General features: G+C 72.1%; 50 protein-coding genes. 20 read left to right on the plus strand and 30 right to left on the minus strand.

The genetic code is table 11. The annotated features are described in order from the left end of the window. Positions 1–128: 128 nt before the first annotated feature. A complete protein-coding gene (locus tag ACZ43N_RS16475; protein ID WP_468098081.1) occupies positions 129–464 on the minus strand; it encodes a hypothetical protein in 336 nt (111 codons plus the stop codon). A gap of 309 nt (positions 465–773) precedes the next feature. Between ACZ43N_RS16475 and ACZ43N_RS16480 the strand changes: the two genes are divergently transcribed. Continuing rightward, positions 774–1793, plus strand: coding sequence for a helix-turn-helix transcriptional regulator (locus tag ACZ43N_RS16480; protein ID WP_468098082.1), 1020 nt, complete (start codon positions 774–776; stop codon positions 1791–1793). Here the strand turns inward: ACZ43N_RS16480 and ACZ43N_RS16485 are convergent. Then, entirely contained in the window at positions 1747–2829 is a 1083-nt protein-coding gene (locus ACZ43N_RS16485) for a helix-turn-helix transcriptional regulator (RefSeq protein WP_468098083.1), read from the minus strand. The genes ACZ43N_RS16480 and ACZ43N_RS16485 overlap by 47 nt on opposite strands. A gap of 403 nt (positions 2830–3232) precedes the next feature. Between ACZ43N_RS16485 and ACZ43N_RS16490 the strand changes: the two genes are divergently transcribed. The 3 genes from ACZ43N_RS16490 to ACZ43N_RS16500 are packed head-to-tail and all read left to right on the plus strand — an operon-like array spanning position 3233 to position 6578. Further along, positions 3233–4774 carry a circularly permuted type 2 ATP-grasp protein gene (locus ACZ43N_RS16490; RefSeq protein ID WP_468098084.1) on the plus strand — a complete coding sequence of 514 codons (1542 nt, stop codon included), beginning with the start codon at positions 3233–3235 and terminating at the stop codon, positions 4772–4774. Continuing rightward, the gene (locus ACZ43N_RS16495) at positions 4771–5706 is read left to right on the plus strand and encodes an alpha-E domain-containing protein (RefSeq protein WP_468098085.1); all 936 of its coding nucleotides are present in this window, start codon (positions 4771–4773) and stop codon (positions 5704–5706) included. The genes ACZ43N_RS16490 and ACZ43N_RS16495 overlap by 4 nt, the downstream gene beginning before the upstream one ends. Before the next feature lie 5 nt (positions 5707–5711). After that, a complete protein-coding gene (locus ACZ43N_RS16500; protein ID WP_468098180.1) occupies positions 5712–6578 on the plus strand; it encodes a transglutaminase family protein in 867 nt (288 codons plus the stop codon). 21 nt (positions 6579–6599) lie between these two features. On the opposite strand, the gene ACZ43N_RS16505 is transcribed toward ACZ43N_RS16500, so the two are convergent. The 5 genes from ACZ43N_RS16505 to ACZ43N_RS16525 form a co-directional block, all read right to left on the minus strand. Then, positions 6600–7097, minus strand: a complete 498-nt coding sequence (locus ACZ43N_RS16505; RefSeq protein WP_468098086.1) for a hypothetical protein — start codon at positions 7095–7097, stop codon at positions 6600–6602. A gap of 58 nt (positions 7098–7155) precedes the next feature. Next, positions 7156–8820, minus strand: a complete 1665-nt coding sequence (locus ACZ43N_RS16510) for a hypothetical protein (protein WP_468098088.1) — start codon at positions 8818–8820, stop codon at positions 7156–7158. A 195-nt stretch (positions 8821–9015) separates the two neighbouring features. After that, positions 9016–10170 (minus strand): sugar ABC transporter substrate-binding protein, encoded by a 1155-nt coding sequence (locus ACZ43N_RS16515; RefSeq protein ID WP_468098090.1) that lies wholly within the window; start codon positions 10168–10170, stop codon positions 9016–9018. Between the two features lie 561 nt (positions 10171–10731). Next, positions 10732–11238 carry a hypothetical protein gene (locus ACZ43N_RS16520; protein ID WP_468098091.1) on the minus strand — a complete coding sequence of 169 codons (507 nt, stop codon included), beginning with the start codon at positions 11236–11238 and terminating at the stop codon, positions 10732–10734. Between the two features lie 124 nt (positions 11239–11362). Continuing rightward, on the minus strand, positions 11363–11794 hold the full coding sequence (locus tag ACZ43N_RS16525; protein ID WP_468098092.1) for an ATP-binding protein: 432 nt from the start codon (positions 11792–11794) through the stop codon (positions 11363–11365). A 248-nt stretch (positions 11795–12042) separates the two neighbouring features. Here ACZ43N_RS16525 and ACZ43N_RS16530 point away from each other — a divergent pair, with 248 nt between their 5' ends. The 3 genes from ACZ43N_RS16530 to ACZ43N_RS16540 all read left to right on the plus strand — a co-directional run bounded on the left by ACZ43N_RS16530 (position 12043) and on the right by ACZ43N_RS16540 (position 14101). Next, positions 12043–12924 carry a helix-turn-helix domain-containing protein gene (locus ACZ43N_RS16530; protein ID WP_468098094.1) on the plus strand — a complete coding sequence of 294 codons (882 nt, stop codon included), beginning with the start codon at positions 12043–12045 and terminating at the stop codon, positions 12922–12924. A 10-nt stretch (positions 12925–12934) separates the two neighbouring features. Beyond that, positions 12935–13129, plus strand: a complete 195-nt coding sequence (locus ACZ43N_RS16535; protein WP_468098096.1) for a DUF397 domain-containing protein — start codon at positions 12935–12937, stop codon at positions 13127–13129. A 159-nt stretch (positions 13130–13288) separates the two neighbouring features. Next, on the plus strand, positions 13289–14101 hold the full coding sequence (locus ACZ43N_RS16540; RefSeq protein ID WP_468098097.1) for a methyltransferase domain-containing protein: 813 nt from the start codon (positions 13289–13291) through the stop codon (positions 14099–14101). Between the two features lie 86 nt (positions 14102–14187). On the opposite strand, the gene ACZ43N_RS16545 is transcribed toward ACZ43N_RS16540, so the two are convergent. Then, positions 14188–15837 (minus strand): AMP-binding protein, encoded by a 1650-nt coding sequence (locus ACZ43N_RS16545; RefSeq protein WP_468098098.1) that lies wholly within the window; start codon positions 15835–15837, stop codon positions 14188–14190. A 47-nt stretch (positions 15838–15884) separates the two neighbouring features. Further along, complete coding sequence (locus ACZ43N_RS16550; RefSeq protein ID WP_468098099.1) at positions 15885–16799, minus strand: NAD-dependent epimerase/dehydratase family protein; 915 nt, start codon at positions 16797–16799, stop codon at positions 15885–15887. 1021 nt (positions 16800–17820) lie between these two features. Between ACZ43N_RS16550 and ACZ43N_RS16555 the strand changes: the two genes are divergently transcribed. Next, positions 17821–19470, plus strand: coding sequence for a fibronectin type III domain-containing protein (locus ACZ43N_RS16555; RefSeq protein WP_468098100.1), 1650 nt, complete (start codon positions 17821–17823; stop codon positions 19468–19470). Positions 19471–19480: 10 nt separating this feature from the next. On the opposite strand, the gene lxmJ is transcribed toward ACZ43N_RS16555, so the two are convergent. The 10 genes from lxmJ to lxmA form a co-directional block, all read right to left on the minus strand. Next, positions 19481–20599, minus strand: a complete 1119-nt coding sequence (gene lxmJ / locus ACZ43N_RS16560; RefSeq protein ID WP_468098101.1) for a F420-dependent peptide dehydroalanine reductase LxmJ — start codon at positions 20597–20599, stop codon at positions 19481–19483. 8 nt (positions 20600–20607) lie between these two features. Continuing rightward, entirely contained in the window at positions 20608–21834 is a 1227-nt protein-coding gene (locus ACZ43N_RS16565; protein ID WP_468098103.1) for a M16 family metallopeptidase, read from the minus strand. Further along, the gene (locus ACZ43N_RS16570) at positions 21831–23180 is read right to left on the minus strand and encodes a M16 family metallopeptidase (RefSeq protein ID WP_468098104.1); all 1350 of its coding nucleotides are present in this window, start codon (positions 23178–23180) and stop codon (positions 21831–21833) included. Before ACZ43N_RS16570 ends, ACZ43N_RS16565 begins: the two co-directional genes overlap by 4 nt. Next, positions 23177–24058 (minus strand): class I SAM-dependent methyltransferase, encoded by an 882-nt coding sequence (locus ACZ43N_RS16575; RefSeq protein WP_468098105.1) that lies wholly within the window; start codon positions 24056–24058, stop codon positions 23177–23179. The genes ACZ43N_RS16570 and ACZ43N_RS16575 overlap by 4 nt, the downstream gene beginning before the upstream one ends. Beyond that, complete coding sequence (locus ACZ43N_RS16580) at positions 24055–25101, minus strand: T3SS effector HopA1 family protein (RefSeq protein ID WP_468098106.1); 1047 nt, start codon at positions 25099–25101, stop codon at positions 24055–24057. Before ACZ43N_RS16580 ends, ACZ43N_RS16575 begins: the two co-directional genes overlap by 4 nt. Beyond that, on the minus strand, positions 25098–25274 hold the full coding sequence (locus ACZ43N_RS16585) for a hypothetical protein (protein WP_468098108.1): 177 nt from the start codon (positions 25272–25274) through the stop codon (positions 25098–25100). Before ACZ43N_RS16585 ends, ACZ43N_RS16580 begins: the two co-directional genes overlap by 4 nt. Further along, positions 25271–26461, minus strand: a complete 1191-nt coding sequence (gene lxmK / locus ACZ43N_RS16590) for a class V lanthionine synthetase subunit LxmK (protein ID WP_468098109.1) — start codon at positions 26459–26461, stop codon at positions 25271–25273. The genes ACZ43N_RS16585 and lxmK overlap by 4 nt, the downstream gene beginning before the upstream one ends. Next, positions 26458–27465, minus strand: a complete 1008-nt coding sequence (locus ACZ43N_RS16595; protein ID WP_468098111.1) for a hypothetical protein — start codon at positions 27463–27465, stop codon at positions 26458–26460. The genes lxmK and ACZ43N_RS16595 overlap by 4 nt, the downstream gene beginning before the upstream one ends. Beyond that, on the minus strand, positions 27462–28067 hold the full coding sequence (gene lxmD / locus ACZ43N_RS16600; RefSeq protein ID WP_468098112.1) for a peptide terminal cysteine decarboxylase LxmD: 606 nt from the start codon (positions 28065–28067) through the stop codon (positions 27462–27464). Before lxmD ends, ACZ43N_RS16595 begins: the two co-directional genes overlap by 4 nt. 116 nt (positions 28068–28183) lie before the next feature. After that, a complete protein-coding gene (gene lxmA / locus ACZ43N_RS16605; protein WP_055513948.1) occupies positions 28184–28402 on the minus strand; it encodes a lexapeptide family class V lantibiotic in 219 nt (72 codons plus the stop codon). 260 nt (positions 28403–28662) lie between these two features. Between lxmA and ACZ43N_RS16610 the strand changes: the two genes are divergently transcribed. Then, on the plus strand, positions 28663–30435 hold the full coding sequence (locus tag ACZ43N_RS16610; protein WP_468098114.1) for an ABC transporter ATP-binding protein: 1773 nt from the start codon (positions 28663–28665) through the stop codon (positions 30433–30435). 68 nt (positions 30436–30503) lie between these two features. After that, positions 30504–31154: a hypothetical protein gene (locus tag ACZ43N_RS16615; protein WP_468098116.1), complete on the plus strand. Its 651-nt coding sequence runs from the start codon at positions 30504–30506 to the stop codon at positions 31152–31154. Between the two features lie 129 nt (positions 31155–31283). Here ACZ43N_RS16615 and ACZ43N_RS16620 read toward each other — a convergent pair whose 3' ends face one another. Next, positions 31284–31529 (minus strand): helix-turn-helix domain-containing protein, encoded by a 246-nt coding sequence (locus ACZ43N_RS16620; protein WP_468098118.1) that lies wholly within the window; start codon positions 31527–31529, stop codon positions 31284–31286. Between the two features lie 422 nt (positions 31530–31951). Between ACZ43N_RS16620 and ACZ43N_RS16625 the strand changes: the two genes are divergently transcribed. Continuing rightward, positions 31952–32986, plus strand: coding sequence for a helix-turn-helix transcriptional regulator (locus ACZ43N_RS16625; RefSeq protein ID WP_468098119.1), 1035 nt, complete (start codon positions 31952–31954; stop codon positions 32984–32986). A 9-nt stretch (positions 32987–32995) separates the two neighbouring features. Here ACZ43N_RS16625 and ACZ43N_RS16630 read toward each other — a convergent pair whose 3' ends face one another. The 8 genes from ACZ43N_RS16630 to ACZ43N_RS16665 form a co-directional block, all read right to left on the minus strand. Beyond that, positions 32996–33286: a hypothetical protein gene (locus tag ACZ43N_RS16630; protein ID WP_468098120.1), complete on the minus strand. Its 291-nt coding sequence runs from the start codon at positions 33284–33286 to the stop codon at positions 32996–32998. A 22-nt stretch (positions 33287–33308) separates the two neighbouring features. Beyond that, on the minus strand, positions 33309–33452 hold the full coding sequence (locus tag ACZ43N_RS16635) for a hypothetical protein (protein WP_468098122.1): 144 nt from the start codon (positions 33450–33452) through the stop codon (positions 33309–33311). A 121-nt stretch (positions 33453–33573) separates the two neighbouring features. Next, complete coding sequence (locus ACZ43N_RS16640; protein WP_468098123.1) at positions 33574–34032, minus strand: heat shock protein transcriptional repressor HspR; 459 nt, start codon at positions 34030–34032, stop codon at positions 33574–33576. A gap of 7 nt (positions 34033–34039) precedes the next feature. After that, positions 34040–35218 (minus strand): molecular chaperone DnaJ, encoded by a 1179-nt coding sequence (gene dnaJ, locus ACZ43N_RS16645; RefSeq protein ID WP_468098124.1) that lies wholly within the window; start codon positions 35216–35218, stop codon positions 34040–34042. A 42-nt stretch (positions 35219–35260) separates the two neighbouring features. Beyond that, positions 35261–35938 carry a nucleotide exchange factor GrpE gene (gene grpE, locus ACZ43N_RS16650; RefSeq protein WP_468098126.1) on the minus strand — a complete coding sequence of 226 codons (678 nt, stop codon included), beginning with the start codon at positions 35936–35938 and terminating at the stop codon, positions 35261–35263. Then, a complete protein-coding gene (gene dnaK, locus ACZ43N_RS16655) occupies positions 35935–37779 on the minus strand; it encodes a molecular chaperone DnaK (protein ID WP_468098127.1) in 1845 nt (614 codons plus the stop codon). The genes grpE and dnaK overlap by 4 nt, the downstream gene beginning before the upstream one ends. 521 nt (positions 37780–38300) lie before the next feature. Next, a complete protein-coding gene (locus ACZ43N_RS16660; RefSeq protein WP_468098129.1) occupies positions 38301–38822 on the minus strand; it encodes a hypothetical protein in 522 nt (173 codons plus the stop codon). Positions 38823–38871: 49 nt separating this feature from the next. Then, positions 38872–40029, minus strand: coding sequence for an MraY family glycosyltransferase (locus tag ACZ43N_RS16665; RefSeq protein WP_468098130.1), 1158 nt, complete (start codon positions 40027–40029; stop codon positions 38872–38874). 332 nt (positions 40030–40361) lie between these two features. Between ACZ43N_RS16665 and ACZ43N_RS16670 the strand changes: the two genes are divergently transcribed. Further along, positions 40362–42683: a (Fe-S)-binding protein gene (locus ACZ43N_RS16670; protein WP_468098132.1), complete on the plus strand. Its 2322-nt coding sequence runs from the start codon at positions 40362–40364 to the stop codon at positions 42681–42683. Here ACZ43N_RS16670 and ACZ43N_RS16675 read toward each other — a convergent pair. Together ACZ43N_RS16675 and ACZ43N_RS16680 are read right to left on the minus strand one after the other, a co-directional pair. Beyond that, a complete protein-coding gene (locus ACZ43N_RS16675) occupies positions 42676–43236 on the minus strand; it encodes an NUDIX hydrolase (protein WP_468098134.1) in 561 nt (186 codons plus the stop codon). The two genes, ACZ43N_RS16670 and ACZ43N_RS16675, sit on opposite strands and share 8 nt — an antisense overlap. 86 nt (positions 43237–43322) lie before the next feature. Continuing rightward, the gene (locus ACZ43N_RS16680; protein WP_468098136.1) at positions 43323–44132 is read right to left on the minus strand and encodes a DUF6281 family protein; all 810 of its coding nucleotides are present in this window, start codon (positions 44130–44132) and stop codon (positions 43323–43325) included. A gap of 155 nt (positions 44133–44287) precedes the next feature. Here ACZ43N_RS16680 and ACZ43N_RS16685 point away from each other — a divergent pair, with 155 nt between their 5' ends. The 8 genes from ACZ43N_RS16685 to ACZ43N_RS16720 all read left to right on the plus strand — a co-directional run bounded on the left by ACZ43N_RS16685 (position 44288) and on the right by ACZ43N_RS16720 (position 54450). Further along, positions 44288–45697 carry an FG-GAP-like repeat-containing protein gene (locus tag ACZ43N_RS16685; protein ID WP_468098137.1) on the plus strand — a complete coding sequence of 470 codons (1410 nt, stop codon included), beginning with the start codon at positions 44288–44290 and terminating at the stop codon, positions 45695–45697. Between the two features lie 55 nt (positions 45698–45752). Beyond that, positions 45753–47198, plus strand: coding sequence for an FG-GAP-like repeat-containing protein (locus ACZ43N_RS16690; RefSeq protein ID WP_468098138.1), 1446 nt, complete (start codon positions 45753–45755; stop codon positions 47196–47198). 223 nt (positions 47199–47421) lie between these two features. After that, entirely contained in the window at positions 47422–48900 is a 1479-nt protein-coding gene (locus ACZ43N_RS16695; protein ID WP_468098139.1) for an FG-GAP and VCBS repeat-containing protein, read from the plus strand. 79 nt (positions 48901–48979) lie between these two features. Beyond that, positions 48980–50377 carry an FG-GAP and VCBS repeat-containing protein gene (locus tag ACZ43N_RS16700; protein ID WP_468098140.1) on the plus strand — a complete coding sequence of 466 codons (1398 nt, stop codon included), beginning with the start codon at positions 48980–48982 and terminating at the stop codon, positions 50375–50377. 21 nt (positions 50378–50398) lie between these two features. After that, positions 50399–50638, plus strand: coding sequence for a hypothetical protein (locus ACZ43N_RS16705; protein ID WP_468098141.1), 240 nt, complete (start codon positions 50399–50401; stop codon positions 50636–50638). A gap of 46 nt (positions 50639–50684) precedes the next feature. Next, complete coding sequence (locus ACZ43N_RS16710; protein WP_468098142.1) at positions 50685–52076, plus strand: FG-GAP and VCBS repeat-containing protein; 1392 nt, start codon at positions 50685–50687, stop codon at positions 52074–52076. 185 nt (positions 52077–52261) lie between these two features. Then, positions 52262–52657: a nuclear transport factor 2 family protein gene (locus tag ACZ43N_RS16715; RefSeq protein ID WP_468098143.1), complete on the plus strand. Its 396-nt coding sequence runs from the start codon at positions 52262–52264 to the stop codon at positions 52655–52657. A 269-nt stretch (positions 52658–52926) separates the two neighbouring features. Next, positions 52927–54450, plus strand: a complete 1524-nt coding sequence (locus ACZ43N_RS16720; protein ID WP_468098144.1) for an integrin-like protein — start codon at positions 52927–52929, stop codon at positions 54448–54450. Positions 54451–54758 lie beyond the last annotated feature (308 nt).

Here is a 54758-nt window from a genome sequence, read left to right on the forward strand (position 1 = left end):
AAAAACACCCCCCCCCCCCCCCCCCCCCCCCCCCCCCCCCCCCCCCCCCTCCCCCCCTTCCCCCCCCCCCCCCCCCCCCGCTGCTGGGGGGAAGCGCCTGAGCGATTTGAAACGACGGGGGAATCGCTTCAGGCACTGCGGGGGGTGGCTGATACAGCTGAGGAGATCTGGGTCTCCGGTTCGGTGAGCTGGTGGTCGCGCTGGTCGAGATTGACGAAGATCATCCCGTACCGGACGGCACACCGCACGGGCTGCGGCGCGCCGCGCGGTCGCCGCAGACATCGGTACGCCCGGATGTCCTCGTCATCGTCCCGGGTCACCACCACCGGCTCACCGAACACGGTCACCATCAACGAGTCACCGCTGTGGGGGATGGCGGTGGCCAGGTCGATGAAGTGCCAACCGGATCGGTAGGCGGTAGCCATTTCTCGGCGGAAGGATCGGTCGTCGGGTGGAGTCGTCATGTCAGGCCCTCGCACCGCCATCGGCCGGAGGCACCGGCCAACTGGTGTCCAAGGCTCGCGCCAGCGTCGTCGACTCCGCCACCGCCGGCCAACTGGTGTCCGCGCGAGTGTCACGCTTCGCCTCGGAGAGGTCACCCAGGGCTCCGAGGGCGATAACGGTGGAGAAGGCGGCGACAAGCACCGAGCGAAGCATTCTCTTACGCATAGTCGGCTTCGTCCTCACTTGAAGGTCCCCTCTTCCCCCGTCGCATACGACGATGGCTCATTCGGGCACGTCATGGCCACATAATCGATGCATCATGTTCCTGCATGTTCAGGACCCTGGGGGGTGGAGATTTGAGTAAAAATCGGGCCAAGTCGGTACATCCCCACACGGTGGCTGATCTGTGCGACGACGGAGCACGTCTCTATGCACACGCGCTGCGGACCGGACGCCTCGCACGTGAGGACGTGGAACCCGCCCCCTGCCTCATGGAGTTCGCCCTCCTCCACCCCGATCCCGATGACGCGAACTGGCTCCGCCCGGTTCCCCCTTCGGTCGCGCTGGCCCAGCGGCTCAACCCGATCGAACGGGAGATCGCCGAGCAGCGCAGGCGGTCGATCGAACTCGCCGACGTCTTCGAGCCGTTCATGACCCTCACCGCCCAGGTGACGACGCCCACTCACGCCATCACGGTGCTGGAGGGCGGCGAACGCATCCAGGCGGCACTGAATCTGGCGACAGCCGAATGCCAGACCGAGGTACTCACGGTCCAGCCGAGCAACCGCATTTCCGAGCGCAACCTCCTGCAGGGCCTGGAGCGGGACAGGCCGTTGATCGAACGTGGTGTGCGCATCCGCACGCTGTACCAGCACACGGCCCGCTACAACCCGGAGAAGCTGGCCTACGTGGCCCAACTGTCCAACGGCAAGGTGGAGTACCGCACCATCGACGAACTGGTGGAGCGGCTCATCATCTGCGACGAGACGGTCGCCTTCATCCCCACCCGCGACGACCAGCAGGTCGCCCTGGAGCTCAGGCATCCGGGACTCGTGCGCTACCTCGTCAAGGTCTTCGAGTTCATGTGGGGCCGAGCGGTCCCCCTCACCGCCGGCGCCCCCTACGAGACCGCTCCCGACGGGATCAGCGAGATCCAGCACTCCATCGCGAAACTGCTCGTGGAGGGCCACGTCGACGAGGCCATCGCGCGTCGCCTGGGGATGAACGTGCGGACCTGCCGCGCGCACATCGCCAAGCTGGCCACGGCGCTCGGCAGTGGCAGCAGGGCGCAACTCGGCTATCTCATCGCGCAGTCGGGGATTCTGGAGCAGGAACAGCGGCTTCCCTAGGAGCCGCGGAGGGAGCGGGCAGGGACAGCAGGTCGTCCGCGGTCTCCGTGCCCGGCCGCTGCGGGCCGTCCAGCCCCACCTGGGCGATGCGGACGCCGAGTTGGGTGCGGCTCGCGGCGCCCAGGGTCTCGGAGAGGCGGGCGATGTGGGCGCGGCAGGTGCGGACGCTTATGCCGAGGCGTTCGGCGACGACCGCGTCCTGGTGGCCCTCGGCGAGGAGCGCGGCGATGGACCGCTCCCGGTGGGTGATGCCGTCGACACCGGAGGACGGCAGCGGGGCGGTCAGCGGGATACCGAGGCGCCAGAGCCGTTCGAAGACGGTGACCAGGTACTCCACCAGGGCGGGGTGGCGGATCTCCAGCGCCATGGTGCGGTCGGCGTTGGCGGGGATGAAGGCCACGGTGCGGTCGAAGACGATGAGGCGTTCCACGACCTCGTCGAGGGTGCGGGCCTCCGCCGCGTCGCCCATCATGTCCATGTAGTTGTGCAGGCCCTGCCCGTGCCGGGCCACATGCGTGTACAGGTCCCGCATCCGTACGCCCCGCCGGCACATGGCGAGCGCCCGGTGCAGACCCTCGCGCAGCTCGTCCTCGCGCCGGATCCCGCCCGGCTGCACGGTCATCACCTCGGTGGTGCAGCGGTCGGTGGCCTCGTCGATCGCCGCCCGGATACGGGACAGCCCGTCGAGCACCCGGATCGCCGCGCCCTCCGCCGGCTGACCCGGCCGTACGGCGCTGAGACCCGCGTACCACTCGACGGCCTCGACGGCCGCCCCCACCCGGGCCTGGCTGGCGCTGACCTCCGCGTGGACGCCGCGCAGCAGCCGGGTCATGACCTCCTGCGGGGAGGTGGGAACCAGCCAGCCCATGTCGTCGGGGTCGGGGTGCAGCAGGGCCAGCTCGACCAGACAGGGCACGGTCTCGGCGTCCTCGCGCGGTAGACGGCCATGCCGTACGGCCCTGGCGTACACCCGGTCCCCGGCCTCGCAGAGCCGGTCGGCACCGTGGGGATGCTCGTCCGTCGCGTGCCCGGCCATGAACAACTCACCCCCGGTTCCAGCCTGTTCGCAGCGCAACTATGCGCGGCCCGCACCGGCTCCGCAACACGACTGCACCGTCCCCCTGCCCCACAAAGCCCCTGTCCGCTCCATCTTGTCCACCCCTCAGGTATTGCGCTCTGCAACAAGCTGAAGAAGCGATGCCCGTGTGTCAGATGGAGGGGCTGTGAAGTCCGGGGCGCGACGGGGCGGGGCCGCGTTCCGTCCACCGGCCGCCGGGCGCGGCCGGGCGCGCGGGTCGGTCGCGTGGGGTCCGCGCGGAGCGCCTCCCCCGCGCGGCCGTACTTCAAACCCTCCGTTTCCGCTGGTCACGATCGTTCCCGCAAGATGGCGGAAACGAGACCGTGATCAGCTTGTTACGGATCGCGCTTACCGTCGGGCCATGGCGGACATATTTGACGCGTACGCGTTGGCCGACGCGTGGGACGAGATGTTCGAGCGGCCGGGTGAGGTCAGGGCCGCCTACGAGCCGGTGCTGGCAGCGCTTCAGCCCATCGAACCGGCCGAACTGAGGTTCAGGGCGGACCAGATGGCCCGGGCGTTCACGGACCGGGGCGTCACCTACGCCTTCGCGGGCGAGGAGAGACCCTGGCCCCTCGACCTGGTCCCGAGGATCCTCGACGCCCTGGAGTGGGACCTCGTCCAGCGTGGAGTCGCCCAGCGCGTCCGGGCGTTGGAGGCGTACCTCGCCGACGCCTACGGGCCGTGCCGGGCCTTCGAGGACGGGGTCGTGCCCTGGCGGCTGCTCCTCAACTCCCCCCACTTCCATCGCTCCGCGCACGGCGTCGAGCCTCCGGGCGGGGTGCGCATCCATGTCGCCGGCATCGACCTCGTACGCGACGAGGCGGGCGCCTTCCGTGTGCTGGAGGACAACGTCCGGGTGCCGTCCGGGGTGTCGTACGTCATCGAGAACCGGCGGGCCATGACCCGGGTGTTCCCGTCCCTCTTCGCCGAACAGCACGTGCTGCCCGTCGACGGCTACGCGCAGAAGCTGCTCGCCGCGCTCAGGGCCGCCGCGCCCGGCGGCATCGGGGACCCTCGGGTCGTGGTCCTCACCCCCGGCCCCAACAACGCCGCCTACTTCGAACACGCGCTGCTGGCCCGGCTGATGGGCGTGCAGCTGGTCGAGGGCCACGACCTGGTGTGCCGGGGGAACCGGGTGTGGATGCGGACCACGCGCGGGGAGATGCCCGTCCACGTCGTATACCGGCGGCTCGACGACGACTTCCTCGACCCTCTCCACTTCCGGCCCGACTCCGTGATCGGCTGCCCCGGCATCATGGGCGCCGCGATGGCGGGCAACGTCACCCTCGCCAACGCCGTCGGCAACGGCATCGCCGACGACAAGCTGCTCTACACCTACGTACCCGACCTCATCCGGTACTACCTGGGCGAGGAACCGGTCCTGCCCAACGTCGAGTCCTACCGGCCGGACGAACCGGGGCAGTTGGAGGCCGTGCTCGACCAGCTGGACAAGCTCGTCGTCAAGCCGGTCGACGGGGCCGGCGGGCAGGGCATCGTCATCGGCCCCAAGGCCGACCGGGAGACGCTGGAGCGCACCCGCGCGGCCGTCCTCGCCGATCCGCGCGGCTGGATCGCGCAGCGCCCCGTCGCCCTGTCCACCTCCCCCACCCTCGCCGGCGAACGCATGGCCCCGCGCCACATCGACCTGCGTCCCTTCGCCGTGAACGACGGCGACGAGGTCTGGGTGCTGCCCGGCGGGCTGACCCGGGTCGCCCTCCAGGAGGGCAACCTCATCGTCAACTCCAGTCAGGGCGGCGGATCCAAGGACACCTGGGTGCTCGCCGAGGGCCCCGCCGAGCAGCGCCACGAGGAGGAGAGCGGCCCCTTGGAGAAGGCACCGCGCCAGCTCGGACCCGACGGCACCCGCACGGTCGTGCAGGAAGGGGCGCAGCAGCAGTGAACGACGTGATCCTCTCCCGGATAGCCGAGGCCCTGACCTGGACGGGCCGGTACGTGGAACGCGCCGACGCCACCGGCCGCATCCTCGACGCCTACCTGCACCGCCTCCTGGAGGACCCCTGGCGCGACGAGGACGCCGCCTGCCGCTCCCTCTACGCGATCCTCGGCGTCGACGCGCCCGGCCGGCACTGCGACATGCAGCAGGTCCTGGACCGGCTGGCCTTCGACGCGCACTCCACCGGCAGCATCGAAGGGGCGCTCGGCGCCGCCCGGCTGAACGCCCGCAGCGCCCGGGAGGCCGTCTCCTCCGAGATGTGGGAGTGCCTGAACTCCACCTGGCACGCCCTCGCCGACCAGCGCACGGCCGCCCGCCGCACCGGCGGCCCGTACGCCTACCTGGAGCTGGTGCGGCGGCGCGCCGCCCTGTTCTTCGGGCTCGCGGACTCCACGATGAGCCGCGACGACAGCTGGCGGTTCGTGATCCTCGGCCGGAGCCTGGAGCGGGTCGACATGACCGTCCGGCTGCTGTCCGTGCGGGTCCTGGACGCCGCGCACGCGCCCGACTGGCCGACCCTGCTGAGCGCGAGCGGCGCCGACGAGGCGTACGCGCGCGTGCACGGCGGCTTCGGCGACAGCCCCAAGGTCGCCGAGTTCCTGCTCCTCGACCGGGACTTCCCCCGCTCGGCGCTGCACGCGCTGACCACGGCCGAGGAGTGCCTCGCCGCGCTCGGCCGCCCCCGCCAGGACCCGGCCCGCCGCCCGATCGGCGCCCTGCGCACCCACCTGGAATACCTGGACTCCGCGTCCCTGGAGGCCGGACTGCCCACGCTGCTGCGGGACCTGCAACGGGCGTGCATGGCCTCGGCGGAGGCGGTGGCCGAGAAGTTCTTCCCGTACCAGGGCCCCGTCGAGTGGGCCCAGGAAGGCGCGTGAGCACGATGACACCACCCCCCGCGACGAACGCCACCCGGCGCCTGCGCATCCGGCACACCACCCGTGTCTCGTACGCCCAGCCCGCGTCCTCCTCGCACAACGAGGTCCGGATGACCCCGCTCACGATGCCGGGCCAGACCACCCTGGACGCGCGGGTGCTGGTCAACCCGTCGACGCCGACCTGGTCGTACTGGGACTACTGGGGCACCCAGGTCACCGGCTTCGACCTGATGGACCCGCACGGCGACCTCACGATCACCGCGTCCAGCCTGGTGGAGACGGCGCCGCCGGAGCCGCTCACGGACGCGCCCGCCTGGGCGGAGGTCCACCGGGCCACCGCCGACTCCCGGCTCCTGGAGTACCTGACCGCGACCCGCCGGACGACGCTCCCGGCGGAGCTGGTCGAGCGGGCACGGGAGGCGGCCGCCGGACTCGACGTGCACGGGACGGCGGTCGCGGTGTCGTCGATGGTCGCCGACCATGTGTCGTACGTTCCGGGCGCCACCGGCGTGCACACCAGCGCGGCCGAGGCGTGGGACCAGCGGGCGGGCGTCTGCCAGGACATCGCCCATCTCACCCTGGGCATGTTGCGCGGCCTCGGCCTGCCCGCCCGCTACGTCTCCGGCTACCTCCACCCGGAGCGCGAGGCGGAGCTGCACCGGCCCGTCGCCGGGCAGAGCCACGCCTGGATCGAGTACTGGGCGGGCGAGTGGGCCGGCTACGACCCCACCAACCGGGTCCGCGCCGACGAGTCCCACGTCGTCGTCGGGCGCGGCCGGGACTACGACGACGTCACCCCGCACAAGGGGATCTACCGGGGGGTGCCCGGGGGCCCGCCGGAGGTGACGATCGAGTTCACGCGGGTGGCGTGAGCGGGTGGCGTGAGGGGGCGGTCACTCGCGTTCGTAGTTCGTCAGCACGCAGCCCGCCTCCGCCTCGACGCGGGTGTACGTGTCGGGGATCTCCAGGCCCGGCTCGCAGTCGATGTAGAGGAGGCCGGCGTCGAGCAGGGTCCGGGCGTGGGCGTCGCGGTCCACGTCGAGGACGAAGTTCATCCCGATCATGAGGCCGTTGTCGTCGGACTCGTCGGACGCCGCGAGGTCCTTCTGGAACTCGGTCATGTCGGTGACGTGCAGGAAGTCGATGTCGGTGTCGTCGTCGACGTCGCAGTCGCCGCCGCCGTCGATGGCGTCGCTGAACTCGGCGCGGATCTCCGCCAGATCGGACGACGAGTAGTAGTCGGTGTCCTGGCAGCCCACGTTCTTGTTGACGTAGGCGGCGACCGCCTCCGTGTCACCGGCCATCGGCAGCACGACCCCGTCGTCACCGCAGGCGGTGACGGTGAGGGCGAGCAGGAGGGCGCAGGCGGCGGCAGACATACGGGTACGCAAGGGGATTCCTCAGGTAGGTGGGGTGGAGCGGGGGGTGTCAGGGGGCCGGGCGGAGAGGTCAGTCGGCCGGCGCGAAGGCGAAGAAGCCGTCGGTGGTGGAGAGGTGGCCGTAGCCGGTGGCCTCGTCGACGACGGGGACGTGGTCGGCGGGGAGGTCCTTGGCAAGGACCTTCCGGGTGCGTGGGTCGACGGCCAGGCCCTTCTCCGTGCCGTCCTCGGCGGTGGTGTAGCCGTAGAGGACCGAGCCGTCCCGGGTGAACCGCACGGGGTCCAGCGGGGTCTCGCCGGAGCCCTCCTCCTGCGCCCACAGCCGCTTGCCGTCGGGCACCCGCCACACCGTCGTACCGGTGAACGTGCCACCCGGTACGGCGTCCTCGGCGGCGAGATCGCCGGACGGGGCGAGAAGGACGGACCGCGTGGCCTCGTACGACTCCTTCAGGGCACCGGACTCGAGGTCGTACCAGGCGTGGATCCAGGTGTCGGCGTCGCCCTGGGACGCCTGCCAGGCGACGAGGACCCTGCCGTCGGCGACGCGGAGCAGGGAGAGCGTCTCGGAGTCCGGCATGGGCTCCAGGTCCGGGTCGCCGTTGTCGTAGAGCTCCACGCCGGGCGGGATCTCGGCGTCGGCGCTGCTCCAGACCTTCTTGCCGGTGGCGAGGTCGCTCAAGGTGATGCGGACCATGTCGGACCCGCTGGCGCTCGCGTTCTCGAAGCCGGCGTAGTAGCCGCCGAGAACGGGCGGCGCGGTGGCGCGGGCGGCGCCGATCAGCCCCGTCTTCGGGTCGTACACGCAGTCGGCGCCCTCTTCGGTGCAGGTGACCGTGCGGGCGGCGCCGCCGTCCACCGGGGTGAGCCGCACGGTGGCGCCGGCGGGCTCGACGCGGTAGCCGTCGCTGAGGGCGGCCGCGTAGTACAGGCCCGTCTCGGGCCGCCGCACCGGGGTCTCACCCAGTTTCCGCCCCCGGCCGTCGTACACGGCGACCGTCGAGGTGGTCGTCTCCGCCGACAGCCCGTCGGACTCGGCCGTCTCCGACGAACCGACGGCGACCGCGGGGGCGCCGTCGTGGCGGCCGGTGAGGGTCACCGAGTCGGTGGCCGCCTTCAGGGACGCGCGCAGTTTCCCGGTCTTCGCGTCCCGGAACTCCAGCGTCAGCGGCTGGGGCGCCTCCGACAGGTGCAGGACACGGTTGGGGCCCTGCGGGGCCGGGTCCCGGTAGCCGTCGCCGTCCCAGGCGTCGGGCTCCAGGAAGGCCTTGGCGTCGTCGAAGTCCTTGAGGTACGCGCCGCCCGCGTCCTTGGCGAACAGCAGGGTGCCGCCCAGGTCCAGCACACCGGGCGCCGCATGGTCGGCGGCGAGGCTCCACGCGGGCCTCACGGCGAAGCCGGGGAGGCGGGGACCGTCGTACGCGGGGGCGGCGGAGGTGGCGCCGCCGCGCTCCGGGCGCTTCTCGCCACGCTCGACGTCACCGCCGTCGGAGCCCGCGGTGCACCCGGTGAGCAGGGTGACGGAGAGCGCCAGGGCCAGCCTCGTGGTGAGGGACGCGGTGGTGAGGGAGGCGGTGGTGAAGGGCGCCCGACGGGGTGCCGTCGTGCGCCATCGCGCGGGTGCGCCCGCGTCGTGGCCTGTCGCGCGGCTCTCCGTGCCCCCCGCATGGGTCTGGGGCCCCGTTGGGCCAATGGTGCGCGCATGGCGCTTTGCTGTGTCCCCGTTGTGTTGAGGCATCCCGACAGTCGTCCCCCGTGATCACGACATGACAGGCCGAAACCCTAGACCATGGCGGGATCTTGGCAGGGGACGATCGGGTGGTCCTCCACAGGATCTGCGCGAAGCGGGTGATGGGGGACAGCGGCGAGGACGGGCGGCGGCGCCGAGGGCCGTGCTCGGCCACTCGGGGCCGCCGCCGTCGTCCCCGGGTGCCTACTGCAGCTTCAGCGCGGCGCAGTCGGCCTTGTACTCGGCCGTGCAGATCTGCTTGACGGTGTAGATGTCGTCGGCGATGACCGTGTCCGCGATGTTCTTCTTCGTCAGCGCGACCGGCGGGACGAGCTGGGCGGGGATGTCCTTGGTGGTCGGGGAGTCGACGCGGTCCTTGGCGAGGGCGTCGAACTCGATGGAGCGGCCCTGGACCTTGGCGACGGCCATCTCGGCGGCGGCGTTCGCCTCCAGCGGGAACGACTTGTACACGGTCATGTACTGCTCACCGGCGACGATCCGCTGCACCGCGTCCAGGTCGGCGTCCTGCCCGGTGACCGGCGGCATCTTGGAGACACCGGCGGTCTTCAGGACGTCGATGACGGCGCCCGCGATGCCGTCGTTGGCGGCGTAGACGGCGTCGATGTTCCCGGCGCCGAGCTTGCCGACGGCCTCCTCCATGTTGGCCTTGGCGGCGACCGGGTCCCAGTCCTTGGTGTCGTAGGTCGCGGAGATCGTCACCTTGTCGCCGAGTTCGGAGAGCGCGCCCTCCTTGAACATCGCGGCGTTCGGGTCGGTGATCGACCCGTTCATCATGACGATCTTGTTGGCGGCGCTGTCACCCAGCCTTTCCACCAGGGAGCGGCCCTGCACCTGACCGACGAGCTCGTTGTCGAAGGAGACGTAGCCGTCGATCGGGCCCTGGGCCAGCCTGTCGTACGCGATGACCGGGATGCCGGCCTTGTCGGCGGTCTCGACGGCGCCCGCGATGCTCTTGGAGTCCACCGCGTCGACCACGATGATGTCGACCTTGTCGGTCACCATCCGCTCGAGCTGCTGGGTCTGGGTCTCCGGGTCCTTGTCGGCGTTGGCATACTGGACCGTCGCCTTGTTGTCGGTCAGTTCGGCGATCTTCTTCTTCATGATCGGCAGGTCGAACTGCTCGTAGCGCTTGGTGTCCTTGTCAGGGAAGAGAACGCCCACCGTGATGTCGTCGCCCTTCGTCGGGCTCGCCTCCGCGCTGCCGCCGACGTCCACGACACCGCAGGCGGCGAGGGAGACAGCCGCCGCGGAGGCGGCGAGAGCGGTGGCGGTGCGGTGCAGAGCGGTACGACGACGTATACGGCTGGTGCTGGTCGTGCTGGTCTTACGGGCGTTCACATCAAGGGCCTTCCGGGCGTGGGTCGGCACTGAGACCCAGGTGGCTGAAAGCCAACGCGGAGATCACCTCAGCGTCAAGGAGTAATCACTTAACGAGATGACAACAGCCTTGTGTGGTCTCGGTGTGAAGAGGGTAAAGCAAGGGGCTCGCGGTGTCGCCGCGCGCCCTTCACGCTCCGGACGGCGCGAGCTACCGCCGAGTACGCCACGGAACGAACAGCCCCTGGTGCGGCACGAGTTGACGGCGGGCGCGGGTACGAGCGACTCACCACAGAGGCCACCGCTCAGCAAAAAGGCAGGTCAGATGCGGTGACCGGCCTCACACACGACAGCCGGCGACACACACGGACATGTGGGCGAAGATCGGGACGATCGTCACTTACGGCGGCGCGACCGGACCGCTCCCCGCGCGCCCGACGGGCGTCGGCGGGTGGCGGACGCCACTCGCCCCCGGAGGCCCCGCCGAGCCCCCTACCGAAGATCACCGCAGGGGCCGGCCCCAAGGTTCACGCACCCTCGGGACGGTCACGTTCCGTAACCGCCCCTCCGGTGCCGGGCCGCTCAGCCCTCGGCCCACTTCCGCAGCAGCGCCTCGCGCTCCTCACGCCGGCGGGTGCCCTCCGCGGCGTGCTCGCGTCCCCACTCCTCCAGGACGCCGATGTCCACCGTGCCGTCCACGATGCGGTCGAGCAGGTCGACGGAGAGGTCGTACTCGGACTGGACGTAGCCGCCGGTGGCCGCGCTCATGTAGGCGTCCAGTTCGACGGTCGTCCCGTCGACGGTCTCGACGTGCACCTCGAAGACTCCCGGCATGTCCCCGCCCATCTGGGCGAGGCTGAGCGCGAGGTCGACCGCGGCCGTGACCACCAGCCGCCGGGCGGACCTGATGCGCACGTCCCGCACCACGACCGACCGCACGTCCGCCCAGCGCCACCGGCCTGTCTGGTCCACCCCGATCCCCTGCACCCCGTCCCGGGTCAGCCGCACCGCACGCCCGGATCCCTCCGGCTCGGCCCCGACGTACACCCCGCCGTCCTCGGCGATCCAGAACAGCCCGACCATGGACATGAGTGCCCTCCCCAAACAGCGCCGTACGCATAACCCTTGATGAGACATCACTCCGGGCCGGATGGTTCAGTCGGCAGTGCCCGGTGCAGCGAACCGCATCTCGAACCGATGCCGCGCGAACGGCTCACCCCGCGAGTCCCAGCTCGAACCACACGCCCTTCGCGAACCGCCCCGCCCTGCCGTCCGCCACGCCCCAGCCGTCCGCCATCTCGTCCACGAGTGCGAGCCCCCTCCCCCAGCAGGCGGCGACTCCGGCGGCCGGCCGCACCACCACCGGAGGGTCCGCGCTCTCGTCGAACACGCTGACCCGTAGTCGGGCCGGGGTCAGGCGGACGCGGAGCATGGCCGTGCCCTTGGTGTGGAGATGGACGTTGGTGACCAGCTCCGAGGTGCACAGGGCGGCGGGCATGACGAGGTCCTCCCGGTCGTGGGTGAGGAGGACGGCTCTCACGAAGTCCCGGCACAGGCGCGGGGCGGTCGAGTCGGCGGGGGCGAACAGGCTGTACTCGTGCGTGAGTTGCGCGGGGCGGTGGGCAGCGGCGCGGGCCGGGTACATGGGGGGGCTCCTGGTGGTGGGGCGGCGGGACGGGTCCCGGCCCGGCGATGGCGACGCCCACGTGCGCCCGGGGCGCGGTGGGTGCTCTGTCGGCTTATGGGCAGGGGGAGTTGACCGGTCTCGGTGCGTGACCGATTCCACACTCACCGTAGAGATACAGGTTTACAATTTTCAAGCCATTCACCCATACCGGTGGACGAACACCCCCTCTCCGGACAGACTTTGCACGACCGGACGAGGAGTAACCCGTGGGACTGCGCACCACCATCACCGAACGCCAGCGGCGACTCGGCCACGAACTCAAACAACTGCGCGAAAACGCAGGATTGAGCGCGAGTGAAGCTGCGGAACGGCTGGGAATGGGACGGGCCCAGCTGAGTCAGATCGAGAACGGGAAGACAACGATCCTGACGGAGCGACTTCGGCAACTCTGCCAGCTATGTGGATGCAAAGATAAGACGTATGTCGATGCCCTGATCGCCATGTCGGAGGCAACCGGCAAGGGTTGGTGGACCGCCTACAAGAAGCCCATGGAGCAAGGGCCCCTGAACATGGCAGAGCTGGAAGCGGGCTCGGCGGCACTGAGAATGCACCAGTCGCTGCTGATCCCAGGGCTTTTCCAGACGGCCGACTACGCCCGGGCCCTGTTCAGAAGCCCAGAACTGGGCTTCGAGAACATCGAGGACACGCTCAGGTTCCGCATGGAGCGACAGCACGTCCTCACCCGGGACAACGCACCGACCGTCCATGCGGTGATCCACGAATCCGCCCTGCGCATGCGATTCGGGGGAACTCAGGTACTGCGCGACCAGTTGCTCCACCTCGTCGAGATCGCACGTCTGCCCAACGTGATCATTCAGGTTTACCCCTTCACGTCCCAGGCGCACGCGGCCCTCACCGGCAACTTCGTACACGCCATCCCCGCCGTCCCCGCACTCGGCACGGTGGTGCTTGAGCACCCCACCGGATTCCAGTACTTGCGGGATCCCGACAACCTTGCCCAGTACGAGGTGCTGTTCGACGGGCTGACCAAGTACGCCCTCGCGCCTATCGACGTATCGTTGGCCCCGGAAGCACACTCCGTGAAGGACTCGCTGGCTCTCATCCAGCATGTGCTGTACACCCTCTGAGGAGTTCCGGATGCCCGAACTCAACTGGCAGAAGTCGACGTTCAGCGGCGGCCCGCAGGGCGAGTGCCTCTGCATAGCAACCGCCCCCGACGGAACGATCCGTCTCCGGGAGAGCGACGAGCCGGACGTCGTCCTCGGCACCGAGCCGAAGGCCCTCGCCGCGCTTCTGGGGCAGGTCAAGGCGAGGCTCGCGATCACGCGCTGAGGCCGCGTCGCGTACGGCAATCCGCGGCCGGGCGAGGAGTGTCGAACTCGCCCTCCCCTCCGCTCTCGCTGTCAACTCCCGTCCTGTTAGGCTCACTTGAAATATCAACAAGTGCCACTCCTGAAGCACCAGGCACCTCCTGACGGGAGACAGCAGCACGTGGAGACCACCGGACCACGCACGGCCGAAAGCCTTGCCGCACGCTTCCAAGACGTCGACTCGTCCGACGTCCCCGAGGACTTCATCGCCTATCTGCGGAAGATGGAGGAGAGCGAGAGCGGCCGGGCAGTGCGGGACGCCACCTACCGCGCCCTGGAGACCGCAGAGGGCAGGGGAATCGACGTCGGGTGCGGCGCCGGCCGCGCCGTCGCGGATCTCGTACGGCTCGGCAAGGAGGCCGTGGGGGTCGACAGCAGCCAGGCCATGGTCGACGCGGCCCTGGCCAGGTTCCCGCACTGTCACGTCGTCAGGGGCAGCGCCTTCGAGCTGCCGTTCGAGGACGGTGAACTGTCGTGGTACCGGGCCGAGCGGACCTTCCTCCACTTCGGCGATCCCGCCCAGGCACTGTCCGAGGCCCGCAGGGTGCTGAAGCCGGGCGGGACGATCGTTCTCGCGGACCCCGATCTCGGCTCGATGGCGGTGAGTTCGCGTATCCCGGAGACGACCGACGCGGTCAAGGCCGCGTTCTGCTCAGCCGTCCCGAATCCCCACGCCGGCACCCGCAGCGCCCACCACCTCGCCGACGCGGGATTCTCCGTCACCGAGGTCGTCCCCATCATGGCGGCCCTGAGCGACCACGCGTCCGCGTTCGGCGTGGTACTCGAGCCGGCCCTGACAGCGGCTCTCGCCCAAGGCACCGTCAGCGAGGAGGAGGCGGCGCGGTGGAAGGACGACCTGAGCGATCTCTCCCGCCGGAACGCCTTCACCGCGACGGCGACCTTCTTCGTCACCACGGCCAGCCTGGCGCCGTAGGGCTGGTGCCGTTGGTCGGAACAGGGCCGGCCTGACAGTCGGGGCGCCCGGGGAGGATTCCCCGGGCGCCCCGAACATTCGGCCAACTACCGCTCGTCGGCCGAGTTGAGCCGAAGCCGTTCCCGCAGCAGGTTCTTGCGCACCTTGCCCGTCTCGTTGCGCGGCAGTGCGGGCAGGAGTTCCAGACGGGACGGCAGGCACCATTCGCTCATGCCGAGCCCGCCGAGCCACTCACGCAGACCATCGAGGGTGGGTGTCCGCTCCCCGGCGACGACGACCGCGCAGGCGAGTTCGCCGCCGTGGCCGTCCGGGTAGCCGACCAGGGCGACATCCCGTACGTCGGGGTGGTCCAGCAGCGCCGACTCGACGTCGCTGACCGGGATCATGATGACGCCGATCCGGTCTTCGGCACGGCCGTGCAGCCGGATACCGCCGTGGCCGTCCGGTGCCGCAAGGTCACCGGTGTCGTACCAGCCGCCGTCGTGCTCGGCGAGCACGGTCAACCGGCCGTCGTCCCGGCCCCAGGTGGCCAGGCACAGCGAAGGGCTGCGGACGAAGAGACGCCCGGGCTGGTCGTCGCTGACCGGGTGGTCGGCCCGCAGGTCGATCTCGTGGCCCGGGGCGGGGCGCCCGACAGTGCGTCCAGCCAGTTCCGGGTGTTCTCCGGGTCGGGTGAAGGTGTTGGCGCCCTCGGTCATGCCCCAGCCCACGTCCAGCGGAATTCCGAAGGTCTCGGTCACCCGTCTGAACAGCGGCTGCGGGACCGTGGTGCCACCCGCGCGGATGATCCGCACGGTGGGCAGCCGCAGCGCCGTGCGTTCCATCGCGTCGATCAGGGTGGAGAGGAAGACCGGGACGATGACCATCCAGCTGATGCGGGCGTGGGCCAGGAAGGGGAGGATGGCCTCCGGCTCCCAGCGGTCCGTCACGACCGCGCAGGCCCCGCGGTACAGCGGCATGAAAATGCCCATGGTGAGGCCGACGATGTGCGTCGCCGCGTTCGGCGAGTAGACGCGGCTGCCGGGACCGATGCCGTCGGCGGCCGCGACGGGGGCGTACCAGGCGTAGCAGGTGTTGAGGGTGTGCAGCACAGCCTTCGGCTCGCCGGAGGTACCCGAGGTGAACAGCACCAGGGAGACCCGGTCCGGGTCCACGACGGACGGATCCGGCAGGGTGCCCTGCTCCGTGTTCTCGAAGTACTCGCGGAAGTCGACTTCCCCGTCGGAGGTGCGCTCGCCGAGCACCACACGGTGGCGCAGTGCGGGCAGCCGGGGTGCCATCTCGGCCAGCGCCGCGGCGTGTTCGAAGCCGTCCCACCGGTCGACGGTCACGCAGACGACGGCCTCCAGCCGGCGGAGCATCCGCTCCAGCTCACGGGGGCGGAACGCGCACATGATCGGCGCGGCGACGGCGCCGAGCCGGGCGCAGGCCAGCACCAGCGGTCCGACCTGCCAGACATTCGGCAGCTGCATCGCGACGACCTGACCGCTGCGCACGCCCAGCGCGTGCAACGCGCCGGCGAAGCGGTCCACGTACTCGGCGTACTGCGCGTAGCTGATCTGCAGGAGGTCCCGGCCGGCCTCCGACACGAGAAGGGCGGGGGCGTCGGGAGTCTCGGCACGCCACCGCTCCAGGTCGTCCAGGATGGTGTCGGCGCGCCAGAGGTCCTCCTTGCGGTACTGCTCCACGATGGTGGCGGATGGGCGCAACGTGGCGATCGGGTTCACAGTTTCCACTTCCCATGGGATGAAAGGGGCGAGGGCACCGGATGTACCGGGCCCGGTCATTCCTGGCCGAGGCCGTCGCGCCAGCTCGGCCGCAGCGGCTTGAAGCCCATCTGCGCGCGGATCCGGTCGTTGGCCGCCCCGCGCGCCCCCGTCATCTGATGGGCCACGAACCAGCCCAGCAGCCGGGGTGCCAGGTCGACCGGAACCGTGCGCGGCGGTGGCGCGCCGAGCGTGCTCGCGTAGTGCGGCAGCCACTGGGCGGCCGGTGCCGGCTCGTCGTCCGTCACATGGAAGACACCGGTGGCCTCCGACTCGACCGCCGTGACGGCCGCCCCCACCGCGTCCTCCACATGCAGGAACGAGGTGATTCCCGCACCGCCCTCCGGCAGGGGCAACTGCCCGGCCAGCACCCACTGCCCGATCCCGCCGTCACGGGCGTAGGCGGTCCCGGGGCCGTACAGGGTGCCGTATCGCAGCGCGACCCCCGCGAGGCCGCTGTCCAGGACCAGCCGCTCCAGTTCGGCGACGGCGCGCACGGCGGCGGACCAGCCGGGGTCCTCGGCGTCCACGTGCAGCGGCGCGTCCTCGTCGAGGACCGGGGGCCCGGCCGGGGCGGCGGCGAAGGCTATCGACTGGGCGACCAGTCGTCGCGCGCCGGCCGCACGGGCCGCCTCGACCAGGTGGGCGGTGCCCTCGGTACGCAGCCGCGTGGTCTGCGCGAAGGCCTGCGCGGGGTCCTCGCCCAGCAGGCGCAGGGCCGTCATCTGGTGCACGACGACCTCGGGCCGGGCGGCCGACACCGCCGACAGCAGGGCCTCACGGTCAAGGGCGTCGGCGACGACCACCTGGTCCGCCTCCGGCGCCCGCGACTCGTCCCGCACGAGCGCGCTCACCTCGTGGCCCCGCGCTCGTAGCGCGCCCACCAGGGGACGTCCGACGACTCCGGTGGCACCGGCGACGAGTACTCGCATGGATCAGCCTTTCTCGGGCGACGAGACGGGGGTGGCGACGCGCATCAGGAGCCGGCATGCCCTGTCGCCTTCGCGCAGACGGCTCTCGGCCCGGTTCCTGGTGAGGGGCGCGCCGAGTCCCTCGGAGCAGCCTGCGTGGATGTCGGTGCACGGGCAGCGGTGGCCCTCCGGTGGAGTGACCCGCGCCGTCCACGCCGCCTCCTCCAACTCGTCTGTCTCGGCAGTTAGTTGAAGCAGAGCGTACGCCTCGGCCACGCCGTCGCCGTCCCGGTCCGCGGGGACCCCGTCCGGGGAGATCCCGACGACCGTGCGGTCCGTCGGCCCGGGCAGCTCGGCCGGCGGGAGATTCCCGGTGCGGGTGCCGAGGACGGCTGATGAGCGTCGGTCCTCTTCTCGTTCGGGCCCCCGCGAAGTCCCCGCGACGCGGGGCCTCGTCGCGGGGCTGCCCGGGCCCGGCGGCCATCACTGCGTACACCTCGCTCACGGCCGCGTGCACCACGACCAAGTGCCCGTCCCCTCGCGCCCCGCGTGATGTGTCATGGCCGCAAGCATGGAAGCCCCGTCACCCCGCACCCATCCGGCGACCGCCGGATCCACCCCCGCCGAGTGGCTGACCACGTCCCAGCGCCGCGGCCCCCGTACCGGCCGGACACCCACCGCCGACCGGGAGGGCGGCACCCGCCGACCGGGAGGGCGGCACCCGCCGACCGGCGGGGCCCCGACCGAGGCCTTCGAGTCGGCCGGACACGCTCGGACGGCGAAGGGCACCGGTTCTCACCATCCGGGCCTCTGTTTTCAGCCACCGGCTGATCCTTTATCCTCCCGGCTACGCGCTCACGTGTATCAGCAGCCCCACCTGCGCTGTAGCGCCCCACCACCCCCACGCCGAAGTCGTGCGTCCTGTGTCTGTGGGCCGAAAGGGCTGCGAGTGATGTCCGAGGGTTCTGGTTCCGTGTCCGCAAGGGCGGGGGCGCGTCGGCGGCGCCGTGGGCACCGACGGCGGCGGGTGGGGGCCACCGCGGTGGCGACGGCCATCGCCGCGGCGACCGGCGGGGTGTACGCGCTGACCGCCGAGGCGGCGGTGACCTGTACGTCCCCCGTGTTCAAGCGGCAGTTCTTCGCGAACGTGTCCTTCTCCGGTACGCCGCAGAAGACGGACTGCGACAGTGCCATCGACCAGGACTGGGGCACGGGCGCGCCCGCCGCGGGGCTGCCGAGCAACAACTTCGGGGTGCGGTGGAGCGTGACACGCGACTTCGGCTCCGGCGGGCCCTTCACGCTCAGCGCGTCGGGACTGGACGGCATCCGGGTCTACCTCGACGGCGAGTTGCGGATCAACCTGTGGACGAACGTCTCCACCACGGTCTCCAAGAGCGTCAACGTCACCATTCCGTCCGGCCGTCACACGCTGCGCGTCGACTACGTCAACTGGACCGGCTCCGCGAAGGTCAAGTTCACGTACACGCCCCGGACCTCCGCCTCCGTCGACACGGTCAAGCCGCTCACCCCGACCGGGCTGACGGCCACGTACACGGACAGCACGCAGCAGACCCGGCTGGCCTGGTCGAAGAACAAGGAGATGGACCTCGCGGGGTACCGGGTGTTCCGGCAGGTCGCGGGCAGCGGGGCCTGGAAGCAGCTGACTTCGTCGACGGGGACCACGGCCACCTCGTACACGGACACCCCGCCCGCCACCGGCGAGCAGTACGAGTACCGGGTGGCCGCCTTCGACAAGGCCGGGAACCTCTCCTCCACGACCGCGTCCGCCACCGTCACGAGCTTCGCCGTCAGCACCCCGAACGGCTTCACGGCCGTCGGCACCGATGCCGGCGTGGCACTGTCCTGGGACGCCGTGCCGGGCGCGGTCCGCTACCGGGTGGTCCGTCTGACCGAGGGACAGCTCGGCATCTACTGGCTGCCGACCGGCACGTCGCTCACGGACACGAGTGTGGCGCGGTCCGCCGACCACACGTACAAGGTCGCGGCGGTCGACGCCGGCGGCCGGGTCACCGCCTACACGACCGGCGTGCTCACGCGTCGGCTGGTCGCCGCGCCCAAGGACGTGAGGGCGTTTCCGGAGACCAGCGCGGTCACTCTGACCTGGCGCATGGACGAGAACGACGCCACCGACGGCGACTACCGGGACTTCCGGGTCTACCGCTACACCGGTACGGGCACGGAGCGGACCGAGGTCACCGACCGCTGTGACCCCTGGACGCGCACCCTCGCCGACGGGACCGTCCAGCACCTCTGCACGGACTTCTCGGCAGGCACCACCACCGCCTACCGCTATGTCGTCACCGCTCACGACACGTACGGGACGGAGTCCGTCCCGAGCGCCGAGGTGACGGCGACCACCGGCACGGACACGGCGGGTCCCGCCGCCCCGGCCTCCGCGAGCGCGGTCGCGGGCGAGCCGGGGAACGTCCTGCTGACCTGGACGCCGGTCACCGATGCCGACCTCGACCGCTACTCCGTCCTGCGCGGCACGACCGTCACCGAGGACGGCTCCGCCGTCTGCTCCGACCCGGTCTTCCTCGCCAAGGCCGACGTGGCCGCGACCTCGTACCAGGACACCACCGCCGTCGCCGGCACGCCCTACTGTTACGTCGTCCGGGCCGTGGACTTCGCCGGGAACGCCGGCCCCGGGGCCACCGCCCACAGCGGCTGACCGGGGGCGGTCACGCCGCCACCGCCGCGATGACGTCCTCCAGGTCGTCCACCGCCGCGCGCACGCCCTCCGTGAGGAGGACGGCGGTGGGATTGAGGAGGATCTCGTCGACACCGGCGGCGCGGTAGCGGGCCAGCGTGGCGGCGATCTCCTCCGGAGTGCCGGTGACGACGACGTCGGCGCGGAGCAGTTCGGCGGCGGAGTCCGGGCCGTCGGTGTCCACGCCGGCGCGGCGGAGCATGTCCGCGTAGTGCGGGGCGCCCAGGTGCGCGCCCGCGGCGGCCCGGGCCAGGTGGCGCGGGTCGCGGCCCGTCCTGGTGACGGCGACGTGCACGGCCGTCGCGATCCGGGGACGCCCGGTGCGCCCCACCTCGGCGGCGCCCGCGTCCAGTTGGGGTACGAGCACGTCCCGGACGTACGTCGGCGGGGTCATCCAGGTGATCGCCACGTCCGCCGTCGCGCCCGCCGTGCGCGCCATGCCGGGCCGGAGCACCCCGGCCCCCACCTCCACCGGCGCGTGCGGCCCGACCGGCGGAAGCTCGGCGTGCAGCCGGTGGTACGGGCCGTCGTACGCCACGCTCTCGCCGTCCAGCAGGGCCCGCACGGACCGGACGTAGTCGCCGACCGCCGTACGGGGGCTGCGGTACGGCTCCGGTGCGAGGCCCTTGGCGAACTCCGGCGTGCCGATGCCGTACCCGGCCACCACCGGCTGCCCGGTCAGCAGCGCCAGCGAACGGGCCTGGAGCGCCGCCTCGTAGGGGTGCCGCAGCGGCAGCAGGGTCACCGCGGTGCCCACGGGCACGGTGTGGCCCTGCCCGGCCAGATGGGCCAGCACCTGGTGGGGTTCGGCGCGGAAGGACTGGCAGAGCCAGAGCCGGCGGGCACCGGTACGGGCCACGGACATGGCGAAGGGGGCGACGAGTTCGGGGTGGTCGGGCTGGAGGGGGTAGAGGACGGCGGGGAGGTCGTTCGCCGGTGTCAGGGGGCCCGGCACGGCCGCCTCGTTCGCCGGTGTCGGGGCTTGCGTCGCAGCCGCCTCGTTCGCCGGTGTCGGGGCTTGCGTCGCAGCCGCCTCGGTCGCCGTCGTAGGGGTCTGGGTCGCGTTCGGCCGGGGTTCAGGGGTGGTCATCGGGGTCCTCATGAGGGGCGGTGGTCGAGGGTGGCCACGAGGGTGCGGGACGGGTCGAGGTAGTGGGCGGCGGCCTCGGTGACACGGTCGTCGGTCACGTCGGCGAGGGCGTCGGGGTAGGTCGTCAGCCAGTCCACGGGCAGCCCGCCCGCCACGAAGCCCGCCAGGGCGCTCGCCTCCTCCGCACGCGTGGCCAGGGCGAACCGGGTGAACCCGGCCGCGTATCTGCGGGCCCGCCGCACCTCCTCGGGGGTCGGACCGCCGTGGGCCAGCTCCGCCAGGCAGGCGGTGACCTCGTCGGCCAGCCGGTCGCCCGTACCGGGGGCGCCGACGCAGTCGATCTCCAGCCAGCAGCCCGCCGCGTTCTGCCGGATGCTCGCGTCGACCGCGTACGCCAGACCGTGGCGTTCCCGCAGCCGCCGGGTCAGCCGGGAGGAGGCGTGGCCGCCGAGGACGACCTGGGCGAGGTGCAGCGCCGTGTGCCCCGGCTCGGGCGCCGGTATCGCGGGGCCGGCGGTGAGCAGCAGGGCCTGGTCGGCGTCCGGGTCGTGCAGGGCGAGGCGTCCGGGGGCGGGCTCGGGGCGCGGGAAGGGCGGCAGGACGAGACCGGACGGTCCCCCACCGGTCCACTCCCCGAACTCCGCCCGCACTGCGGCCTCTGCGTCCTCGGGTTCCGCCCCGCTCATCACCAGCAGCACGGCGCCCTGCGGGACCACGGCCCGGCGGTGGAGCGCGCGAAGGTCCACAGGGGCCGCCCCGTCGGGGGCGTCGTCGACCAGGGGGTGCGGCGCGCCGAAGGCGCGGCGGAGCTGGGCCCGGCGGAGCGTCGTACGGGGGCCGGCCGGGCGGGGCCCCGACGTCGGCCGCTGATGGCCGTCCCGCGTGAGCGTCAGCGGGAGGGCGGGGCGCAGCACCAGATCCGCGAGGAGTTCGAGCGCGGCCCCCAGCCCCTCCGCCAGCACACTCGCCGACAGCACCAGCTGCTCCGCGGTCACCACCGCGCTGAACTCCCCGCCGAGGTCGGCGGCCCGGTCCGCCACGGCCTGCCGGTCACGGGTCGTCGTGGCCGTACCGAGGTGCGCGGCGAGCAGTTCCTGGGCAGCGGCGAGACCGGGTTCGGTGCGGGCGTAGGGCAGCACGAGCCGGATCTCGGCGAGAGGGGCGCCCGGCACGGTCACGAGGACCATGTCCAGGCCGTTGGGGAGGACCGTGCGGAAGGTCTCGGCCGTTCTCATGCGGCGGCTCCTTCCAGGGGGTGGATGGTTCCGGGTGCGGCCAGCAGGGCCCGCGCGGCCCTCGACACGTCGGCCGGGGTGACGGCGGCGAGTTGGGCCGGGAGCGCGTCGGGGGTGGCGTGCGGGAGGAGCAGGGCGGCGCGGGCGTGGGTGACCGCGCGGGCCGGGAGGGAGTCGGACTGACGATGGCAGCCGGCCCGCAACACGCTCGCCGTCCGCCGCAGTTCCGTCTCCCCCGGTGGGGCGGCGGCCAGCTCGCCGAGCAGCTCCAGCCACCGCCCGACGACCTCCTCCACGCCGGCCCCCGGCACCCTGCCGAGCAGCACCAGCGCGAGGTCGGGGGCGGCGGAGGCCAGCCACTGGCCCTGGTAGCCGCAGTGGACGGTCGCCGCGTCCAACTCCGCTGCCCGAGCCACCAGTTGGGGCAGGCGGCTACGGCGGAGGAGCTCGCAGAGGACGACTTGGGCGACGTACAGCCGGAAGTCGCCGCGCGGATCGGCCAGGGCATGCCCGACGGCCACACCGTCACGGGCGTACGGGACGGCCGCGCCGGGGGTGGGCCGGTGCGGGGAGGCCGTCCGGAGGGCGGGGCCCCTGGGAGCGGGGGGCTGGGGAGTGGCGGTCCGACCGGTCCCGAGTTCCGGGAGTGCCCCGAGCTCACGGAGTGCCCCGAGCCCCCCGACGGCCTCGAGCTCCCGGACGGCCCCGAACTCCCGCTCCACCAGCTCCGCCACCCGCCCGGCGTCCACATCGCCCACGACCGACAGCACCGCCCGCTCGGGCCGGTGGTGCTGCCGGAAGAAGGTCGCGGCCTCCTGCGCCGTCACCCCGGTCAGCTCGGCCGTCGTGCCGTAGGCGTGCCGGGCGCCCGGGTGGAGGGCGGCCAGGACCGTGTCCCAGAGGCGGGCGCCGGCCCCGGCAGCGCGGATCTCCTCGGCGACGACGGCCGTCTCGGAGCGCACGGTGGCCGGTGCGGGCCGGAAACGGAGGAGACGGCGGGCCTCCAGGCCCAGGACGTCGGGCAGGGCGTCGGCCGGTACCACGGTGTGGAAGACGGTGTGGTCGCGGTGGGTCTCGGCGTTGCACATCCCGCCGGCCTCCTGCACGAGAGCGACGAAACCGGCACCCTCCCCACCGGTGCCCTCCCCGTCGGCGCCTGCTCCGCCCCCGCCTGCGTTCCCTCCCGCGTCGCCGTGTCCGTCGCCCCGGGGGAACATCAGGTGCTCCACCAGGTGGGCCATCCCGTGCCGCCCCGGCGGATCGTCGTCGCCCCCCGCGGCCACCGTGAGGGCGACCGCCGCGAGGCCGCGGCCGGGGATCTCCTCGGTGACCAGCCGGAGGCTCATCGCAGGGGCCGGTACACGGAGACGCACATCTTCCGGCTGTCGCCGCCGTCGAAGGGCTGCTCGCGCCAGCCGGAGTAGCGGGCGGAGAGTTCCAGGCGGGCGATGCCGGCGAGGAGGTCGAGTTCGCTGGGCCACAGGTAACGCATCACGGTGGTCGCGGACTTGGGGGCCTCACCGTCGAGGAAGAGCGTGTTGTGGATCATCATGTTCTGCGAGGCGGGCAGCACGCCGATCGACTCGATCATCGCGCCGCGCCCGTCGATCGGGTACGTGCTGATCTCGTTCTTCTTCTGGACGTGGTAGTCGCTGGGATCGAACGTCTCGATGACCACATGCCCGTCGGGCGCCGTGTGCCGGGCGACGGCGTGCATCAGGGCGATCTGCTCGTCCGGGGCGACGGCGCAGCACAGGGAGTTGAAGGGCGCGAGGACGACATCGAAGGTGCGGCCCAGATCGAGGGCGGCGAAGTCGGCGTGCACGGGGGTGATCCGGCCTTCGGGGTCCTTGCGGGCCAGTCGGGCCAGCATCCCCTCGGAGGAGTCGACGCCGTGCACCCGGAAACCCTTGTCGGCGAGCGGCAGCGCGACCCGGCCGGTGCCGACGCCGAGTTCGAGGACGCTCGCGCCGGGCGCGGTGAGGGTGAGGAGGAAGTCGGCGATGTCCTCCAGATCGGGGGTGGCCGGGTAGATCTCGTCGTAGACCTCGGCGAGCGCGTCGCTGTACGCCGTGGTCAGGGCGGTGCCGAGACCGGCGCCGGGCTCGACGGCGCTGGTGTCCGCGTTCGTGCCGGGGCCGGTGTCGGCGTTCGCGTCGGCGTTGGCGTCGGGGCCGCCCGTGCCGGCCACCAGGGTCTCTTCTGTTGCCACGCTGGTCGTCATCGTCCGCCTCCGGAGCGGGTGTCGAGGTTGTTCTGGGGGTGCAGCGGGTCGATGCCCGCCTCGTGGAAGGCCCGTACGACGTACGCCTCACGGCTGGCGTCGCCGTCGGACAGCGCGTGGGCGATGAGTCCGCCGGCGAGGGCGAAGGCGCGGTGCTGGCCGAAGCTCATGCCGTCCTGGCCGGGGCGGGGGTCCTCGGGGTCCCAGGCGGCGGCGACCCCGGGGGCCAGTTCCTCGGTGAAGACGGAGGTGCCGTCGCCGGTGAGGGTGCCCGCGTGGGGGGCGACGGCGGTGGCGACCGCGCGTTCACCGCGGCGGTGGTCGCCGTGCAGGTAGACGACGACGGAGTCCCGGCGCGGGAAGTCCTGCGGGTCGGAGAGGACCTTCGCGTGGTACAGCGCGCCCGCCTCCTCCAGTGCGCCGAGTGCCGTGCCCCACAGGGCGACCGCCGCGTCCGCGTCCCGGGCGTGCAGGAAGAGACGGCGTACGGGGCCGGCCGGGCGGGGCAGGGGGCGTGAGCCCATGACGTAGAAGAAGCCGGGGGAGAGCGCGGGGCGCGCGGCCTCCAGGGCGAGTTCGACGATGTCGCCGGGTGCGGGCGGGTCGGCGGGGGTCAGCAGCCGCTCGGCCGGTACGCGGGCGGTGACCTCGGGGAGGCGTACCACGAGCTGGTCGCCGTCGGGCCGGTGGAGCACCTCGACGAGCCGGCCCCGGGTGGGCGTGGTGGTGTGCGGGACGGCCGCCGCGAGCCGCGCCTCCAGGGCGGGGTCGCGGAGCGTACGGCGGGGCGGCGGGCCCTCGGCCTCAGGGCCGCCCCGGCCGCGGCCGGCGTGCAGCTCCTCGTACAGGGCGTTGGTGAGGCGGCCCCGCAGGTCACGGGGGCTGTCGGCGGTGACGGTACGTCCGGCGACGGTGGCCTCGCGCGCCCCGGGCGCCACGCTGACGCCGCCCAGGGCCGCGCGGAGCCGCGGTGCGAGGCCCCGGTGCCGGGCGTCGGGGGAGGCGCCCGACACCGGGGGGTCCAGGAGGGAGAGAGCGGTCATCGGTGGCTCCCGTTCGGGTGGTCGGGGTTCGGGCCGGGCGTACGGGCGGCTGCGGCCGGGGCGCGCGGCACCGTGCGGGCGGCGACGGCGGGGCCTCGGCACGCCGTGGCGGCGGCCGGTACCGGGGCGCAGCGCGCCATGGCCTCGGCCCCGGCGCGGGCGGTGGTCGTCATCGGTCGGTGCTCCCGTCCGGGAGGGTCAGGCCCAGCGTCCGGGCCGCGCCCGCCGGGTCCAGGAGGACCGTGCGGCCGATGCCGGCGGCCGCACGGGCGACCGGGTTGAGCGTGGCGTGGGACTCGGCCGTGGCGATGAGGCGGTCGTACATGTGCCAGCCGGCGTAGGCGGCGGCCCGCTCGGGGAGCCCGGAGTCGGGCGTACGGCACTCCAGGTAGCCCTGCCAGAAGGCGTGGACGCGCGGCAGATGGCGGCGCAGGCTCGCCGACCCCCGCCCGATGATCTCCTCGTGCGTGAGGCCGAACCCGGCTCCGGCGCCCCGCCGGTCGTCCCCGGCCTCGCCGGTCGGCGCGAACACGGAGTACGTCGCGTGGAACAGCCACTCCCCCGCGAACGCCCCCACGTCCCGCGCCGGATCGGCCAGCCGGAACTCCTCCCAGTCGCACAGGTACAGCGGGCCGTGGCCCTCGTCGGCGCCGATGAACTGGTCGAAGCGGAGGTCGCAGTGCGTGGGCGCGTGCGGCACGGTCGCCTCCCGCTCCCGCAGCCGGGCCAGGACGGCCACGACCTCTGCGTCGTCCTGGACGAGCTGCCAGGCGGCGATCTGCGCCATGCTGCGCTCCTGGACGGCGCTCCAGGGCAGGGCGCGCAGCCAGGCCAGCGGCGGCAGCGGCGCCTCCCCGGTGTCGATCCCGTCCCCGGCCGGCAGCGCGTGCAGCGTCCCCACCGCACGTCCCGCCGCCCGGCACAGCTCGTCGTCGAAGTCCCCGTCCAACGCCAGCTCCGCCCCCGACCGGGCCCCGGGCACCAGCCGGTGCACGGTCACCCCGGCCGCCGGATCCGCGCCCAGCAGCTCCGGTGAACGCAGCGGCGAGCCGTCCGGCAGCCACCGGACCGCCAACTCCTCGAAGCTCAGGGCGCGTTCCAGTTCGGGGCAGCCGCCGTCCGGCAGCGGGGTCACCGTCTTGACGAAGACCTGCTCCCCGGTGGTGGTCGGGCCCGCCCAGTTGTCGTTGCGGCCCCCGAAGGCGGTGACCGCCGACGCGTCCAGCCGGCCGAGTCCGAGCCGCTCCAGCAGGGCGTTCACAGCGGGCACGGTGCCCAGTTCGGTGGGCCGGTAGCGCTGCCGGGTGCGCACCGGCTCGGGCGTGGCCGTCCCCGTAGGTGTGTCGGTGGTGATCGTCATCGTGTCGTGGCTCCCCCGGGGACCGCGCGGCGGCCCTCCTCGTCGATCAGGTCAGCGATGAAGGCGGTGTAGTCGGCCAGTTCGTCGCTCCAGCCGCAGTACGCGGCGAAGTCCCGCATGTGCGCGGCGATCCGCAGCACCGCGGCGCGGGCCGCGAGCTCCCGGTCCGCGCCCGGCCCGTACGCGTCGAGCAGGACGGCCGGCAGGTCGACGCCCGCGTCCTCCCCCCACACCGGTACGGCCCAGGCGAGTTCGGCCAGATCGCCGAGCAGCCAGCCGAGGTCCAGTTCGGGCCGGGCGGCACCCAGGTCCTCCCCCGTCAGCAGCGCCACCGGACCCCGGCTCAGGGGTGGGATCAGCGCGCCGAGCGAGGCGAAACCGTGCACGAGGACGAGACCGTGACCGTCCCGGCCCCCGCGTTCGTTCCCGTCGCCGTCGCCGGACGCGGGGACGGGCGCCACGACCTCGGCGCACCAGGACCGGAGCGTCGTGAGGCGGGCGGGGCCCCACACCCGTACGGCGTGTTCCCGCAGGCGCCGCACGGCGGCGAGGTCACCGCCACCCCCGTCCGTCCCCTCGGCGAACCACCGCAGTCGGGTGAGCGTGGGCGGCGGCGCCCCGGTCGGCGCGGGCGTGGCGTGCAGGTCCCGCAGCGCCGCGCCCGCCGCCGCGAGCGCGTGCGCGGCCAGCCGCCGGGCCGCCGGCCGCGGATCGCGGAGCCAGGCCGCGGCGGAGTACGGCCCGTCGGCGAGGTAGGCGAGCCCGTCGCCCGAGGGCAATGGGGTGACCAACCGGGCTCCGGCGGTGTGCCGGGGGACGTGTGCGGCGAGGGGCGCCGTCGGCGGGGCCGCCCGCCGTGATCCCGCCCCGTGCCACCACTCGTGGCGTCCGTCGGCCGTACGTCGTACCCGGGTGCGCTGGAGCCCGGTGCCGAACTCTGCGACACGGTCCTCGACTTGCTCCGTGTATGCCGTCTGCGCCGCCTGTGCCGTCCGTACGGTCACTCGTCCTCCCCCTCCGCCCGCCGGGCCCGCGCGTACGCGCCCACGCACAGGCCCATCAGCTCGGACAGCGGCAACGACCCGCCGTCCTCCATCTCGCCCGTGCTCGCGCTGACGGCGGGCACGGTCGGCGCGACGACCACGCCGGGGCGGTCGCGCAGGATGTCGAGATGCCCCTGCACCACGGGGCTGAGCTGCGCGCCGGGCGGCAGCGACGGGGCCACGCCCACGAGGGCGGACGTCGACTGCAGGGCGCACAGCAGCGGTGTGTCGGTGAGGCCGAGCGCGTAACGGCTGAGGAAGTGCATCGTGGCCGGGTGGACGAGCACGAGGTCGGGCCAGCGGGCCAGTTCGACGTGCGGGACGGTGCCGGGCGCGGCCTCGTTCCAGTCGTCGGTGACGACCTCCCGCCCGCAGAGCGCGGATATCGCGTCCGCCGAAACGAATTTCCGGGCGGAACGGGTCAGCACCACCCGTTTCTCCATTTCCGGAAAGGTGTTGCCCAGCCAGTTGATCCAGAACGGCAGGAATGCCACGCTCAGCGCGCCGGTGCCCACGAGGAGCACCCGGCGGAATCCGGGATCCGCGACTCCTGTGGGGTCCATTCCCGCCTCCTTGCACATGCTTATCGGTGTGTGTCGCGTGTGTCGCGTTGCCCGGGGAGGGGCCGATGGCCGGCACCGGCCCCTCCCCGCGGGTCACTGCTCCGGTCGCCCGGTCGTCAGCACTTCTTCTCGATGGTGCGGGCGGTCAGCGAGCCGAGGGCCGCGGCGCACTGCTGCGAGGAGCGGGCCGTGATGATGGTGGCGCGGATCGCCCACGGGATGGTCGGGCTGAACGCGGGCGCGGCGTCCTTGCCGTCGTACAGGCCCAGCTCCTCGGCGGAGGTGTAGGCGGTGTAGCCCTCGAACAGGTCCTTCTCGTTCTGCGTCGACTGCATGAGTCTCTCCTTGATTCGTGGTGCGGGATTTCGGCATTCCGAATTCCCGGCCGCCTTGCGGACTTTCCGGCTTTTCGGCCGGTGCCGCTCGGCGACGAGATAACTATGGCCCGCCGAAAAAGCCGCTCGCCATTGTCAGTTGCGGCATGACCGCACCCGGCATGACCGCACCCGGCATGACCCGAACCGGCATCGCCGTGCCCGGCATTGCCGCAACCGCCAATACCGCCGGCCCCGCCCGTACGCGTAGAAAGTCCAGGGTGAACACACATGACTCCGCGAGGCCCGAGCCTCCGCCGCCCCAGCCGGCCCGCCCCCCGCTCCGCGCGCTGCTCGCCCACGCCCGCCCGCACCGCAACGTGCTGCTGCTGGTCCTCGTTCTGACGCTGGCCGGCAGCGCGGCGGGGCTCGCGCAGCCGATGGTCGTGGAGTCGTCGTTGACGGCGTTGATGACCGGCGGCGACCTGACCCACGAACTCCTGCTGATGCTGGCCCTGCTGGCGGTGTCGATCGCGCTCACCTGGACCCAGGCGCTGGTGAGCGAGCGCACGGCGGAGAAGGTCGTGCTGCATGTGCGCCGAGGACTGATCCACCGTCTGATCCGGCTGCGGACAGCCGAGTTGGACAGGACGGAGCCGGGCGGCCTCACCACCCGGGTGACCTCCGACAGCACGCTCGTGCAGCACGCGGCGACCAGTGGTGTGATCCAGCTGCTCGACGGCGGTATCCATCTGGTCGCCACCATCGTCCTGATGGGCATGACCAGCCTGCCGCTGCTCGGCATCACCTCCGGTGTGCTGCTGGTGGTCGGTGTCGCGATGGGCGTGGTGATGCCGAGGATCCGCCGGGTGACCACGCGCGCGCAGACCTCGGTCGGCGAGATCGGCGCCGCCCTCGACCGCGCGCTCGGCGCCGCCCGCACCGTGAAGGCCAACGGCGGCGAGGCGACGGAGACCGCGCGGGCCGTGGCCGCCGCCGAGGACGCCTACCGGGCCGGTCTGACCGGCGCCCGCTACCACGCGACGATCGCGGTGCTGTCCGCGCTGGTCGTCCAGGCCTCGTTCCTCGCGGTCATCGGCTTCGGCGGCGCCCTGGTCGCCACCGGCGCCCTCGACCTGGCCGCGCTGATCGCCTTCCTGCTCTACCTGTTCAACCTGGGCGGCCCGGTGCTGTCCCTGGTCGGCGGCACGACCTCGCTCCAGCAGGGCCTCGGCGCGCTCACCCGCATCGAGGAGGTCGAGCGGATGGAGATCGAGACGGACGTGGACGAGACCCCGGCCCGCCCGGTCGGCCCGCCGCCGCGAGTGACCCTGGAGAACGTCACGTTCGCCTACCCGGGCCGCGCCACCACCCTCGACGGAGTCGGCCTGGTCGCCCCGGCCGGCGGTGTCACCGCCCTCGTCGGGCCCTCCGGCAGCGGCAAGACGACCGTCTTCTCGCTCCTCCAGCGGTTCTACGAGCCGGACGCCGGGCGCGTCCTCCTCGACGGCACGGACATCGCGACCCTCAGCCGCGCCGAGGTGCGCCGCCGGATCGCGTACGTGGAGCAGGACACCCCGATGCTCGCCGGCACCCTCCGCGAGAACCTCCTGTACGCCGCCCCCGACGCCGACGAGGAGGAGGTCGCCCGCGTGCTGCGGGACACCCTGCTCGACTCGCTCGTGGCCCGGCTGCCGGAGGGCCTCGACACCCAGGTCGGCGCCCGCGGTCTCGCGCTGTCCGGCGGGGAACGCCAGCGCCTCGCCATCGCCCGCGCACTGCTGCGCCGCCCCCAGGTGCTGCTGCTCGACGAGGCGACCGCCCACCTCGACGGTCTCAGCGAGACGGCGCTGCGGCACACCGTGGAGCGGGCCGCCGAGCACTGCACGGTGCTGCTGATCGCCCACCGGCTGTCCACGGTGACCTCCGCCGACCACATGGTGCTGCTCGCCGGCGGGCGGGTGCGCGACCATGGCCGGCACGGGGAACTCCTGGGCAGGGACGAGCTGTACCGGGATCTCGCCGCCACCCAGCTGACCGCCACGGGAGCGTGAGAACCCCGCGCTCCGTCCTACCTGACGTACTGACCGCCGTCAGACCCCCACAGTGAAGGAACACCGCAATGCCGAAGGACCCGGCCCCCACGACCTCGCTCGCCAAGAAGACCGACGAGGACGCGTACGACCCCCACGAGGACCACGCGTACGACGACTACGACGACCACGACGACGCGGACGCGTACGAGGAGAGCGGGCCCAGGCCCGTGGCCGAGCACGTCATCGAGGACGACCGGTTCGGCGCGCTCACCGTCCGGCTGGACGCCGAGCGGGGCGAGGTCACGGTGACGGGCGAGCGGGTGCCGAAGGTCGAACTGTGGCGGGCCGAGGGGACGGAGGGCGAGGACCACATACCGGTCGGCACCCGTGACGGTGCGCGGCTCACCCTGACCGTCGACGGCGAGGAGGCGGTGATCGACCCCGCCAAGGGCCGGCTGACCCGGCGCTCGTACCGCGTCGACGTGCGGTACGCGGAGCGCTCCTGGCGGCTGGTGCCCGACTCCATCCCGGGCAGCCGGCTGGTGCGGGCCGGGGCGTACCTCGGGGACTTCTCCTCCGACGGCGACGGGAAGGTCCTGGTGGAGTGGCGCGAGGACGCCGAGCCGGAGGCGCTGGACGCGGCCCTCGGCTACGCGCTGGCCGCCGCGTTCGGCACGGGGGCCCAGCCCCTGTGGATGACGGCGATCGAGATGGTCGGCGACCTGCTGCCCGGCTGACGCCACGAGGGCTGTCCCGTGATTCCCGGTGGGCGCGCGTATGACGGGACAGCCCCTGGACACACGACGCAGAGGGCCCTGCCGGTACTCCCCAGTACCGGCAGGGCCTCATGACGTCCCCCGCGGAGGTCAGCCGCAGGTTCCCCTGATGTCGTCCGCGTACAGGTGCGAGACGATCGCCGCCTCGAACCGGGACTTGAGGTCGAGCTTGCGCACGATGCTGGCGGTGTGGGCCCGCACCGTGCGCTCCGCGATGCCCAGACGGCGGGCGAGCCAGCGGTTCTGCTCGCCCGTCGCGAGCAGCAGCAGGACCTCCCGTTCGCGGTCGGTCAGCGCGGAGAAGTCGAGCGCGTCCTCCTGTACGACAACAGCCATGTGTGTCCCCCTGGTTGTGTTCGGTCGTGTCGGCTTCCCTCGGCTCGTGGCCGGGGAATCCGTGCGCATCCATCGGTTCGTGTCCGACGTGCATCGGTTCCTGTCCGACGGGTTCCAGCCTGCCAAGCGCTTTCGGCCAGATCCCGTGCCGCGGGGCGCAGCTTGCTGCACCGGCGCGGCACCATGCTGCGAGCGAAACTTTCGGCCAACGCCGTTCGTTCGTGTCCTGGCCCGGGCTCGTCCGTCACACGTTCGCCACACCTTCCACGGTGTGCCGCCGTGACCGGGCGAAGCCTTGACCAACGCATTACTCTGAGTCCCGATCATTTCGGTGGATTCCGTATCGCCGTGGCCCCGACCAGCCACACCCGCGCGATACCGGCCACCGGCCCGGGCCGTACGGGAAGAACACGGGGGGAAGGATGAACAATGCGGGCAGCATGGGCCTGCTGGGGCTCACCGCGATGGAGGAGCGCGTCTACCGGCACTTCCTGAGGAACCCGGGGACCACGACGGAGGACATCCACCTCCTGCTCCACGCGTCGCAGGGCGACGTCGAGGCGGTGCTGCGGCGGCTGACGGAACTGGGCCTGCTCCGCCGCACGGAAGGGGCGGCTCAGGACCCGGCCGCCGCCGAGAGCGGGACCGCAGGCACCCTGACCGCGGCGGACCCCGAGGTGGCCGTCGGTCTGCTCACCGACCGACGGCTGAGCGAGCTGCACCACGAGTTGCAGCAGGTGACCCGGCCTCGTCACCTCGTCGCCGAACTCCGCGCCGAGCAGGGCGCCCACACCCAGGCCGGCGGCGGCGTGGAGCGGATGACGAACCTCGCGCAGATCCGCGACCGGATCGACGACCTGGCGTTCTTCGCCCGCAAGGAGATCCTCTCCGTCGAGCCCTACCGGGCGCTCACCCGGGAGAACATCGCCCACGCGCGGCCGCTGGACAGCCGCTGTCTGCGCCGGGGGGTCCACATCCGCAGCGTGGTCCTCAAGGACGCCCTGGCGGATCCGGCGACCGCCGCCTATCTGCGCGAACTGAACGCGCAGGGCGCGCGGATCAGGGTCGCCGCCGACATCGCCGAGCGGGTCCTCGTCTACGACCGGCACACCGCGCTGGTCCCGGCGGACCCCTCGGACACCTCGCGGGGCGCGCTGGTCGCACAGGAACCAGGTCTGGTGGCCAGCATCCTGGCCCTCTTCGAGAAGATCTGGGACCAGGCCACGGACCTCACCGATCTGCTCGGCGCCCCGGAACCCGACACCGAGACCCTGAGCCCGATGGAGCTGGAGGTCCTGAAGTCGATGTGCCGGGTCACCAAGGACGAGATCGGAGCCCGCGAACTCGGTGTCTCCCTGCGCACCTACCGCCGGCACGTCGCCGACGTCCTGCGCACCCTGAACGCCAGCAACCGTCCGCACGCGGCCCTGCTGGCCAGGGAGCGGGGCTGGATCTGACCCCGCCGGTCAGGGCGCCCCGGCGGCCCGCCAGCTGTGCAGGGCCGGGTCGTCGAGGGCCTCGGTCAGCCAGTCCCGTACGGCGTGGGCCGGCGAACCGGACGGGGGCCGGATCCGAAGGTGGATCCGGCCCCCGTCCTCGTCGAGTCGCCAGGCGTGTTCCCAGCCCCCGGGCAGTTTGCCGAGGACCCTGATCACGGCCGTCGCCGCCGGTGCGTCACCGGGCGCCCTGCGGACCAGCACCAGTTCCCGGAACTCCCCGTCCCGGAACGTCCCGTCCTGGAACTCCACGGTCGTCATCCCGTCCGTTCGTCCCGCCGGCTCACTGCCAGCCGTTGACGGACAGCGCGACCGACGGCCCCGACTTGGCGGCCACCGTCACTCCCAGCGGCAGCGCCATGACGAGCGCGAGCGCCGACAGTGTCCTGATGATGCGTGTGTTCCCCGTGTTCCCCGTGTTCTTCATGACCACGACTCTGCCAGCGGGCACACCCCGTCTGAAGGCTCCGCGATGTCAGGATGCTGCACCGGGCAGGACACTTGCTGCCAGGCACTTTGCTGCCAGGTCCCGGCTCACGGACGGCTTCTCAGTCCGAGGTCTGCTGCCGCTTGGGCCGCCACACCACCAGCGCGCTCGTCCGCTGCGCCTCCTGGTAGGGCACCAGGTCACGCCGGTACGAGGCGTGCACCGCGGCCTCGCGCTGCTGCATCGCCGCGGCGGCACCGTCGAGCGCGGTCTCCAGCTCGACGACCCTCGCCTGGAGGGCCGCGACCTGGTTCTCCAGCTCGATGATGCGCTTGATGCCGGCCAGGTTGATGCCCTCGTCCTGTGACAACTGCTGGACCGTACGCAGCAGTTCGATGTCGCGGGCCGAGTAGCGCCGACCGCGCCCGGCGGTGCGGTCGGGCGAGACCAGGCCGAGGCGGTCGTACTGGCGCAGGGTCTGCGGGTGCAGACCGGATAGCTGGGCGGCCACCGAGATGACGTACACCGGTGTCTCTTCCGTCAGCTCATAGGGGTTTCGACGGCGGCCGGATGTGTCCATGGTGTGGTCATGCTCCCTTCGCGGCCTGGAACAGCTCCGCCCGCGGGTCCTCGCCCGCGGTCGCCTCGCGATACGCCTCCAGGGCGTCACGAGCCTTCCCCGAAAGGTCCTTCGGGACACTCACCTCGACCGTGATCAGCAGGTCCCCGCGGGTGCCGTCCTTACGGACCGCTCCCTTGCCACGGGCCCGCATCGTACGGCCGTTGGGGGTGCCCGGGGGCAGTTTCAGGGTGACCGGCGGTCCGCCCAGGGTCGGAACCCTGACCTCCCCGCCGAGCGCCGCCTCCGGGTAGGTCACCGGCACGGTCACCGTGAGGTTGTCGTCCTTGCGCCCGAACACCGGGTGCGCGTCGACGTGCACGACCACGTACAGGTCGCCCGCCGGACCGCCCCGCTCGCCGGGCGCGCCCTTGCCGCGCAGCCGGATCCGCTGCCCGTCGGCGACCCCTGCCGGGATGCGGACCTGCATGGTGCGGGACGACTTGGCCCGGCCGGAGCCCTTGCAGATGTCGCAGGGGTTCTCGGCGATCAGGCCCCGGCCCTTGCAGTCCGGGCAGGGGTCCGTCAGGGAGAAACCGCCGCCGGAGCCCCGCGCGACCTGGCCGGTACCGACGCACGTCGGGCACACCCGGGGGGTGCCGTCGGCGTCGCCGGTGCCCGAACACGCCTTGCACGGGGACTGCGAGGACATCCGCAGCGGCACGGTCGCGCCCTCGATGGCCTCGGTGAAGCTCAGCGTGACCTCGGACTCGATGTCCTGGCCGCGCCGGGGCTGCACCCGCGTGGTGCCGGAGCTGCCCCGGTTGAACAGGCCCCCGAAGACATCACCGAGCCCGCCGCCGAAGCCGCCCGCTCCCTGTCCGCCCTGGGCACCGCCTCCGAAGAGGTCGCCCAGGTCGAAGTTGAACGTGCCGCCGCCGGCGCCGGGGCCCGGACGGAAGCCGCCGTTGCCGAAGAGCGCGCGGGCGTCGTCGTACTCCTTGCGCTTCTTGGGGTCGCCGAGGACGTCGTTCGCCTCGGAGATCTCCTTGAACCGCTCCTCGGCCCTGGCGTTGCCCTTGTTGGCGTCCGGGTGGAACTCGCGGGCGAGCTTCCGGTACGCCTTCTTGATCTCGGCCTCGGTGGCGTCCTTGGGGACGCCGAGGACCTTGTAGTAGTCCTTCTCGATGAAGTCCTTGGTGCTCATCCCCGACGTCCCTCCTTCCCCTCGTTCTTCGCGTCGTCGCCGTCAGCCCTCGTCCGGGCCACCGCTCTCCTTGTCGTCGGCCGTCTCCGCGGACTCGGAGTCCGCCTTGACTGTCTGCGCCCCCGGCTGGGGTTCGGCCACGGCCACCCGCGCGGGGCGGATGGTCCGTTCGCCGATGCGATACCCCGGCTGGAGAATCGCCACGCACGTCGTCTCGGTGACGTCCGGCGCGTAGCTGTGCATCAGGGCCTCGTGGATCGTCGGGTCGAAGGGCTCGCCCTCCTTGCCGAACTGCTGGAGGCCCATCTTCGCCGCGACGGTCTCCAGCGACTCCGCGACGGACTTGAATCCGCCGACGAGTTCGCCGTGTTCCCGCGCGCGGCCGATGTCGTCGAGCACGGGCAGGAGCTCGGTCAGGAGGTTCGCCACGGCGATCTCCTTGACCGTGATCCGGTCCCGCTCGACCCGCCGACGGTAGTTCTGGTACTCGGCCTGGAGCCGCTGGAGGTCCGCCGTGCGCTCACCGAGCGCCGTACGCACCTGGTCCAGCTGGGCCGTCAGGCCGGCCACCTGGGCCGTCGCTGCCGTGTCCCCGGCCGGGGCCGCCCCCTCCTGGGGGGCGGCCTTCGGCTCGGCGTCCTCGGAGCCGGAGGGGACGTCGGGCTGCTGCGGCTGACCTTGCGGCTGCTGCTCGTCGAAGCCCGGGGTCTCCTCCGTCACGCGGCACCGTCCTTCCGGTCCTCGTCGACGATCTCGGCGTCGACGACGTCGTCGTCGGCCTTGGCGCCGGCGGCGGCACCCTCGGGGCCGCCCGCGGCCTGCGCGGCCTGCGCGTCGGCGTACAGGGCCTGGCCGAGCTTCTGCGAGACGGCGGCGACCTTCTCGGTGGCCGTGCGGATCTCGGCGGTGTCCTCGCCCTTGAGGGCTTCCTTCAGCTCGCCGACGGCGGCCTCGACCTCGGTCTTGATCTCGCCGGGGACCTTGTCCTCGTTGTCCTTGAGGAACTTCTCGGTCTGGTAGACGAGCTGCTCGCCCTGGTTGCGGGTCTCGGCGGCCTCGCGACGCTTCTGGTCCTCCTCCGCGTACTGCTCGGCCTCCTGGCGCATCCGGTCGACCTCGTCCTTCGGCAGCGAGGAGCCGCCGGTGACGGTCATCTTCTGCTCCTTGCCCGTGCCCAGGTCCTTGGCGGTCACGTGCATGATGCCGTTGGCGTCGATGTCGAAGGACACCTCGATCTGCGGGACACCGCGGGGCGCCGGCGGCAGACCGGTCAGCTCGAACATCCCGAGCTTCTTGTTGTACGCCGCGATCTCGCGCTCACCCTGGTAGACCTGGATCTGCACGGACGGCTGGTTGTCCTCGGCCGTGGTGAAGATCTCGGACCGCTTGGTCGGGATCGTGGTGTTGCGCTCGATGAGCTTGGTCATGATGCCGCCCTTGGTCTCGATACCGAGGGACAGCGGGGTCACGTCGAGGAGCAGGACGTCCTTGACCTCACCCTTGAGGACACCGGCCTGGAGCGAGGCACCGATGGCGACGACCTCGTCCGGGTTCACACCCTTGTTGGCCTCCTTGCCGCCGGTCAGCTCCTTGACGAGCTCGGCGACGGCGGGCATACGGGTGGAGCCACCGACGAGAACGACGTGGTCGATCTCGGAGAGGTTGATCCCGGCGTCCTTGATGACGTTGTGGAACGGCGTCTTGCAGCGCTCCAGCAGGTCCGCGGTCAGCTGCTGGAACTGGGCGCGGGTGAGCTTCTCGTCGAGGTGCAGGGGGCCCTCGGCGGAGGCGGTGATGTACGGCAGGTTGATCGAGGTCTCCGTGGAGGAGGACAGCTCGATCTTCGCCTTCTCGGCGGCCTCGCGCAGACGCTGCAGCGCCATCTTGTCCTTGGCGAGGTCCACGCCGTGGCCGGCCTTGAACTGCTGCACCAGGTAGTCGACGACGCGCTGGTCCCAGTCGTCACCACCGAGGTGGTTGTCACCGTTGGTGGCCTTCACCTCGACGACGCCGTCACCGATCTCCAGTAGCGACACGTCGAAGGTGCCGCCACCGAGGTCGAAGACGAGGATGGTCTGGTCGTCCTTGTCGAGACCGTAGGCCAGGGCGGCGGCGGTGGGCTCGTTGACGATGCGCAGGACGTTGAGACCGGCGATCTCACCGGCCTCCTTCGTCGCCTGCCGCTCGGAGTCGTTGAAGTACGCGGGAACGGTGATGACCGCGTCCGTGACCTTCTCGCCCAGGTACGCCTCGGCGTCCCGCTTCAGCTTCTGGAGGATGAACGCGGAGATCTGCTGCGGGTTGAACGGCTTGCCGTCCAGCTCGATCTTCCAGTCCGTACCCATGTGACGCTTCACGGACCTGATCGTCCGGTCCACGTTCGTGACCGCCTGGCGCTTGGCGACCTCGCCGACGAGCACCTCACCGTTCTTGGCGAAGGCGACGACGGACGGCGTGGTCCTGGCGCCCTCGGCGTTGGTGATGACGGTGGGCTCGCCGCCCTCCAGAACGCTGACGACGGAGTTAGTCGTGCCCAGGTCGATGCCGACCGCACGTGCCATGTCAATTCCTCCAGCTGACTTGAGTGGAACGGACTCAAGTGTGCACGACCCTCCCCGTCGGGTCAACAGACCTGAGTCGGGCGGGCTCAACTTTTATGTTTCACTTATCTGTAGGAGCCCTCTGAGCTGGGCGTATCCGAACCGCCCTCACCTCCAGCCCCACCTCGAAAGGCGGGTCCTCCATCGGCCGCACGACCTTGCGGACCGTTCCCGCTCCAGTGCGCGCCGGCGGCTCCGGCCGCCGGGTCGATCCGCCACAGCACCGGCCCCGACGGAGGAGGGCCCCTCCGTCCTCCGCCGGCAGACCCACCCCCTGCCCTCCGTCCGCAACAGCAGCCGGCCCCCACGACGGCGGCCGCTGCGCTTCCACCCGGAGCGAGCGCCGAGGAGGCCGTGGAAGCGGGGCGCGAGATCGGGCGGGCCAGGCGGTGCGGCTCTCGTAGGCGGCGTGCTCGGCGGCCGGTTCGGCGACACGGGGGATGCCCTCGGGGCGGGGCGGCGGTCGGTCGGGGCCGTGCCCTTCACCGCAGGTCGCCCTCCACCGTGTCGGACCGCCAGGCAGTCAGCCGGTCGGGGAGCGGGGCGGTGGAGGTCAGGACGTGGCGGGAGTAGGCGTCGCGCTCGTGGGTGAGGACGGCCGCCTCCCAGACGCAGGGGGCGAGGCCGGTACGGCCGGGCCGGAGTTCCTCCGGACGTCCGGCGGGGCCGGTGAAGATCGCCAGGTCGGACATGAAGCCCTCGGTCCAGGTGTGCACCAGGACGTAGTCGCCGTCCCCGCCCGCGTGCAGGACCAGGACGGCGAGCCCCAGGGACCCGCGCGCTCGGCCGAGCGCCAGATGCGCCTCGGCGACGCGGAGGGCGGCGGCCGTGTCCGCCTCGGTGACGGTGCGGCCCGGCGCCGTGAGTCCGTAGACCTTGACGAGGTGGCCCGAGAGCTCGCGGGCGCCCAACGGGCGTACGGGGCGCGGGTGATGCTCCTTGGCCAGCGCGAGCAGCGCGTCCGCGTCCACCGCCGCCGGGAGGTCGTGATCGTGTGCGGTCATGGAGCCATCATGTGCGGCAGCGCACGGGGCGAACCACGGGTTTCTCCCCTCATCTCCCTGCCCGCGCTCGGCGTTTGAGAGCCGCCGCACGGGGCGACCGGTCGGGCGGTCCCGGCGTCGGCCCCGTGGCGGAGACGACTTCGGGGAAGCCGCCGGCGACGGGAGGCCGGTCGTCGCCCGCCGGCGCCGGATCGGGCCGCCTGGGGCGGGACATCGCGCGCGTGCCACCGGTGGCGCCGAGCCCGTACACCCTCACCCGTGACAGCCCCGCTACGACGACGACCGCCGCGCCCACCACCCACCACGCCCCGCCCGCACTCATCCACAGCATGTGGACGGCGACCCCGACGGTGACCGCGGCCACCGCGCACACGCCCACCACGACCGTGACCCCCACCGGGGTGAGCCCGAGCCGGCGCAGGCGGTGCGGAAGGTGGTCGGGGCCGCTCCGCCAGGGTGCGCGGCCGGCCAGCCGCCGGGAGAGGAGAACGAGCACCGCGTCGGCGGTCGCCAGCGCGGTGAGCGAGAAGGGCGCACCGATCCCGACGCCGTGCACCGCGGCGTACGCGTACACCTGAACGGCGCCCCCCGCGAGCAGGAACCCGACGAACAGCGCCCCGCACTCCCCGGGCGCCACGCGGGCGGGCGGCCAGTTCCGCATCAGGAACCCGGTGAGCCCGGCGGCGAGCACGCCGCACAGTGCGGCCAGCCCGTCGAGCACCTCGGCGGCGGCGCACACGCTCAACCCGAACGCCGTGACGACCCCGACGACCCCGAGCACCCCGTCCGGACGCCCGAGCCCCTTGAACCCGTGCACGACGAACACGATCCACGCGACGGCGGCCACGCCCGGGAGGACACCGATCTCCTCGTACGGCACCACGAACGCCGCGGCGCAGGCGACGCCCACGGCCCTGGGCACCCACGGCAGACCCCGCAGGTCACCGACGAGCCCGAGCCCGCCCACCGCCGCGCCCGCCAGGAGCAGCCGCCCGGCCTCCTCCCCCAGCGGCGCGACCCCGCTCCATTCCCCCAGCCATGCCACACCGCCCACCCCGCAGACGAGCGCGACACCCCCCAGCAACGGCACCGGCCGCATGCGCCGCCGCTCCACGATCCCGAGCCGCTGCGCGGGCACGCGTACGGCCGCCGTCAACACGGCGGTGACCAGCAGGGCGGACGCGGCAGCGAGAATTCCGTATAGCACGGAACCAAATTAGGGGCAAATGAGGCGATTTCATACGAATAACACGATCGTTTCGAAACAGCACGATGACCCTGTCCGCCCATTCGGGGGACGGGAAGACGTTCCACCGATCCCCGCACCCCGGCCGCCCCGATCGCGGGCGGGATCACCCACCCCACCTGGGACCTCGCCCTCACGACCCTCCCCGGGCACCCCGCCCCCGGTCAGGCAACCCTCAGCGACGCAGATCACCGCGCCGCTGGCTACAGTGCGACAGGAGAAGTGGGTAGTCTCAGACGGACTGCATAAGTTACCGCTTAGTAATGACCCTCGCAGGCCCGAGGAGCCCCCAAATGCAACTCGCCGCGATCATCGTGTCGCTGGTACTGACCGTGGTCGGCGTCGCGCTGCTCGCACGCGCCATCGGTCAGTTCATCCGGTACTTCAAACTCGGCCAGCCGGTCCCGGCCGGCAGCCGTACGGACAATCCCTACCAGCGCAGTGTGACGCTGGTGCGGGAGTTCCTCGGGCACACCCGGATGAACCGGTGGGCCATCGTGGGCTTCGCCCACTGGTTCGTGGCGGTCGGCTTCCTGACGCTGCCGCCGACCCTCGCCCAGGCCTTCGGCCAGCTCTTCGAGGCCGACTGGGTGCTGCCGGTCATCGGCGGTTTCCTGCCGTTCGAGCTGTACATCGAGTTCATCGGCGTGATGACGGTGCTCGGCATCGCCACGCTGATCGTGATCCGGCTGCTGAGCCTGCCCTCGCGGGCCGGCCGCAAGTCCCGTTTCGCGGGCTCCAAGGCCGGTCAGGCGTACTTCGTCGAGTACGTCATCCTCACCATCGGTCTCGCCATCTACGTACTGCGCGGACTCGAGGGCGCGATCCACGACGTCGACCACTACGAGGCCGCGTACTTCGCCTCGTACCCGCTGGTCCTCGCCTTCAAGGGGCTCAGCCTCCCGGTCCTGCAGAACCTCGTGTACCTCACCGCGATGGTGAAGATCAGCACCTCGTTCATCTGGATGATCGTCGTCTCGCTGAACACCAACATGGGTGTCGCCTGGCACCGCTTCCTCGGCTTCCCGAACATCTGGTTCAAGCGCAACGCCACCGGTGAGACCGCCCTCGGCGCGCTGCAGCCGATGACCAGCGGCGGCAAGCCGATCGACTTCACCGACCCCGGTGACGACGACGTCTTCGGTGTCTCCCAGGTCGAGCAGTTCTCCTGGAAGGGCCTGCTGGACTTCTCCACCTGCACCGAGTGCGGCCGCTGCCAGTCGCAGTGCCCGGCCTGGAACACGGGCAAGCCGCTCTCCCCCAAGCTGCTGATCATGTCGCTGCGCGACCACGCGCACGCCAAGGCCCCCTATCTGCTCGCCGGTGGCGGCAAGACCATGGAGGGCGAGGAGAAGGCGTCCGAGGAGCAGCTGAAGGACGTGCCCGCCGCCGCCCTCGCGGAGGCCGAGCGGCCGCTGATCGGCACCGTCGAGGAGAACGGCGTCATCGACCCCGACGTGCTGTGGTCCTGCACCACCTGCGGTGCCTGCGTCGAGCAGTGCCCCGTCGACATCGAGCACATCGACCACATCGTCGACATGCGCCGCTACCAGGTGATGATCGAGTCCGCGTTCCCGTCCGAGGCGGGCACGATGCTGAAGAACCTGGAGAAGAAGGGCAACCCCTGGGGCCTGGCCAAGAAGCAGCGGCTGGAGTGGCTCAAGGAGGTCGACTTCGAGGTCCCGGTCGTCGGCAAGGACATCGAGGACCTCAGCGAGGTCGAGTACCTGTACTGGGTCGGCTGCGCCGGCGCCCTGGAGGACCGCGCCAAGAAGACCACCAAGGCGTTCGCCGAGCTGCTGCACATCGCGGGCGTGAAGTTCGCGATCATGGGCGGCGACGAGAAGTGCACCGGTGACTCCGCCCGCCGACTCGGCAACGAGCCCCTCTTCCAGGAGCTCGGCATGGAGAACGTCGCCGCGCTGAACCTGGCCTTCGGCGAGGAGATGGACGACGAGGGCAACATCACGCCCGAGTCGAAGAAGCCGAAGTCGGCGAAGAAGATCGTCGCGACCTGCCCGCACTGCCTCAACACCCTCGGCAACGAGTACCCGCAGCTCGGCGGCGACTACGAGGTCATCCACCACACCCAGCTGCTCCAGCACCTGGTGGACGAGGGCAAGCTGATCCCGGTCACGCCGGTCGAGGGCATCATCACCTACCACGACCCGTGCTACCTGGGCCGCCACAACAAGATCTACACCCCGCCGCGCGAGATCATCGGCAAGGTACCGGGTCTGCGCAACGAGGAGATGCACCGCCACAAGGAGCGCGGCTTCTGCTGTGGCGCCGGTGGCGCGCGGATGTGGATGGAGGAGCGGATCGGCAAGCGCATCAACAACGAGCGCGTCGACGAGGCCCTCTCCCTCAACCCGGACATCGTCTCCACCGCCTGCCCGTTCTGCCTCGTCATGCTGACCGACTCGGTCAACGGCAAGAAGGCCGCAGCCGAAAGCGGCTCCGCCGCGGGCGTCAAGCCCAAGGAGTCCATCCAGGTCGTCGACGTCGCCCAGCTGCTGCTGGACTCCGTCAAGACCCCGGTCACCGACGAGGACGAGCCCCCGGCGGGCGCGGCCGAGACGGAGAACGAGCCGGAGCCCCAGCCGGTCAAGTGACCGGGCGGCCCTCCGGCCCCGCGGCACCCCCGATGCCCCCGTGCTCCCCCCGAGCACGGGGGCATCGCCGTACCTCGCGGTACCGCGCGAACGCCTCACGGGCATCCGGCACGAACGCCGGGTCGTGCACCAGTCCGGCCAGCTCCGCCTCGCTCACCCAGTCGTACCAGGCGATCTCGGCGGGGTCCGGCCGCAGCGGGCCCGTGACCACCAGCTCGTGCAAGCCCAGCCAGTACGGGCTGATCACACCCGCGCACCGGAACCTCAGCAGGAACCGCGGGCGGCCCCGGACCCCCAGCTCCTCCTCCAACTCCCGCGCGGCGGCCTCCTCGTACGACTCGCCGACCCCGGTGGCACCGCCGAGCATCCAGTTGACCTGACCGGGAAAGCGCGACATGTCGTCGGGGCGGCGGTGGACCAGGTACCGGCCGGCGGGGTCCCGGCACACGACGGTCGCCACACGGTGCAGCCACCCCCGGCGGATCGCCTCCCCCCGCTCGACGACCCCGATCACCTCGTCGTCCTCACCGACCCGCTCCACCAGTTCGCCCATGCGCCCCACCCTCGCAGAGGGCACCGACAACCGTCCGCCGGCGGGGGCACCCGCGCCCGCTCCGCCTGGCTCCGAGGGGGTGGCGCTCACCGCTCCGCGAGGCGCTCCTCGACCTCCGGCGGCAGGTCGTCGCCCAGGCGCACCATGAAGAGCGGCCCCTCCTCCGCCGAGCGGCGGACCGCGATGGCGTCGGCGGGGTCCAGCCCCTTGACCTCGTACGCCTCGTAGACCTCCGGTTCGGGGGTCGCCTCGGCGTCACCGTGGGTGTCGTCGCAGAACGTCGTACGGACCGCCCCCACCTTCGCCCCCAGCTCGAAGTCCGCCTCGCCGCGGTCGGCGTAGCTCTCCCCGCCGTACTCCACGAGGAACACGCACTTGGCCGGACTCGCCCCGCTGCCACAGGAAACGTCGTCACCGGCACAGGCCTTGGGGGCCTCCAGCGGGGTGCCGCCGCCGTCCCCCTCCCCGGCCGTGTCACCGCTCCCGTCGCGCCCTCCGAAGACCCGCTCCGCAGCGTCCGGGACCGACTCGTCCTCCCGGGGGCCCACCATGACGGACAGCTCGCCGCCGGGGGCCTCGCGGACGGCGATCGCGTCGTCGGTGTCGACGCCCTTGATGGAGTACGCCGTGTAGACGGTCAGGTCCTCCGTCGCGGGGTCGTCGGCGTCCTCCTCGCTGCCGCCCACATCCATGCAGACCAACTGCCGTGCGGTGCCCGCCTCCGCGCCGAGTTCGTAGTCGACGCGGCCCACGCCGATGTACTCGCGGTCGCGGTAGTCCACCGCGAACGCGCAGGACCCCGAAGCCTCCCCGCCACCGCCCAGCGCGGTGCAGCCGACGGCGAGGGGGGCCAGTACGAGCGCGGCCAGGGCGGTCCGCGCAACGGGAACGAACATGGTCACGTCTCCTTCGTCCGGGGTCGTTTCGCTCCCTGGACGCACGGCTCGCCCCGAACGTTCGGTTCACTTCCCGGCCACCCGCACACAACCCTTCGTACGCCCCGGGTGTCACACCCACGAACAGCCCATCACAGCCCTCCTGGAGGTCACCCGTGATTGCAAGGAAGCTCGTCGTGGCCGCCTGTGCGGGAGCGCTCGCGGTGGCGGGGCTCGCCCTGCCGATGGCCGGGAGCGCGGTCGCCGCCTCGGCGCTGAAGGACGACTTCAACGGGGACGGCTACCGGGACCTCGTCATCGGCACGCCCAAGGCCAACGCCGTGACCGTCACGTTCGGGTCCTCCTCCGGTGTCGGCACCGGCTCCGCGAGGTCGGTGACCCTCACGCAGAACGCCCCGGGCGTGCCCGGCGCCCTCGAACCCGAGGACGAGTTCGGCGAGAACGTGACCAGCGGTGACGTGAACAACGACGGCTACGCCGACCTGATGGTCGGCGCGCCCGGCGAGAAGGTCGACGGCAAGGCGGACGGCTCCCTCACCATCCTCTGGGGCGGCGCCCGCGGCTTCCGCACCGGCGGCATGGTCCTCAACGCCCCCAGCGGCGAGGACGTCCGCTTCGGCGAGGGCGCCTCCTTCGTGGATCTCGACGGCGACGACTCCGGGAACCTGGTGGTGGTCTCCGAGAACCGCTTTTGGTGGTACGCCGACGGTGTGCCGGACGGGCCCGCGCTCGGCCCGGAGGTCGAGTTCCTGCCCGAGGGCGTCCGGCTCGACGGCGTCCTCGGCGGGCACTTCTCGGGCGGCTCGGGCAGCGACTACGTCCTCCACGGCACCGACGCCGCCGGCCACGCCTTCGCGGGCTATCTGCGCGGCGGCGCCGGCGACATCGGCTACTACTACAAGCCCCTCTTCCAGGGCGCCGGCACCGACGTCATCACCGAGCCCCGGCTCGCCGCCGGCGACCTCGACAAGAACGGGTACAGCGACCTCGTCCTCGGCGAACCGGGGGCCGGTACCGGCGGACGGATCACCGTCTGGCCCGGCAACGACCGCGGGCTGAACGCCGAGGGGTGGCCCTCGCGGTCGTACAGCCAGGCGAGCACGGGCGTCCCGGGCACCGACGAGCCGGGCGACGGCTTCGGCGGCTCGGTCGCCGCGGGCGACGTCACCGGCGACGGCTACGCGGACGTGGCCGTCGGCGCGCCCGGCGAGACCGTGGACGGGGTGAAGGGGGTCGGCAACGTCGTCCTGCTGAAGGGGTCCTCGAGCGGTCTGGGCCGGGGCACGTCATGGCAGCAGGCCACCCCCGGCGTGCCCGGCGTGGCCGAGCCCGACGACGCCTTCGGCTCCGCCGTCCGCCTCAAGGACATCAACAGGAACGGCCGAGCCGACCTGGCGATCAGCGCGACCGGCGAGGACATCGGTACGGCGCAGGACGCGGGAGCGGTCTGGGTCCTGCGCGGTACGACGTCCGGCCTCACCACGTCCTACGCCACGTCCTTCAACGCCATCGACTTCGGCATGGGCGGCAACTCGTACCCCGCCTTCGGCACGATCCTCCGCTAGCCTCCACCCACCCGAAGCCCGGACTCCCGCCACCCCCCGACAAGTTGGAGCCCCCGTGAGCCCCACCCCCAAGCGCCGCGGCCCCCGGCCGCTCGGCGGACGAAGAGCCCTTCCCACCGCCGTCCTCGTCACGGTCGCCGGGCTGGGCCTCGCGACGCTCGTCGCGCCCCCGGCGACCGCCGCCGGGTCCGTGCGCAGCGACTTCGACGGCGACGGTTACGCCGACCTCGCGGTCGGTGTCCCCGCGGGCACCGCTGGCGGGCACGCCAAGGCCGGTTTCGTGCATGTCCTGTGGGGCTCCGCGGACGGCCTCGGCGGCCGGAGCACCAGGATCGACCAGGCGAGCGGCGGCATACCCGGCACGGCGGAGGCCGGTGACCAGTTCGGATACGCCGTGCAGGCGGGGGACTTCGACGTGGACGGTTACACCGACCTCGCGGTGACCGCGCCCGGCGAGCAGGTCACCGCCGACGGGCACGAGGGAGCCGCGTATGTCCTGTGGGGCTCGGCGAAGGGACTCAGGTCGGGGCTGACGGTCGCCAAGGGCGGCCCCGGCCAGCGGCTCGGACGACTGGTCACCGCCGGGGACTACGACGGCGACGGCGACCGGGACCTCGTCCTGGCCGTGAGCGGCGAGGAGGGCGGTGCGACGGTCCTGCGGCCGGGGCCGCTCACGACCGCCTCACCCACGAAGCTCGTCGAGGGCTACGACTTCGGTGACGCCCGCGCGCTGACCAGCGCGGACTTCGACGGAGACAGGAAGGACGACCTGGCCGTCACCTTCAAGGGCCTGGAGATCTCGGGCACCCGCGTCCGCTCCCTGGCCCCGGCCGGCTGGACGACACTCTGGCAGGCCGACGACTTCGGTGCCGCGCTCGCCGCCGGGGACTTCGACGGCGACGGCCGTGCGGACCTGGCGATCGGCCAGGTGCTGCCCAACCCCGAGGCGGAGGGCACGTACTGCGCGGACCGGCTGGGCGGCGCCCTCGCCACGGTGTACGGCGCGCGGGGCACCACGCTCGGCGGCGTGGTCACCTGCACCACCCAGTCCTCTCCGGGCGTGGGCGGCACGGCGGAGGCCGAGGACAACTTCGGCGCCGCGCTGGCCGTCGTCGATCTCGACGGCAGTGGGCCCGACTCCCTGCTGGTGGGCGCGAGCCACGAGGCGGTGGGGTCGACGGCACGCGCGGGCGCGTACTGGGAGCTGGAGGCGGGCGGCGACCGGGTGTTCACCGGGCCGGCCTTCACCCAGAGCTCCGCCGGGGTGCCGGGCACGGCCGAGGAGGGCGACCTGTTCGGGGCGGCGGTGACGGCGGCCGACTACGACACATCGAAGTACGACGATCATGTGATCGGCGCGCCCGGCGAGAACGCCCCCTCGGGCGCCCTCTGGTACCGCCCGTCGGCGGGCGACGGCCCCCGCCTCCCCGCGGTGTCCCTGACACCGGCGAAGCTCGGGCTGACGGGAGCGGCGGGGTACGGGGCGGTACTCGGCAGGTGAGAGGTAAGGGCGCAGGGAGGTAAGAGGGACCCCGCGCCCCACCGGTTCCACCGGCCCCGGAAATTTCTCGAACTTCCGTACAACCCTCCCGCACCTCCGGCGGTCTCCTGTTCGCCGACTTCCCCGTGAACCCCTGACGAACTCCGGGCGAACGCGGACAGGAAGGGCACCCCATTGACTGCGGACGTCTGCCAGACGTCCGCATGCAGCAGGAGATTCCCGCATGCACAAGCACCTGCGACTCGCCCTCGCGACGGCCTCCGCGGCCGCGCTGACCGGCGGTCTGCTCACGTTCTCGGCCGCGACGGCGACGGCGGCCGACTCGGTCCACCAGCCGACGGCGGACTTCAACAACGACGGTTTCGGCGATGTGGCGTACTCGGCCGGCGGCGCCACGGTCGGTGGCAAGGCCGAGGCCGGGCAGATCGTCGCCCTGTACGGCTCGGCGAGCGGTATCGACTCGACCAAGCGCACGACCATCAGCCAGAACACCTCGGGCGTGCCCGGCGACGCCGAGGCCGGTGACTGGTTCAGCTGGTCCAGCGCGTACGGCGACTACAACAACGACGGCTACGACGACCTCGCCGTGTCCGCGCCCCTCGAGGACGTGGCCGGCGACGCCGACGGCGGCACCGTCGTGATCGTGTGGGGGTCCGCCTCAGGTCTGTCCGGCGCCACCACCATCAAGGACCTCGCCCCCTCGTCGCACGACCGGTGGGGCCGGTCGCTCGCCTCAGGCGATTTCGACGGCGACGGGACCGAGGACCTGGCGATCGGCAACTCGTCCAATGTGGTGTACGTCATCGGTGACGGCATCACCAAGGCCGGTTCGTTCGGCGACCAGTACGCCATCAAGCTGGACCTCGTCTCCGGCAAGAATGCGGGCGCCATCATGCTCACCGCCGGCGACGCCAACGGCGACAAGCGGACGGACCTGGTGGTCGACGGCTTCGAGACCGACAGCTACTGGCGCTACAACACCAACTGGTACGTGCCCGGTTCTCCCGAGGGCCTCGGCGCGCAGGGCGGCTTGCGCGAGCTGAAGCGCGGCATCATCACCGGCATCGGCGACATCAACGGCGACGGCTACGGCGACATCGTCACCGGCCAGGACTGGGACCCGTCGAAGGACGGCAGCGAGCCCAGCGTGCCCGGTTCGTCCACCGGCGGAAAGATCCACATTCTGTACGGCTCCGCGGACGGCCCGGCCACCACGGTCGCGGTGACGCAGGACAGCGGCAATGTGCCCGGCTCCTCCGAGCGCGGCGACTTCTTCGGCAGCGAGCTCTCCCTCGGCGACATCAACGGTGACGGCAAGACCGACCTGGCCGTCGGCTCCCCGGGCGAGAACCTCGGCGGTGTCGTCAACGCCGGTGCGGTGACCGTGCTGTACGGCTCGGTCTCCGGCCTGAACACCACGTCGGGTCTGCAGTACTTCGCCCAGTCCACGGCCGGTGTCCCCGGCACGGACGAGACGGACGACCTGCTCGGCGGCGAGGTCAAGCTCACCGACGTCACCGGTGACGGCAAGGCGGACCTCACGGTCGGCTCGTACGGCGAGAACGACTACAACGGCTCGCTGCTCTACCTGCCGTCCAACGGCACGAAGATCACCACGACCGGTGCCCGATCCTTCGGCCCGTCCGCGGTCGGCGTGTCCACCACCGGGCAGCCGGTGTTCGGCGCGAACGCGGCCAACTGACGTACCGCTTCTTCGAGTTCTTCGAGTGGGGCCCGCGTTCGATGAGGATGCGGGCCCTCTCCTCCTACCGGGAGCCTTCTTGCGCAAGCGCACCCTCCTCCTCGCGGCCGTCCTCACCTCCGGCCTGCTGACGGCGCTCCCGGTGACGCCGGCCGCCGCCGCTCCCGTCGGCCTGGCGGACGACTTCAACGGCGACGGCTACCGCGACGTCGCGATCGGCGCCGACAACGCCGTCGTCGCCGGCCGGCAGACCGCCGGCGCGGTGGTCGTGCTGTACGGCTCGCCCTCCGGCCCGTCCACGGCCAAGCGCACGGTGATCACGCAGGACTCGCCCGGCGTCCCGGGCGTGGCCGAGGACGGGGACCAGTTCGGCGCCGCGCTGACCTCGGGCGACCTCGACGGCGACGGCTACGCGGACCTGGTCGTCAGCTCGCTCAACGAGGGCCTCGGCGACCACGAAGGCGTCGGCACCGTCACCATCCTGTGGGGCGGCGCCTTGGGCCTGTCGGGCGGCGCACGGGTGCCGCAGCCGGACTGGCTCACCGAGGGCGGCGGCTACGCCGTCGGCCTCGCGGCGGCCGACTTCGACGGCGACGGCGACACGGACCTGACGGTCACCAGCCGGCCCACCACCCGTGTCCTCGAGGGTCCCTGGAAGCGCACGGGCGCCCCGCTCGTCGAGTACGACATCGACGAACTCGGCTCCACCCGGACCGTCGTCGCGGGCGACCTGAGCGGCGACGGCGCGGCCGAGCGGCTCTACCCGTTCGGCGTCGACGGCGACGAGGCCGGCGCGATCTCCTACCTCCGCTGGACGGGCACGGGGTATGAGAGGACCGACCTCGACACCGTCGGCGGCGAGCAGGGCTCGACCGGCGACATCAACGGCGACGGCTACGGCGACCTGGTGCTCGGCGACACCTCCAGGGGCGCCCACAAGGGCGGCGAGATCGACGTCTGGTACGGCGGACCGGCCGGCCCGGCCCCGGCGCAGACGCCGACCACCGTCCACCAGGACACCGCCAGGGTGCCCGGCAAGGGTGAGTCGGACGACTGCTTCGGCTGCGCGGTGGGCGTCGGCGACATCGACGGTGACGGTTTCGCGGACGTCGCGGTCGGCGCGCAGAACGAGGACGTCGGCGGCAAGCGGAACACGGGCACGGTGACCGTCCTGTACGGCTCCGCCGCCGGCCTGACCACGACCGGCGCCACCACGTACAGCCAGGCCACGCCCGGGGTGCCCGGAGCCGCCGAGTCCAAGGACTGGTTCGGCTCGGCCGTCCGCCTGGCCGACATCGACGGCAACGGCAAGGCCGACCTGGTCGTGACCGCCTACGGCGAGAACAACGCCAAGGGTGCCGTCCGGGTCCTGCGCGGCACGGCCTCGGGGCCGACCACGAAGGGCGCCTACACGGTCTCCGCCCGCGACGTCGGACTCACCGGACAGGCCAACTTCGGCCGGATCCTCGCCCCATGACGATCCGACGCGTGCGATCCGGTGGCCCAGGCCGGCCACCACGTCGGGGGGAAGTCCTTCGGCCCGCCGGCGAATTCCCGTACAACCCTCCGGTACCGCCAGAGGTCTTCTGCTGTCGGCGGGACCGGTGAGAACGGGGGCGACGGCGCGATCTGGTGGCTCAAGTCGGCCACCGCGCCGGGAGCCGGGACCTACGGCCCCGCGAAGTTCGGCATCTCCACCAGCGGCATCCCGGCCTTCGGCGCGCCCCTGCACGGCTGACCCGCCCGCGCGCTCACCTTTACCCCCACTTCAGGAAGAAAACCTCATGAAGCGCCCCTTCCGCACCACCCTGGCCGCGGCGACGGTCGTCACCCTGACCGGCGGCCTCATCACCCTCGCCACCACCGCCCCCGCGTCCGCCGCACCCGCCAGGCACGCCGACGACTTCAACGGCGACGGTCACCGCGACTACGCCGTCTTCTCGTACGGCCCGGAAGGGGCCAGCAAGGGCGGCGGCGTCCTGGTCACCTTCGGCACGGCCGACGGCCCGGGCACGAAGACGCAGTTCATCGACCAGTCCAGCGCGGGCGTCCCCGGAACCGACGAAAAGGACGACTTCTTCGGCGAGGTCCGCACGGCCGCCGACTTCGACAAGGACGGCTACGGCGACCTCGCGGTGTCGGCCAACGGCGAGAACGTCGGCTCGCACAAGAACAACGGCACGGTCACCGTCCTGTGGGGCAGCGCCAAGGGCCTGTCCGGCGGCACGGCCCTGCCGAACAAGGGCGCGAAGGGCGCGTCCGGCCTGGCCTCCGACCTCGCCACCGGCGACTTCGACGGCGACGGCAACCAGGACCTGGCCCTCGTCCGCGACAGCAAGACGTACGTCTACCGGGGCGCCATCACCAGGTCGGGCGTGAAGGGGTCGGTCACGGTCCTGGACAAGGACACCTCGCCCTTCTACTCCACGGCCGTCATCGCCGGGAAGATCGACAAGGACGGCAAGACCGACCTCGTCGTCATCGGCGACGTCGTCACCGACACGTACATCGCCTCCGACGCCTGGTTCATCAAGGGCGGCAAGGCGAAGCTGTACCCCGGCAGGACCCTCCGCCTCGAATCGGTGAAGGGCAACGGCGGCCAGGCCGAACGAGGCGGCGACGGCGTGATCGCCGACTTCGACAAGGACGGCTACGGCGACATCGCGATCGGCACCCCGCTGTACGACAGGTACCGGGGCCGCGTGACGGTCTGGTACGGCGGCTCGACGGGCCCCGCCTCCAGGACGACCCGTCTCACCCAGGCCACCAAGGGCATCAAGGACACCCCCGAGGTCGACGACGCCTTCGGCGCGTCCGTCTCCGCCGGCGACGTCAACGGCGACGGCTATCGCGACCTGGCCGTCGGCGCGTACGGCGAGAAGCTCGGCGCCCACCCGTACGCCGGGGCCGTCCATGTCCTGTACGGCTCCAGGTCCGGCCTCACCGGCACGGATTCGCAGTGGTTCGCCCGCGACACCGCCGGCGTCCCCGGCGACCTGGACGACGAGTCCTTCGGCAACACGGTCCGCCTCCGCGACACCGACCGCGACGGCAGGGCGGACCTCTACATCAGCGCGAACCACGGTTCCGTCCTGCTGCGGGGTTCGTCGAAGGGCGTGACGACGACGGGCGCCCGGCCCGTGAACGGCGACATCATCCCGGGCATGCTCCAGTAACGCCCGCGCCCGGTCCACGGCCATCCCGGGGGGACATGGTGCGCGAGGGGCCCGGCGGGGCGGCATGGACGACCCGCCGGGCCCCTCGTCCGCACAGGAGCGCGCGCACTCGCGATGCCCCGCTCCGACGCGGATAATTCCCGTATCGGACCAATCAATCCATAAGGGAAAGCCGGCGACCCGTCATGGCTGAACACCCCAACGCAGCGCTCGTCCGCAAGGGCTACGAAGCGTTCTCACGCGGTGACATGGACACCCTCCGCGGCCTGATGGCGGCGGACTGCACGCACCACGTCCCCGGCAGTCACATGCTCTCGGGCGACCACAAGGGCCAGGACTCGATGATCCAGCTCTACCAGCGGCTCTTCGAGGAGACCGGCGGAACGTTCAACGTCGACCTGAGCCATGTGTGCGTCGACGGCCGGGGCCACGCCGTGTCCGTGCACCGCTACACCGCCGAGCGCGGCGGCAAGCGGATCGAACAGAACGGCTGCCTGATCTTCCGCATCGTCGGAGACAAGATCACCGACATCGACGAGTGCCAGGAGGACATGGACAAGGAAGCGGAGTTCTGGTCCTGACATAGGAAAGGGCCCGAGACCAAGGGAGTCCCTGGACGCCCTGGGCGCGTGGGAGCCCTGCGCGCCCACCCCCGACCGACCCGGCGGGGCAGCGGCCGAAGGGGGATGCAGGCCCTCCTTCACCGGCGCGGGGAACTGCGCGAGCAACCTCGACGCACCCGCACCCGCACCCGCCGACGGACAGTGACCCCGACTCCCATCCACCGGGCGCCCGGCCCCCAAGCGGAACACCACCGCACAACCACGCACGCCCTCCAGGTGTCACACAAGTGAACCAGCCACATCACCGCCATCCGGCCACCCACCTGGAGCCCTCCGTGCACAGACGGACGTACGCCCTGGCCGCCGCCGTCGCGGCCTGCTCGGCCACCACGGCACTCGCACTCGCCCTGGCCCCTCACGCGCTCGCCGCCCCCGAGCCCTCCCCCGTCACCAGCGACTTCAACGCCGACGGCTACGCGGACCTCGCCGTCGGCGTCCCCGACGCGGCCGTGAACGGCAAGGCCAAGGCCGGCTACGTCCACGTCCTCTGGGGCGGCGCCAAGGGCATCGGCAACCACGGTGGCATCCGCATCAGCCAGGCCACCGCCGAGGTCCCCGGCACCCCCGAGCAGGGCGACCGCTTCGGCGCGGCCGTGGCGCTGGAGGACCTCAGTGGCGACGGCGTGGCCGAGCTGATCGTCGGCGCCCCCGGCGAGGACATCGCCGGCCCCGGCACGGACGCGGGCGTGGTCGTCGTCGTGGGCGGCGGCAAGGGCACCTCGCGCCCCGGCTCGAACGCCCTCGTCGGGCCGTCAGCCGGCTCGGCGTACGGCTGGTCGGTCGCCGCGGCCGACGTGACCGGCGACGGCGGCCGGGACATCGTGGTCGGCGGCCGCGACAAGGTCGTGCTGCGCGCCGTCGTCGACGACGGCGAGGACCTCGTCACCACCACCGTCCTCGCCGCGCCCATGGGCGGCCGCGCCCCCGTGCTCGCCACCGGCGACTTCAACGCCGACGGCACGGACGACCTGGCCCTCGCCTTCCACACCGTCAACGCCCCCTACACCCAGTCGCACCTACGGCTGTGGACCTGGAACCCGGCCGAGCGGCGCATGGACAACTTCTGGAACGCCAGCAACGGCGCCGCCTCCGCCCTCGCGACCGGCGACTTCGACGGCGACGGCCTGGACGACCTGGCCCTCGGCGAGTGCCGCGAGATCGCCGACGAGAACATCGACGACCCGTGCGGCCCCGAGTCGTACGCCAAGGGCGGCGGCATCCACATCCTCTACGGCCACCCGAGCTCCTTCGGCTTCCGCACCCAGACCCTCAACCAGGACACGGTCGGCGTGTACGGCATCGCCGAGGACGGCGACCGCTTCGGCGCCTCCCTCGCCGTGCTGGACTGGAACCGCGACGGCCGCGACGACCTCGTCGCCGGCGCGCCCGGCGAGGCGATCGGCTCCCGCGCCCGCGCAGGTGCCGCAACACTGCTGCTCGGTCACAGCAGCGGCATCGTCGACCCGTTCGGCGAGGCCACGTCCGTCCAGTACCACCAGGACCGCCCCCGCGTCCCCGGCACCGCCGAGACGGGCGACGCCTTCGGCGCGGCCGTCGCGACCGGTGACTACGACAAGGACGGCATCCCCGACACGGCGGTGGGCGCCCCCGGGGAGAACGGCGGCTCCGGCGGTGTCTGGCTCCTCCCGAAGACCTCCGCGACGGGCTCGTACGCCCTCACACCGGCCAAGCTGGGCCTGCCGTACCCGACGACGGCCCTGTCCTACGGCAGGTACCTGAGCAGCCACTGAGCAGCAGCTGAACAGCCGCTGAGCACCAGCGATCAGCCGCTGGGCCGAGCCCGGCCGGGAGACCGCCCGGGCTCGGCCCCGCCGTTCCCACACCACCCGACGCCGCCCCAATGCCGACCCAATCCGGCCCCGATGGGACCCTGACAGCCCCCTGACGTCTCCCGGAGGACCCGTGGGGGCGGAATCTCCGACCCGAGTACCTGACGATCCCTTAGAACTCCTATCGCAATGACTTCAGGCGTCTCCAGCAGATGAGTGCGCATCCGAGGGTGAGGAAGGCTTCGTGGATGTCGTCGCGTATCTCCCAG

This window comes from Streptomyces sp. NPDC030814, from assembly GCF_055572155.1.

Excerpts from the sequence above, each read along its gene's own strand:
- dnaK (WP_468098127.1), bottom strand. The coding sequence starts at position 37,779 with ATGGCACGTGCGGTCGGCATCGACCTGGGCACGACTAACTCCGTCGTC.
- ACZ43N_RS16525 (WP_468098092.1), bottom strand. The coding sequence starts at position 11,794 with ATGTACCCGGCCCGCGCCGCTGCCCACCGCCCCGCGCAACTCACGCAC.
- ACZ43N_RS16625 (WP_468098119.1), top strand. The coding sequence starts at position 31,952 with ATGAACAATGCGGGCAGCATGGGCCTGCTGGGGCTCACCGCGATGGAG.
- lxmD (WP_468098112.1), bottom strand. The coding sequence starts at position 28,067 with ATGGACCCCACAGGAGTCGCGGATCCCGGATTCCGCCGGGTGCTCCTC.
- ACZ43N_RS16660 (WP_468098129.1), bottom strand. The coding sequence starts at position 38,822 with ATGACCGCACACGATCACGACCTCCCGGCGGCGGTGGACGCGGACGCG.
- ACZ43N_RS16580 (WP_468098106.1), bottom strand. The coding sequence starts at position 25,101 with ATGACCGCTCTCTCCCTCCTGGACCCCCCGGTGTCGGGCGCCTCCCCC.
- ACZ43N_RS16695 (WP_468098139.1), top strand. The coding sequence starts at position 47,422 with ATGCACAAGCACCTGCGACTCGCCCTCGCGACGGCCTCCGCGGCCGCG.
- ACZ43N_RS16615 (WP_468098116.1), top strand. The coding sequence starts at position 30,504 with ATGCCGAAGGACCCGGCCCCCACGACCTCGCTCGCCAAGAAGACCGAC.
- ACZ43N_RS16630 (WP_468098120.1), bottom strand. The coding sequence starts at position 33,286 with ATGACGACCGTGGAGTTCCAGGACGGGACGTTCCGGGACGGGGAGTTC.
- ACZ43N_RS16575 (WP_468098105.1), bottom strand. The coding sequence starts at position 24,058 with ATGACGACCAGCGTGGCAACAGAAGAGACCCTGGTGGCCGGCACGGGC.
- ACZ43N_RS16565 (WP_468098103.1), bottom strand. The coding sequence starts at position 21,834 with ATGAGAACGGCCGAGACCTTCCGCACGGTCCTCCCCAACGGCCTGGAC.
- ACZ43N_RS16485 (WP_468098083.1), bottom strand. The coding sequence starts at position 2,829 with ATGGCCGGGCACGCGACGGACGAGCATCCCCACGGTGCCGACCGGCTC.
- ACZ43N_RS16635 (WP_468098122.1), bottom strand. The coding sequence starts at position 33,452 with ATGAAGAACACGGGGAACACGGGGAACACACGCATCATCAGGACACTG.
- ACZ43N_RS16570 (WP_468098104.1), bottom strand. The coding sequence starts at position 23,180 with ATGAGCCTCCGGCTGGTCACCGAGGAGATCCCCGGCCGCGGCCTCGCG.
- ACZ43N_RS16715 (WP_468098143.1), top strand. The coding sequence starts at position 52,262 with ATGGCTGAACACCCCAACGCAGCGCTCGTCCGCAAGGGCTACGAAGCG.
- ACZ43N_RS16710 (WP_468098142.1), top strand. The coding sequence starts at position 50,685 with ATGAAGCGCCCCTTCCGCACCACCCTGGCCGCGGCGACGGTCGTCACC.
- lxmJ (WP_468098101.1), bottom strand. The coding sequence starts at position 20,599 with ATGACCACCCCTGAACCCCGGCCGAACGCGACCCAGACCCCTACGACG.
- ACZ43N_RS16670 (WP_468098132.1), top strand. The coding sequence starts at position 40,362 with ATGCAACTCGCCGCGATCATCGTGTCGCTGGTACTGACCGTGGTCGGC.
- ACZ43N_RS16620 (WP_468098118.1), bottom strand. The coding sequence starts at position 31,529 with ATGGCTGTTGTCGTACAGGAGGACGCGCTCGACTTCTCCGCGCTGACC.
- ACZ43N_RS16585 (WP_468098108.1), bottom strand. The coding sequence starts at position 25,274 with ATGACGACCACCGCCCGCGCCGGGGCCGAGGCCATGGCGCGCTGCGCC.
- lxmK (WP_468098109.1), bottom strand. The coding sequence starts at position 26,461 with ATGACGATCACCACCGACACACCTACGGGGACGGCCACGCCCGAGCCG.
- lxmA (WP_055513948.1), bottom strand. The coding sequence starts at position 28,402 with ATGCAGTCGACGCAGAACGAGAAGGACCTGTTCGAGGGCTACACCGCC.
- ACZ43N_RS16475 (WP_468098081.1), bottom strand. The coding sequence starts at position 464 with ATGACGACTCCACCCGACGACCGATCCTTCCGCCGAGAAATGGCTACC.
- ACZ43N_RS16520 (WP_468098091.1), bottom strand. The coding sequence starts at position 11,238 with ATGTCCATGGTCGGGCTGTTCTGGATCGCCGAGGACGGCGGGGTGTAC.
- ACZ43N_RS16490 (WP_468098084.1), top strand. The coding sequence starts at position 3,233 with ATGGCGGACATATTTGACGCGTACGCGTTGGCCGACGCGTGGGACGAG.
- ACZ43N_RS16510 (WP_468098088.1), bottom strand. The coding sequence starts at position 8,820 with ATGCCTCAACACAACGGGGACACAGCAAAGCGCCATGCGCGCACCATT.
- ACZ43N_RS16550 (WP_468098099.1), bottom strand. The coding sequence starts at position 16,799 with ATGCGAGTACTCGTCGCCGGTGCCACCGGAGTCGTCGGACGTCCCCTG.
- ACZ43N_RS16680 (WP_468098136.1), bottom strand. The coding sequence starts at position 44,132 with ATGTTCGTTCCCGTTGCGCGGACCGCCCTGGCCGCGCTCGTACTGGCC.
- ACZ43N_RS16675 (WP_468098134.1), bottom strand. The coding sequence starts at position 43,236 with ATGGGCGAACTGGTGGAGCGGGTCGGTGAGGACGACGAGGTGATCGGG.
- ACZ43N_RS16640 (WP_468098123.1), bottom strand. The coding sequence starts at position 34,032 with ATGGACACATCCGGCCGCCGTCGAAACCCCTATGAGCTGACGGAAGAG.
- ACZ43N_RS16500 (WP_468098180.1), top strand. The coding sequence starts at position 5,712 with ATGACACCACCCCCCGCGACGAACGCCACCCGGCGCCTGCGCATCCGG.
- ACZ43N_RS16480 (WP_468098082.1), top strand. The coding sequence starts at position 774 with ATGTTCAGGACCCTGGGGGGTGGAGATTTGAGTAAAAATCGGGCCAAG.
- ACZ43N_RS16535 (WP_468098096.1), top strand. The coding sequence starts at position 12,935 with ATGCCCGAACTCAACTGGCAGAAGTCGACGTTCAGCGGCGGCCCGCAG.
- dnaJ (WP_468098124.1), bottom strand. The coding sequence starts at position 35,218 with ATGAGCACCAAGGACTTCATCGAGAAGGACTACTACAAGGTCCTCGGC.